The 56419-nt window shown below is 66.1% G+C and carries 52 protein-coding genes and 4 tRNA genes (2 of these 56 running past the window's edge); 32 read left to right on the top strand and 24 right to left on the bottom strand.

Annotation, left to right across the window (positions count from 1 at the left end; genetic code table 11):
- The 8 genes from tig to MFF06_RS15935 all read left to right on the top strand — a co-directional run.
- Positions 1-558, top strand: the 3' end of a protein-coding gene (gene tig / locus MFF06_RS15900) for a trigger factor (protein WP_238205652.1). The gene continues 837 nt to the left of window position 1, outside the view; 558 of the gene's 1395 nt are visible here — the last part of the coding sequence; its start codon lies off the left edge, out of view; it ends in the stop codon at positions 556-558.
- Between the two features lie 125 nt (positions 559-683).
- Positions 684-1310 (top strand): ATP-dependent Clp protease proteolytic subunit, encoded by a 627-nt coding sequence (locus MFF06_RS15905; RefSeq protein ID WP_238205655.1) that lies wholly within the window; start codon positions 684-686, stop codon positions 1308-1310.
- A gap of 176 nt (positions 1311-1486) precedes the next feature.
- A complete protein-coding gene (gene clpX, locus MFF06_RS15910) occupies positions 1487-2758 on the top strand; it encodes an ATP-dependent Clp protease ATP-binding subunit ClpX (RefSeq protein ID WP_238205657.1) in 1272 nt (423 codons plus the stop codon).
- Positions 2759-2998: 240 nt separating this feature from the next.
- Positions 2999-5425 carry an endopeptidase La gene (gene lon, locus MFF06_RS15915; protein WP_238205659.1) on the top strand — a complete coding sequence of 809 codons (2427 nt, stop codon included), beginning with the start codon at positions 2999-3001 and terminating at the stop codon, positions 5423-5425.
- A gap of 123 nt (positions 5426-5548) precedes the next feature.
- Positions 5549-5624 (top strand) — tRNA-Val (locus tag MFF06_RS15920).
- A 401-nt stretch (positions 5625-6025) separates the two neighbouring features.
- Positions 6026-6352, top strand: a complete 327-nt coding sequence (locus MFF06_RS15925; protein ID WP_238205662.1) for a hypothetical protein — start codon at positions 6026-6028, stop codon at positions 6350-6352.
- An 86-nt stretch (positions 6353-6438) separates the two neighbouring features.
- Positions 6439-6600: a hypothetical protein gene (locus MFF06_RS15930; RefSeq protein ID WP_238205664.1), complete on the top strand. Its 162-nt coding sequence runs from the start codon at positions 6439-6441 to the stop codon at positions 6598-6600.
- A gap of 384 nt (positions 6601-6984) precedes the next feature.
- Complete coding sequence (locus MFF06_RS15935) at positions 6985-7425, top strand: DUF5131 family protein (RefSeq protein ID WP_238205666.1); 441 nt, start codon at positions 6985-6987, stop codon at positions 7423-7425.
- Between the two features lie 44 nt (positions 7426-7469).
- Here MFF06_RS15935 and MFF06_RS15940 read toward each other — a convergent pair whose 3' ends face one another.
- Positions 7470-8579 carry a helix-turn-helix transcriptional regulator gene (locus tag MFF06_RS15940; RefSeq protein ID WP_238205667.1) on the bottom strand — a complete coding sequence of 370 codons (1110 nt, stop codon included), beginning with the start codon at positions 8577-8579 and terminating at the stop codon, positions 7470-7472.
- 236 nt (positions 8580-8815) lie between these two features.
- Between MFF06_RS15940 and MFF06_RS15945 the strand changes: the two genes are divergently transcribed.
- The 7 genes from MFF06_RS15945 to MFF06_RS15975 all read left to right on the top strand — a co-directional run bounded on the left by MFF06_RS15945 (position 8816) and on the right by MFF06_RS15975 (position 12611).
- Positions 8816-9448 carry a DUF1643 domain-containing protein gene (locus MFF06_RS15945; RefSeq protein WP_238205669.1) on the top strand — a complete coding sequence of 211 codons (633 nt, stop codon included), beginning with the start codon at positions 8816-8818 and terminating at the stop codon, positions 9446-9448.
- Positions 9449-10086: 638 nt separating this feature from the next.
- Positions 10087-10296 (top strand): cold-shock protein, encoded by a 210-nt coding sequence (locus tag MFF06_RS15950; protein WP_238205671.1) that lies wholly within the window; start codon positions 10087-10089, stop codon positions 10294-10296.
- 105 nt (positions 10297-10401) lie between these two features.
- On the top strand, positions 10402-10770 hold the full coding sequence (locus MFF06_RS15955; RefSeq protein ID WP_238205674.1) for a DUF6481 family protein: 369 nt from the start codon (positions 10402-10404) through the stop codon (positions 10768-10770).
- 43 nt (positions 10771-10813) lie between these two features.
- On the top strand, positions 10814-11011 hold the full coding sequence (locus MFF06_RS15960; protein WP_238205676.1) for a hypothetical protein: 198 nt from the start codon (positions 10814-10816) through the stop codon (positions 11009-11011).
- Positions 11012-11108: 97 nt separating this feature from the next.
- Positions 11109-11384, top strand: a complete 276-nt coding sequence (locus MFF06_RS15965; RefSeq protein WP_238205678.1) for a hypothetical protein — start codon at positions 11109-11111, stop codon at positions 11382-11384.
- 73 nt (positions 11385-11457) lie between these two features.
- Complete coding sequence (locus tag MFF06_RS15970) at positions 11458-11613, top strand: hypothetical protein (protein ID WP_238205680.1); 156 nt, start codon at positions 11458-11460, stop codon at positions 11611-11613.
- Positions 11614-12242: 629 nt separating this feature from the next.
- Positions 12243-12611, top strand: coding sequence for a hypothetical protein (locus MFF06_RS15975; RefSeq protein WP_238205682.1), 369 nt, complete (start codon positions 12243-12245; stop codon positions 12609-12611).
- Between the two features lie 402 nt (positions 12612-13013).
- Here MFF06_RS15975 and MFF06_RS15980 read toward each other — a convergent pair whose 3' ends face one another.
- Positions 13014-13430 (bottom strand): VOC family protein, encoded by a 417-nt coding sequence (locus MFF06_RS15980; RefSeq protein WP_238205684.1) that lies wholly within the window; start codon positions 13428-13430, stop codon positions 13014-13016.
- A gap of 178 nt (positions 13431-13608) precedes the next feature.
- Complete coding sequence (locus MFF06_RS15985; RefSeq protein ID WP_238205686.1) at positions 13609-14844, bottom strand: matrixin family metalloprotease; 1236 nt, start codon at positions 14842-14844, stop codon at positions 13609-13611.
- 321 nt (positions 14845-15165) lie between these two features.
- On the opposite strand from MFF06_RS15985, the gene MFF06_RS15990 reads away from it, so the two are divergent.
- A complete protein-coding gene (locus tag MFF06_RS15990; protein ID WP_238205689.1) occupies positions 15166-15579 on the top strand; it encodes a GFA family protein in 414 nt (137 codons plus the stop codon).
- 32 nt (positions 15580-15611) lie between these two features.
- On the opposite strand, the gene MFF06_RS15995 is transcribed toward MFF06_RS15990, so the two are convergent.
- Both MFF06_RS15995 and MFF06_RS16000 read right to left on the bottom strand, forming a co-directional pair.
- Entirely contained in the window at positions 15612-16826 is a 1215-nt protein-coding gene (locus MFF06_RS15995; RefSeq protein ID WP_238205691.1) for an ABC transporter substrate-binding protein, read from the bottom strand.
- A 445-nt stretch (positions 16827-17271) separates the two neighbouring features.
- Positions 17272-17934, bottom strand: a complete 663-nt coding sequence (locus tag MFF06_RS16000) for a TenA family protein (protein WP_238205693.1) — start codon at positions 17932-17934, stop codon at positions 17272-17274.
- Between the two features lie 204 nt (positions 17935-18138).
- Between MFF06_RS16000 and MFF06_RS16005 the strand changes: the two genes are divergently transcribed.
- Positions 18139-18306, top strand: coding sequence for a hypothetical protein (locus MFF06_RS16005; RefSeq protein ID WP_238205695.1), 168 nt, complete (start codon positions 18139-18141; stop codon positions 18304-18306).
- A gap of 91 nt (positions 18307-18397) precedes the next feature.
- Positions 18398-18589, top strand: a complete 192-nt coding sequence (locus tag MFF06_RS16010; protein WP_238205697.1) for a DUF3606 domain-containing protein — start codon at positions 18398-18400, stop codon at positions 18587-18589.
- Positions 18590-18757: 168 nt separating this feature from the next.
- Here the strand turns inward: MFF06_RS16010 and MFF06_RS16015 are convergent, their stop codons facing one another.
- The gene (locus MFF06_RS16015; RefSeq protein WP_238205699.1) at positions 18758-21427 is read right to left on the bottom strand and encodes a GMC oxidoreductase; all 2670 of its coding nucleotides are present in this window, start codon (positions 21425-21427) and stop codon (positions 18758-18760) included.
- 326 nt (positions 21428-21753) lie between these two features.
- Positions 21754-23286 carry an oligosaccharide flippase family protein gene (locus tag MFF06_RS16020; protein WP_238205701.1) on the bottom strand — a complete coding sequence of 511 codons (1533 nt, stop codon included), beginning with the start codon at positions 23284-23286 and terminating at the stop codon, positions 21754-21756.
- Positions 23287-24605: 1319 nt separating this feature from the next.
- Here MFF06_RS16020 and MFF06_RS16025 point away from each other — a divergent pair.
- Entirely contained in the window at positions 24606-25481 is an 876-nt protein-coding gene (locus MFF06_RS16025) for a glycosyltransferase family 2 protein (RefSeq protein WP_238205703.1), read from the top strand.
- A gap of 529 nt (positions 25482-26010) precedes the next feature.
- Here the strand turns inward: MFF06_RS16025 and MFF06_RS16030 are convergent.
- Entirely contained in the window at positions 26011-26190 is a 180-nt protein-coding gene (locus MFF06_RS16030) for a hypothetical protein (RefSeq protein ID WP_238205705.1), read from the bottom strand.
- A gap of 315 nt (positions 26191-26505) precedes the next feature.
- On the bottom strand, positions 26506-27801 hold the full coding sequence (locus MFF06_RS16035) for a solute carrier family 23 protein (RefSeq protein ID WP_238205706.1): 1296 nt from the start codon (positions 27799-27801) through the stop codon (positions 26506-26508).
- Positions 27802-28334: 533 nt separating this feature from the next.
- On the opposite strand from MFF06_RS16035, the gene MFF06_RS22820 reads away from it, so the two are divergent.
- Positions 28335-28505 carry a lysozyme inhibitor LprI family protein gene (locus tag MFF06_RS22820; RefSeq protein WP_370876483.1) on the top strand — a complete coding sequence of 57 codons (171 nt, stop codon included), beginning with the start codon at positions 28335-28337 and terminating at the stop codon, positions 28503-28505.
- 302 nt (positions 28506-28807) lie between these two features.
- Here the strand turns inward: MFF06_RS22820 and MFF06_RS16040 are convergent.
- Positions 28808-28884 (bottom strand) — tRNA-Arg (locus MFF06_RS16040).
- A 247-nt stretch (positions 28885-29131) separates the two neighbouring features.
- Here MFF06_RS16040 and MFF06_RS16045 point away from each other — a divergent pair.
- Positions 29132-29221: transfer RNA gene (locus MFF06_RS16045), tRNA-Ser, on the top strand.
- 295 nt (positions 29222-29516) lie between these two features.
- Here the strand turns inward: MFF06_RS16045 and mnhG are convergent.
- From mnhG to MFF06_RS16080, 7 genes are all read right to left on the bottom strand, one after another.
- Positions 29517-29858 (bottom strand): monovalent cation/H(+) antiporter subunit G, encoded by a 342-nt coding sequence (gene mnhG / locus MFF06_RS16050; protein ID WP_238205709.1) that lies wholly within the window; start codon positions 29856-29858, stop codon positions 29517-29519.
- On the bottom strand, positions 29855-30139 hold the full coding sequence (locus MFF06_RS16055) for a K+/H+ antiporter subunit F (protein WP_238205710.1): 285 nt from the start codon (positions 30137-30139) through the stop codon (positions 29855-29857). Before MFF06_RS16055 ends, mnhG begins: the two co-directional genes overlap by 4 nt.
- Positions 30136-30624, bottom strand: a complete 489-nt coding sequence (locus MFF06_RS16060) for a Na+/H+ antiporter subunit E (RefSeq protein ID WP_238205712.1) — start codon at positions 30622-30624, stop codon at positions 30136-30138. Before MFF06_RS16060 ends, MFF06_RS16055 begins: the two co-directional genes overlap by 4 nt.
- Positions 30621-32225 carry a monovalent cation/H+ antiporter subunit D gene (locus MFF06_RS16065; protein ID WP_238205714.1) on the bottom strand — a complete coding sequence of 535 codons (1605 nt, stop codon included), beginning with the start codon at positions 32223-32225 and terminating at the stop codon, positions 30621-30623. The genes MFF06_RS16060 and MFF06_RS16065 overlap by 4 nt, the downstream gene beginning before the upstream one ends.
- The gene (locus tag MFF06_RS16070; RefSeq protein ID WP_238205716.1) at positions 32222-32590 is read right to left on the bottom strand and encodes a Na+/H+ antiporter subunit C; all 369 of its coding nucleotides are present in this window, start codon (positions 32588-32590) and stop codon (positions 32222-32224) included. Before MFF06_RS16070 ends, MFF06_RS16065 begins: the two co-directional genes overlap by 4 nt.
- Positions 32590-35520 carry a monovalent cation/H+ antiporter subunit A gene (locus MFF06_RS16075; RefSeq protein ID WP_238205718.1) on the bottom strand — a complete coding sequence of 977 codons (2931 nt, stop codon included), beginning with the start codon at positions 35518-35520 and terminating at the stop codon, positions 32590-32592. The genes MFF06_RS16070 and MFF06_RS16075 overlap by 1 nt, the downstream gene beginning before the upstream one ends.
- A 219-nt stretch (positions 35521-35739) precedes the next feature.
- Positions 35740-36072, bottom strand: coding sequence for a hypothetical protein (locus MFF06_RS16080; protein ID WP_238205720.1), 333 nt, complete (start codon positions 36070-36072; stop codon positions 35740-35742).
- 215 nt (positions 36073-36287) lie between these two features.
- Between MFF06_RS16080 and selA the strand changes: the two genes are divergently transcribed.
- Entirely contained in the window at positions 36288-37730 is a 1443-nt protein-coding gene (selA, locus tag MFF06_RS16085; RefSeq protein ID WP_238205722.1) for an L-seryl-tRNA(Sec) selenium transferase, read from the top strand.
- Between the two features lie 146 nt (positions 37731-37876).
- A complete protein-coding gene (locus tag MFF06_RS16090; protein WP_238205724.1) occupies positions 37877-38347 on the top strand; it encodes a MarR family winged helix-turn-helix transcriptional regulator in 471 nt (156 codons plus the stop codon).
- Between the two features lie 9 nt (positions 38348-38356).
- On the opposite strand, the gene MFF06_RS16095 is transcribed toward MFF06_RS16090, so the two are convergent.
- The 3 genes from MFF06_RS16095 to MFF06_RS16105 form a co-directional block, all read right to left on the bottom strand.
- On the bottom strand, positions 38357-39730 hold the full coding sequence (locus MFF06_RS16095; RefSeq protein WP_238205726.1) for a pentapeptide repeat-containing protein: 1374 nt from the start codon (positions 39728-39730) through the stop codon (positions 38357-38359).
- A gap of 52 nt (positions 39731-39782) precedes the next feature.
- Positions 39783-42104 carry an FdhF/YdeP family oxidoreductase gene (locus MFF06_RS16100; RefSeq protein ID WP_238205728.1) on the bottom strand — a complete coding sequence of 774 codons (2322 nt, stop codon included), beginning with the start codon at positions 42102-42104 and terminating at the stop codon, positions 39783-39785.
- Between the two features lie 95 nt (positions 42105-42199).
- Entirely contained in the window at positions 42200-42487 is a 288-nt protein-coding gene (locus MFF06_RS16105; RefSeq protein ID WP_238205730.1) for an MTH1187 family thiamine-binding protein, read from the bottom strand.
- A 182-nt stretch (positions 42488-42669) separates the two neighbouring features.
- Here MFF06_RS16105 and MFF06_RS16110 point away from each other — a divergent pair, with 182 nt between their 5' ends.
- Together MFF06_RS16110 and MFF06_RS16115 are read left to right on the top strand one after the other, a co-directional pair.
- The gene (locus MFF06_RS16110) at positions 42670-44112 is read left to right on the top strand and encodes an aldehyde dehydrogenase family protein (RefSeq protein ID WP_238205733.1); all 1443 of its coding nucleotides are present in this window, start codon (positions 42670-42672) and stop codon (positions 44110-44112) included.
- A 251-nt stretch (positions 44113-44363) separates the two neighbouring features.
- Positions 44364-45110: an SDR family oxidoreductase gene (locus MFF06_RS16115; RefSeq protein WP_238205735.1), complete on the top strand. Its 747-nt coding sequence runs from the start codon at positions 44364-44366 to the stop codon at positions 45108-45110.
- A 54-nt stretch (positions 45111-45164) separates the two neighbouring features.
- On the opposite strand, the gene MFF06_RS16120 is transcribed toward MFF06_RS16115, so the two are convergent.
- Together MFF06_RS16120 and MFF06_RS16125 are read right to left on the bottom strand one after the other, a co-directional pair.
- On the bottom strand, positions 45165-45746 hold the full coding sequence (locus MFF06_RS16120; protein WP_238205737.1) for a glutathione S-transferase family protein: 582 nt from the start codon (positions 45744-45746) through the stop codon (positions 45165-45167).
- 14 nt (positions 45747-45760) lie between these two features.
- On the bottom strand, positions 45761-46966 hold the full coding sequence (locus MFF06_RS16125; RefSeq protein ID WP_238205739.1) for an ABC transporter substrate-binding protein: 1206 nt from the start codon (positions 46964-46966) through the stop codon (positions 45761-45763).
- Between the two features lie 324 nt (positions 46967-47290).
- Between MFF06_RS16125 and MFF06_RS16130 the strand changes: the two genes are divergently transcribed.
- Entirely contained in the window at positions 47291-48496 is a 1206-nt protein-coding gene (locus MFF06_RS16130) for an iron-containing alcohol dehydrogenase (protein WP_238205741.1), read from the top strand.
- Between the two features lie 19 nt (positions 48497-48515).
- Here the strand turns inward: MFF06_RS16130 and MFF06_RS16135 are convergent, their stop codons facing one another.
- Positions 48516-49664 (bottom strand): alpha/beta fold hydrolase, encoded by a 1149-nt coding sequence (locus MFF06_RS16135; RefSeq protein ID WP_238205743.1) that lies wholly within the window; start codon positions 49662-49664, stop codon positions 48516-48518.
- A gap of 182 nt (positions 49665-49846) precedes the next feature.
- Between MFF06_RS16135 and MFF06_RS16140 the strand changes: the two genes are divergently transcribed.
- Positions 49847-50320, top strand: coding sequence for an SRPBCC family protein (locus MFF06_RS16140; RefSeq protein WP_238205745.1), 474 nt, complete (start codon positions 49847-49849; stop codon positions 50318-50320).
- Between the two features lie 365 nt (positions 50321-50685).
- Here MFF06_RS16140 and MFF06_RS16145 read toward each other — a convergent pair.
- Positions 50686-50759: transfer RNA gene (locus MFF06_RS16145), tRNA-Gly, on the bottom strand.
- Positions 50760-50942: 183 nt separating this feature from the next.
- Here MFF06_RS16145 and aroQ point away from each other — a divergent pair.
- From aroQ to MFF06_RS16170, 5 genes are all read left to right on the top strand, one after another.
- The gene (gene aroQ, locus MFF06_RS16150; RefSeq protein WP_238205747.1) at positions 50943-51389 is read left to right on the top strand and encodes a type II 3-dehydroquinate dehydratase; all 447 of its coding nucleotides are present in this window, start codon (positions 50943-50945) and stop codon (positions 51387-51389) included.
- Positions 51390-51448: 59 nt separating this feature from the next.
- On the top strand, positions 51449-52147 hold the full coding sequence (locus MFF06_RS16155; RefSeq protein ID WP_238205749.1) for an orotate phosphoribosyltransferase: 699 nt from the start codon (positions 51449-51451) through the stop codon (positions 52145-52147).
- Entirely contained in the window at positions 52147-53208 is a 1062-nt protein-coding gene (pyrC, locus tag MFF06_RS16160; RefSeq protein ID WP_238205751.1) for a dihydroorotase, read from the top strand. The genes MFF06_RS16155 and pyrC overlap by 1 nt, the downstream gene beginning before the upstream one ends.
- Before the next feature lies 1 nt (position 53209).
- Positions 53210-54649, top strand: coding sequence for an amidase (locus MFF06_RS16165; protein WP_238205753.1), 1440 nt, complete (start codon positions 53210-53212; stop codon positions 54647-54649).
- Between the two features lie 401 nt (positions 54650-55050).
- On the top strand, positions 55051-56419 hold the 5' portion of the coding sequence (locus MFF06_RS16170; RefSeq protein WP_238205755.1) for an acetolactate synthase 3 large subunit. The gene runs 407 nt beyond the window's last position; 1369 of the gene's 1776 nt are visible here — the first part of the coding sequence; it begins with the start codon at positions 55051-55053; the stop codon falls past the right edge of the window.

Here is a 56419-nt window from a genome sequence, read left to right on the forward strand (position 1 = left end):
AAGGCCATCGGCAGCGACTACGAGGCCGCGTCGCGGCGCCGCCTCAAGAAGGGCCTGCTCGACGCGATGGACGGCAAGTACGCCTTCGATCTGCCGCCCTCCCTGGTGGCGCAGGAATTCGCGGCCGTCTGGGCGCAGGTCGAGCAGGACCTGAAGACCCGTGGCAAGACCTTCGAGGACGAGGGCACTGACGAGGAGAAGGCCAAGGCCGACTACCGCAAGATCGCCGAGCGCCGGGTCCGCCTCGGCCTCGTGCTTGCGCAGGTCGGCGAGAGCGCCGATATCAAGGTCTCCGACGACGAGGTGAACCAAGCCCTCATCGCCCGGGTCCGGCAGTTCCCGGGTCAGGAGCAGCAGGTTTGGGACTTCTACCGGAAGAACGCGCAGGCGCTCGCGGAGCTGCGGGCGCCCCTGTTCGAGGAAAAGGTGGTTGACCACGTCCTCGGTCAGGTCAAAGTCGTCGAGGAGCCCGTCTCGAAGGACGCTCTGTTCGCCGACGACGAGGACGAAGAGACGACCGGCGACAAGCCGGCTGCAAAGGCCGATTCGGCCGACTGAGTCCGTCCCTCCCAAAGGGTGGCGGACAAGGAATTAGGCGACGGTTAAGCATCGCCGTTGTTCGCTGTCATGCCCGGCTCTCCGCGATTCGGCGGGGGCCGGGCCTCACCCCAGGGCAGGATGAGATGAGAGATCCGATCGACGTCTACAACAATGCCCTCGTGCCCATGGTGGTCGAGCAATCGAGCCGTGGCGAGCGCGCCTTCGATATCTACTCCCGCCTGCTGCGCGAGAGGATCATCTTTCTGACCGGACCGGTGGAGGATTACGGCGCGTCGCTCATCGTGGCACAGCTGCTGTTCCTCGAGGCCGAGAATCCGAAGAAGGAAATTTCCTTCTACATCAACTCCCCCGGCGGTGTGGTCACCTCCGGCCTGTCGATCTACGACACGATGCAGTTCATCCGCTGCCCGGTGACGACCCTCTGCGTCGGCCAGGCCGCGTCGATGGGGTCGCTCCTGCTCACCGCCGGCGAGCCGGGCCACCGCTTCGCCCTGCCGAACGCCCGCATCATGGTCCACCAGCCCTCCGGCGGCTTCCAGGGCCAAGCGACCGACATCCTGATCCATGCCCGCGAGATCGAGGCCCTGAAGCGGCGCCTGAACGAGATCTACGTGAAGCATACCGGCCGCGACTACGACGCCATCCACACGGCGCTGGAGCGCGACAACTTCATGACCGCGGACGCGGCCAAGGAGTTCGGCCTGATCGACGAGGTCATCCAGAAGCGGCCCGAGCCGGCCGCGGCCTGATTGCTGAATGCCCTGCCGCGGCCTTGATCCTGCCGCGGCAGCGTGTTTGCATTGGGGGATGCGACCACGCGGTCAAAGGCGCGCAGCACACTGTTTCTTTATGCGAACCCCCTTACGTTCATGAGATCGACGTGTGCCGCTTTGCCGGCAGCGCACGCGGGGAATCGGAGACCGATATGAGCAAGTCTGGCGGCAACGACTCCAAGAGCACGCTGTATTGCTCGTTCTGCGGCAAGAGCCAGCACGAGGTCCGCAAGCTCATCGCCGGCCCTACGGTGTTCATCTGCGACGAGTGCGTCGAGCTGTGCATGGACATCATCCGCGAGGAATCGAAGTCCTCGCTGGTCAAGAGCCGCGATGGGGTGCCCACCCCGAAGGAGATCCGCCGCGTCCTGGACGACTACGTCATCGGCCAGGATTTCGCGAAGAAGGTGCTCTCCGTCGCGGTGCACAACCACTACAAGCGGCTGGCCCACGCGACGAAGCACAACGACGTCGAGCTGGCGAAGTCGAACATCATGCTGATCGGGCCGACGGGCTCGGGCAAGACGCTGCTCGCGCAGACCCTCGCCCGCATCCTCGACGTGCCATTCACGATGGCCGACGCCACCACGCTGACCGAAGCCGGCTACGTCGGTGAGGACGTCGAGAACATCATCCTGAAGCTGCTCCAGGCGTCTGACTACAATGTCGAGCGGGCGCAGCGCGGCATCGTCTACATCGACGAGATCGACAAGATCTCCCGCAAGTCGGACAACCCCTCGATCACCCGCGACGTGTCGGGCGAGGGCGTGCAGCAGGCGCTGCTGAAGATCATGGAGGGCACCGTGGCCTCCGTGCCTCCGCAGGGCGGCCGCAAGCATCCGCAGCAGGAGTTCCTGCAGGTCGACACCACCAACATCCTCTTCATCTGCGGCGGCGCCTTCGCGGGGCTGGAGCGGATCATCTCACAGCGCGGCAAGGGCACCTCGATCGGCTTCGGCGCGACCGTGCAGGCCCCCGACGACCGCCGCACCGGCGAGATCTTCCGGTCGGTGGAGCCGGAGGATCTGCTCAAGTTCGGCCTGATCCCCGAGTTCGTCGGCCGTCTGCCGGTCCTGGCGACGCTGGAGGACCTGGATGAGGCTGCCTTGAAGAAGATCCTTCAGGAGCCGAAGAACGCCCTGGTCAAGCAGTACCAGCGCCTGTTCGAGATGGAGAACGTGGACCTGACCTTCCAGGACGAGGCCCTGTCCCTCGTCGCCCGCAAGGCGATCGAGCGCAAGACCGGCGCCCGCGGATTGCGGTCGATCCTGGAGACGATCCTCCTCGACACGATGTACGACCTGCCGGGCCTCGATTCGGTCGAACAGGTGGTGATCGGGCCGGAGGTGGTCGAGGGCAAGTCGCGGCCCCTCTACATCCATGGCGAGCGGGGCAAGGAAGCCCCCGCCAGCGTCAGCGCGTAAGCCGGCGAGCGCGGAGCCGGTGAGCCCGGCCCGCGCTGCCCCGCCCGTCTTGAAAGGGCTTCGGGGCGTGTCCATCTCAGGCCCAGCGCGGCGGCCGTACGCTCCCTAGAGGTACGGTACCGCGCCGCCAGCCGCACAGTTTCACAGTCTATTGACCCTCGCGGCCCGGTCGGCCGTGGCATCGTGCTTGCTCCGATTTCGGGGGAGCGACGGCCCGGCATTCCTGATGAGGTTTCCGTTATGACCCAGTCGAAATCGCGCCAGCCGGTCGTTCCGGGCTCGACGGGCTCTTATGCCGTCCTCCCGCTGCGTGACATCGTCGTATTCCCCCACATGATCGTCCCGCTCTTCGTCGGGCGTGAAAAGTCAATCCGGGCGCTCGAAGAAGCCGTCCGTTCCGATCGCCACATCCTGCTGGCGACTCAGATCAACGCCAGCGACGACGATCCGGCGACGGACGCGATCTACAAGATCGGCACCCTCGCCAGTGTCCTCCAGCTGTTGAAGCTGCCCGACGGCACGGTGAAGGTCTTGGTCGAAGGCGTTGGCCGCGCGAAGATCGAGGATTTCACCCGCTCCGACGAGTACTACGAGGCGACGGCCGTCGCCCTGCACGACGAACTGGGTGACCAGGTCGAGGCGGAGGCGCTCGCCCGCTCGGTGCTTTCCGAGTTCGAGAACTACGTCAAACTCAACAAGAAGATCTCTCCCGAGGTCGTCTCCGCCGTCACGCAGATCGACGAGCCGTCGAAGCTCGCCGACACGATTGGCTCGCACCTGCTCGTCAAGATCGCCGACAAGCAGGGCATCCTTGAGACGCCCACCGTCGCGCAGCGCCTGGAGAAGGTGCTGTCTCTCATGGAGAGCGAGATCTCCGTGTTGCAGGTGGAGAAGCGCATCCGGACCCGCGTGAAGCGGCAGATGGAGAAGACCCAGCGCGAGTACTACCTCAACGAGCAGATGAAGGCGATCCAGAAGGAGCTGGGCGACTCCGAGGACGGCCGTGACGAGCTGGCCGAGCTCGAGGAGAAGATCGAGAAGACCAAGCTCTCGAAGGAGGCCCGCGAGAAGTCCCTCGCTGAGCTTAAGAAGCTTCGCCAGATGTCGCCGATGTCGGCCGAGGCGACGGTGGTGCGCAACTACCTCGATTGGATGCTCGGCATTCCGTGGGGCAAGCGTTCCAAGATCAAGAAGGATCTGCTCGGCGCCCAGGCGCTGCTCGACGAGGATCATTTCGGCCTCGACAAGGTCAAGGAGCGGATCGTCGAGTATCTCGCCGTGCAGCAGCGGGCGAACAAGCTCACTGGCCCGATCCTCTGCTTGGTCGGCCCCCCCGGCGTAGGCAAGACCTCCCTCGGCAAATCCATCGCGAAGGCGACGGGTCGCGAGTTCGTGCGGATGTCTCTCGGTGGCGTCCGCGACGAGGCCGAGATCCGCGGCCACCGACGGACTTACATCGGGTCGATGCCGGGCAAGATCGTCCAGTCGATGCGCAAGGCCAAGACCTCGAACCCGCTCATCCTGCTCGACGAGATCGACAAGATGGGCATGGATTTCCGCGGCGATCCCTCCGCGGCGCTTCTGGAGGTGCTCGACCCTGAGCAGAACTCGACCTTCAACGACCATTATCTCGAGGTCGATTACGACCTGTCGAACGTGATGTTCGTGACAACGGCGAACACGCTCAACATTCCCGGGCCGCTGATGGACCGGATGGAGATCATCCGGATCGCCGGTTACACCGAAGAAGAAAAGGTCGAGATCGCCCGCAAGCACCTCATCCCCAATGCGATGAAGAAGCATGGGCTCGACAAGAAGGAGTGGTCGATCACCGATGACGGGCTGATGATGCTGGTGCGCCGCTACACGCGGGAAGCCGGCGTCCGCAACCTCGAGCGTGAGATCTCGAATCTGGCCCGCAAGGCGGTGAAGGAGATCCTGATCACGAAGGTGAAGTCCGTGAAGGCGACGGAGGAGAACCTGCCGATCTTCCTCGGCCCGCCGAAGTTCCGCTACGGCGAGATCGATGCGGACGATCAGGTCGGCGTGGTCACGGGTCTGGCCTGGACCGAGGTCGGCGGAGAGTTGCTGACGATCGAAGGCGTCATGATGCCCGGCAAGGGCAAGATGACGGTCACGGGCAACCTGAAGGACGTGATGAAGGAGTCGATCTCCGCCGCGGCGTCCTACGTCCGCTCGCGGGCCATCGACTTCGGCATCGAGCCGCCGCTCTTCGACCGCCGGGACATCCACGTCCACGTTCCGGAGGGGGCGACCCCGAAGGACGGGCCGTCCGCCGGTATCGCCATGGCCACGGCCATCATCTCCACCCTCACGGGCATCCCGATCCGTCGGGACGTGGCGATGACGGGTGAGGTGACCCTGCGCGGTCGCGTGCTGCCGATCGGTGGCCTCAAGGAGAAGCTCCTTGCGGCGCTGCGCGGGGGCATCAAGACGGTGCTGATCCCCGAGGAGAACGCGAAGGATATCGCCGAGGTGCCCGACAGCGTGAAGAACGGGCTGGAGATCGTGCCCGTGTCGCGGATGGATCAGGTTCTGGTTCGCGCCCTGGTGCGCCAGCCCGAGCCCATCGAGTGGGATGAGCCCCTGCCGCCGGTGAAGCCGGCCCGGCCGGACGAGGATGGCGCCACGTTCGTCGCCCACTGAACGGTCCGGTAGCGTAAAAAGAAGCCCGGCGCCTCACGGCACCGGGCTTTTTCAATGCCCAATCCACCGCGAGCGGCGCGCCCTTGCGCCCGACGGCGTCGATGCCGTATCGAACACCGCATCGGGCGGTTAGCTCAGTTGGTAGAGCATCTCCTTTACACGGAGAGGGTCGGCGGTTCGAGCCCGTCACCGCCCACCAATTTCCCAAATGGCTACGTGAAGGATTTGGAAGCCTTCCGGCGCATCTGTCCAAAAACTCGAAAATTTCGCACTGCATCATGGCTGTAGCGGCTGGTCCGGCCGCCGTCTGAATCTCAGGGATCAAGCCGTCATCTTCTCAACCCTCGCCGTGCAAGATGCCGCCGAAGCCCTGATCGCGCTTGGCCTGCCTGTCCTCCCGTATGGGCGCGACTTGGACGTGTCGCGGATCAGTGACTTGGTTTGGGCAGACGACGAGCTGATCGCTGGCCGCCCGTGCCTGCGTTCAGGCTCCCGTCGAGCGATTTCAATGGGTGGTCGGTGAGCGAATCGGGCTATCCCGCGCAGGCCTTCTCGGCCGGCTGAGGCGATTCAGGTCCGCAAGAGCAGCACCGGTCTGCCGTGCCGCTCGACACACCGCTGTCCGAAGACACCGGCCGCGTCCTGGCACTGTGGGCGCGGGGTGGCTCGGCGTCGAGCGAGAAGTCAACGAAGCCGGCAGCCGACACCGCGAAACCGCAGACCGAACGAGAGCGGCTCATGGCAGCGGCCCTCGTCGAGGCATGCAGGGGTAACGACGCGCTTCGGACCTTTCGGGAAGGCCTCACTGCCCAGCAGACCGGCGCCTTAAGCCCGATCCTCTCCGAACTGGATCGCATCGCCTGCAACGTGGACGCCTCCGACGATGGCTTCCTGGGCTCCGATACGCCTCACGAGAAGGCTGCCTGATGCCCCGCACCCCGTAGCAAGCCGCCGCCGAGGCCATCTTCGACGCCCAGGAAGACCGCTCGACCCTCCCAGAGGCCGAGCGATCGATGAAGCCCGCCGAACTCGCCGCCGCGAGCATGATCGCCGCGATGGAGATCGCTGCGGAGGCCGAGGCGCAGGCGGAGGTCTTCGAATGGGCCATCGTCGAGATCGAGGGTCATCGCCGCCACGCTGGCGGCATCCATGAGGGGGAGCGGTTCGGCGCGTAAAATGATCCGCGTGAACGTGCCGGTCGATGGCGATCTGGCCAAGGTCTGGACGACGCATTCTACGGCGGGGCCGTGCTGTTCGGCGTCACCCCCTGCACTCAGGAGGCGGCGCTCAAGCTCAACTGCCCGTACGTGCCAGTCTCCCGGCTCGCGCTCTCCCGTCCCGACCGGGACGCCGAAGACGATGGGGTGCCGTTCTGATGGCCGGTTCGGTTGCATCTCCCCGCGAGCAGAACGTGGTCCTGCGCGAGCAGGTCCGACAGCTCCAACAGGCGCTGGCTCCGGTGGCTCTGCTGCCCGGGCATTGGCGCCTCACGACGACCAAGGAGCGTTGGCTGCGCCATCCGCGCGGTCGGTCCGAACCTCCCGCTCCACGAGCGGGCGATGCTCGCGCTCTACGCCATGTGGGAGGACGCGCCCGAGCAGAAGCTTCTCGACGTGCTGGTCTGCAAGATCCGACGCAAGCTCATGGAGGCGCAGGCTCAGATCCGGATCGAGCGCATCGACTGGATCATCGCCGGCGTGGAGACCGACCAGGGCCCTCACCGCGCCGGGCCAACGCATCCGGACTGGCTCCGGCAGATCCCGGACGCTTGCGCCGCTTCTGACGTGCGCCACCACCACAAGCAGAACGGCGAGTGGGCCGACGCCGATAGCGTGCCGGGTGAGATCCTGAAGGATTCGGCGTCCGCGGAGTCACGGGCGACGGCGTCGTCCGGCTTGGGCAAGAAGGCCGCCGGGCGCCTCCTCGACGGTGTGGAGCACAACGGGTTCCCGGGGGCGCTCGCGCCGGCTGACGCGCTCGACGTCGCGGGGGCGGCATAACCCTCACGCGCTCGCCATCTTTTAGTTTTGTCTCGGCACGAATCTTATGGAGCGTGGCGAGCGCGCATCTCCAATATCAGTCTCGCCAATTCGGCTTGGCGAGAAACATCCATCTTGCGGAACACCGAACGCAGCTGGATGCGCGCTGTGGACATCTTGACGTTAAACCGCTCGGCTATGTCCGAAAGGCGTTCCGAACCATCCAGAGCAGCTGCGAGTCGAGCCTCCGCAGGCGTCAGTCCGAACTTTTCACGCAGGACCAGAAGAAATTCCTCGCGATCATAAGATGCGCTGCACTCGCGTATTGTCACAAGGGCCAAGCGGCGCGGAAACATCAGTGGGCTCAACACGCTTGCGCCCATAAACTTTGAGTCGACCGTCAGCGTTACGATCGAGAATACTCCGCTGTCGGTCACGATCGCGGGCGTAGCGGCGGACGGGCCTGGAAGCATGCGTACGGCGCATGCACGCTGAGCCGCTTTGATGATGGCGTCGCGGAACGCTGTGTGCCGAACCTCAAGACTGTCACGCGTAGAAGATCGAAGGAGTTTTCCGTCCCTCAAAAGTGCATCGGCTCCGGCGTTCGTGCCATAGATCTGCAGATTCGAGCCCAAGAGAAAAGCAGGCTCTACGAAGGCATTGAGCAGTTGCCCGCCAACGAAAGCGGGTCGCGTGGAGCAATTTATGTCGAGCGCTCGCCGAAGCCGTGGCCCAATGGCCCGCAGTAATGGCTCGTAGATGGCGTTCGCCTGATCCGCGAAGCGCAGCTCGTAGTTGAAGGTGAGGAAACCGAAACGGCCATTCCTTTCAGCAACTCTCATTCCAGTCGAACCGTCAGCGCCGTCTGCGCGCGCCAGCCAATCGACATAAAATTCACTGTTCGCAAAATGCGAAGCCGGCAGAGAACATTCGCTAAATACAGGACGCATTGCGGGTGCTGCGAGCATGACCGGCATCCAAGGGTTAATAACGTTGTAATACTCCGCATAGGCCGAGGTCAGCTCGTCGGACCAGCCGGCCGTCGTCAACGGCACCGCTGTTGCTCCGTCCATCTCGACCGCCTGGAAGACTGCTTTTCCGCCCGGTGCAGCTGCAGCGAACGCCGCGATAACATCTTTCCAGCCTTCGGCATGGAAGGCCGCTTGATCAATCATGTCCCCTATATCGCCGGCAAGAGTAGCAAGGTGAAGCTCAGCGCTACTCATTGAATATCCCCCAATCAAATTTTGTTCGAGTCAGTCCGTCGGTATTGTTTTCGCGATCACCCGTCCGTCCCACCTGCCGCAGGTTCCCCCGCCGACGTGTTTCCAGGCTGAACGTAGACTGATTTGTGCTGGACCGATACGGCACGAGAACCACACTCGGCATAGTAGTCTCTATGGATGGGCGCGTGCCTAAAGATGCCATCCTCCCGTTTAACCTGCTCGACGTCCCATTCAGCAACACGATCCAACGCTCGGCCGATCTGTCGATCTGCGGCACCTATCGCTGGACACTCACCCGCACATGGTCGAGCGAGGATGGGCGGGTCTGTTTCATCGGTCTCAACCCGAGCACGGCCGATCACCGGCTCGACGACCCTCCCGTTCGCCGCTGGACCCACTTCGCCCGCGCGTGGGGCTACGGCGGCTTCACCGCAGTGAGCCTCTACCCGTTCCGTTCATCCTCGCCGACCGAGTGCCGGGAATGGGCTGGGCGGGCGATGTCAGGGCCGGACTGGTATGCTCGCGATGCGCTCCACAACCGCAACCTGCCGACGCTGATCCGCGAGGCGAAGGCGGCGGCGCTCGTCGTGCCCTGCTGGGGCGCCGGCGCCTGGGATCCGCAGTGGGTCGATCACGTTCTGGAGGCGATCCGAAGCGGGGAGGCGCCCTGGCCGGACCTCTCTTGCTTCGGCCTATCGAAGGATGGCCATCCGATCCACCCGATGGCGCGTGGGCGCTCGCGTATCCGGGACGACACCCAGCCCGTGCTTTGGAGAGCCGGGTCAGCGACCGAGGGCGCGAGTGGGGTCGCAGCATGACCGCCTCGGCTCCCCTCTCCCTCCACCACCAGATTCACCAGCATTGAGGCAGCACCGCATGTTCGTCGTCTCCGACCTGGACAGGACGCTCGCTCTCACCGAGCATCGTGCGGACCATCTGTGCGGCCCCCGGAAGGACTGGCGGGCGTTTTACGCCGCCTGCGACAAGGACGAGCCCTGCCACAAGAAGACGCGGAACACTATGCGGTGCTTGGATGGGTAGGTCGGGGTCCAGCCTGACTCCGCGAAATCTGCAGGAGCTGCCAAAGTTCGTACGCAGACGAGCGGGTTACTCTACGTTACACCGTTCCCTCATCCTCCGAGCTGATTACCAAAAGGGCAAACGCAGAGCCTGATTGGAGCGGAATAGCGCCCCATCACAGCAGCTTGGGAAGGAGCTAAACCGGATCGAAGAGTGATTTATTTCGCCGCCGATTATGATCGATTAATTTTATTTGTTGCACGGTTGTCAGCAGTGTGCGGATGGCGTACAGTTGATCGATCGACTTTTGGCCAGATTTTCGGCCGTATCGCCTGATCCGGGCGAGCGCTGTGCATCTCTTCCATTTTCGACAATTAGCGACCGGGCGCGTGTGACCCATGCGCCTGACCTATTTATTCGCCTTAATGAGATACCTATGACCATCGGCACCGTTAAATGGTTCAACGACATCAAGGGTTTCGGCTTTATCCAGCCGGATGACGGCGGCAAGGACGTGTTCGTCCACATCTCGGCCGTGGAGCGTGCCGGCATGCAGGGGCTGACCGAGGGGCAGAAGATTTCCTACGAGATGGAAACCGACCGTCGCAGCGGTAAGCAGTCGGCCGGTCAGCTTCAGGCTGCTTGAGCCTAGCTCATCTACTTTTGACAAATCTGGAGGCCGTTCACCCAGGGCGGCCTCTCGTGTTTTCTCGCCACCTCGGCCGAGCCTCGGTGCGCAAAAGGAATCTACGTGGGTCAATTTAAAGCCAACCAGCTCACCGACCGTCTCGAAGCGACGGCTAAGGCGCGACAGGCTGCGCTCGCTCGTTTCCGAGCCCGTCCCGCCGCGAATGATCCGGCAGTCCTCGCCCGGCATGCTGCCCGGCGCGCTGTCGTTCAGGCGCGAGAAGTGCGAGTCGCAGAGCGGGAAATTGCCCGTCTCGCAGCCGAGGCAGAGCGGGAGGCTGAAGCGCTGGCTGCAAGGGATCGTGCTGCAGCGGATTTCGTCCGGCTTGCTGCCGAGAAGGCGGAGCGACAGGAAGCACTTGCTGCCGAGCAGAAGGCTGCGCGGGATGCTCGCTTTGCTGCGCGCAAAGCGAAGGCCAAGGCGCGAAGGTAGGTCACAGCCTGCCCGCGATAAGCGTCACTCTGGAGAGCATCTCATGTCTCACAAGTTCAAGATCGGCCAGCATGTCCGGCAAGCCGGCATCAGCTATTTCGGTAATAAGAGCGTCACCGATGGCCTCTTCGAGATTGTTCGTCTGATGCCTGATGATCGCTCCGGTGAGCCAACTTATCGGATCAAGTCCGCAGGCGGTGAGCGTGCCGTGCGGGAAAGCGAACTTTCGCACGCGGCCTGAACAGTCTTCGCCAAACAAATAGACTGACGAAAAACGGCGTCTTGTGACTTGCCTCGCGTGGGCTACGGACAGCCTAACAGCAAGGTTATCGCGACCCTTGACCACGAGCACGGAAACCCATTCGGCCGACGTGGCGTTGATCGAACCCAATCAGACGGCTTTCATCCTCAAGGTCACGCGCCCTGATGATGCGGAGTTATCCGGGTGGTTGGTGATGTTTTATGCCGCGATCACCACCTCAGAGAATGAGGCGCTTACAGTCGTCCGCCATGCAGTGAAGGCGGATGCGATTGTCGAACCGACAGGCGTTCGGCTCTCACAGCAGACAGCCAGCGCCCTCAATCTGGAAGCAGGTCTGGCGCGAGCACTCTGAGAGTTAACGAACGAGTAATCACCAGTTTCACCCTTCGCGCGATCCCGTGCTTTGGGCTTCGACAGAGGCAAACATGGCACGCGACTTCACGACGGGCAAAGCGCAGGCGGTCACGACGGAGGACTTCAACGAGCGTGTGAAGCGCCTGCTCGCGGACAAGCCGGATCCACGCAAGGCCGAGCAACGGACCAAAAATTCAAAGGGCAACACACCGTTTCAAAAGGGCTGAGTGTCAAGTGATCTTCGACCGGTGAGTATAGCCGGGAAGCTCATTATGCTCACGGAAGTGTCAAGTCGCTTCATACCCCTCGCAGTTGTCCATTCCAGCTCCCACATACTGGCCATGATCATCTTCAAGCCGAACCCTCACGCGTTGCATGTGACACCTTCTGCGAAGGAGCCGGGCCGGTTTGACTGGTCGATTACGCGCGACGGCGTCATCGTACGCCAATCAGTTCGATCCTTCGGGTCGGAAGGCGCGTCGGAAGCGAACGGTGACGCAGCCTTTCGGGATATCACCGCGCGGTGGCTTAACGCCCGCTGAGTGGCACCACCGGGCTATGCTCCTGTCGGGGTCCAGCCCGTGGTGTCCCCGTCGCCAACACGAAACGGTCCCGGCCTGAAATTCCGGTGGGGGGCGAGCAAGTGCCGTATCCGACCTGATTGCATTAGGCTGGCGGCTCTAGGTTGTTGTTCGAACGTGCATTCTGCGACAAGCCAGTATCCACTTCGTCGGAATGCGCTCTAGGGCCGACGAATTGCGACGCTATATCGAGACAGCCTTGGGTCCAAAGTCTTTGGCAGGCGTTGTCCTGAGCACCGGGGCGCATCCATCGCCGCCAGCGCAGGACAACCCTAATGAACACGATCCGATGGCTAATCGCAAAAATCTCTTTGCTTCTCTTTGCCAGCAAAGCTGAGCAAAAAAGGGATAAAATAATAAGACAAAAAGAGTCTGGCGTTTATGTTGACGCAGCATCAGAGAAGATTAGAAATTTCGACGAAGATTATCGCTCAGCCACCCATATGCTTAAGCTCCGCATGAATAAGAAGTTTCCCGACAATTATCACGCGAGATTGAGTTCTGGTGAGAAAAGTCCTTACGATTATGGGGAGGATCGCGCGCTTGCCGTCGATGCTGCATCGATCGCGATAGCCATGGCGCTTCGGAACGGAGCTTCGGTAAGACAGGCGGCGGAAGCCGGCGCAGCGAGTGTGGGTATTTAGGCCCGCGCACAGCCTCTCGACCACGATGCCCGTATATCCTCCGAAGGCAATCGTAGATGCCGCAAGAGCGGTCGAGACCGTCCTCCGGAAGGCAAATTGCCGGCTTGCTGCTGTCCGCTTCGGCACGATCGACACCGGAAGCGGAACGGCGGATATCCACCCTCTGCGTCCGTTTGTAACGTCAAGCTTGGTACCCCCTCGGCCGGGGAACAAGAGCCGAACGCCTGTCCAGAAACGACGGCCCTGAAGGCCGAAAACAGGCTGCTCAGGCGATTTTATCTCCGTACGGCGCGGTGTCACTTGTCAACACCAATGCTCTACATGGAGAGGGTCGGCGGTTCGAGCCGTTCACCGCCCACCAGGGCATTCGGAGAGCAGGCGGAGTTTCCGGAGACGGCGCTCTCAGTGCGCGCTGAACAGGGTGTCGAGGGAGCGAAATCCCTTGATCTCGATGGGGTTTCCGGACGGATCGCGGAAAAACATCGTCCATTGCTCGCCCGGCTGACCTTCGAAACGGACCATCGGCTCCAGCACGAAGGCGACGCCCTTGTCCCTCAGGCGTGCGGCGAGGTCCTTCCAATCGTCGAGTTGGAGGGCGACGCCGAGATGCGGCATGGGGACGAGGTGGTCGCCGACCCGGCCAGTCTCTGCGACGGCGAAGGGCTCCCCGAGGTGGAGCGAGATCTCGTGGCCGAAGAAGTCGAAATCCACCCAGGTCGGCGCGCTGCGGCCTTCCTTACACCCGAGCACGTCGCCGTAGAACCGGCGCGTCTCCTCGAGGTCGCGGACGTTGTAGGCCAAGTGGAAGAAGCTGCGCATGGTGGGGTGTCCCTCGCGTTCCGCCGCTCCGGCACGGCGCCACCGAGACAGCGGACGGGCCCGGTCGCACGGTCCGGCCCGGCCTGTGTAGACCATGCGCGGCGCCCCGGTCAGCCCTCGCGGGCCTCGCTGTCGCCCGAAACGACGGATGCCGTGTCGGGCGCGCGTGGCCGGCATTTCAGGCGAGGTGGCGCCCCTCGTGGTTGCCCCACTGGAGGTAGTGGGTGAGCGGATCGATATGCGCCGCCGCCACGTCCGGGTTGGCCGCGAGGTAGGCGGCGGTGTTGAAGTCGGCCGAGGCGTTCCGCCCCTCCTTCCAGCCGAAGGCGTCGTAATGCGCCAGCGGGTCGACATGCGCGGCGGCGACGTCGGGGTTGTGGGCCAAGTAGTAGGCCGGGTCGAAATAGGCGTCCGCCTTGCGGTTCTCCTGCCAGCCGTAGGTCGCGTAGTGCTGGTAGGCGAAGGCGAAGCTGTCTCCGCCGGAGGCGAGGGCGGCTTTGGCCACGTCCGGGTTGGCGAGGAGGTAGTACTCGGCGTCGAAGGAGCCGTGGTTGAAGGAGCCCGAATTGCCGATGGCCGCGTAGATCTGGCGCCCCTCGGCTTGGCCGTAGAGCATGTAGTGCATCAGCGGGTCGATTCCGGAGGCCTTCACGTCCGGATTGTGCTGGAGATACTGCTCGTTGTCGAAGGCGGCGGAGGGGTCCCGGCCCTCCTTCCACCCGTAGGTGTCGTAGTGCGTCAGCGGGTTCGAGCCGGCCTTGGCCACGTCCATGTTGGCCGCGAGATAGCCGGCCGTCGAGAAAAGCGCGTCGGGGTTCCGCCCCTCCTTCCAGCCGAACAGGTTGTAGTGGGTGAGCGGGTCCATCCCGCTTTGCGCCACATCGGGATTGTTCGCCAGATAATACGATGAGCTGACGAGTGGTGCCGCCGGGGTGGCCACCGGGCTGGAGAACGGGCTCGGCCCATAGAGATAGCGAATCCCATCGATATCCGATTGGGTGAGGTCTGTCAGGCTTGGGTTCAGGATCGAATTCATGATCGCCGGCGCGTCATTGTAGTGATCCATGCCGATGACGTGGCCGATCTCATGGACGGCGACATTGAACAGATTGATTCCGCTATTCGAGACGACGGCATTCCCGGACGGATGCCATCCTTCACCGCTGTCGAAGTTTACGCTGCCATAGATGGCTTGCTTGATGCTCGATGATGAGAGCCAATAGGTTGAGCCGCCCGTGCCGAGCACGTTGTTCAGACCGTCTATGTACGACAGCGTGAACTTGATGGTCGCACTGGCGTAATTCTGTACCTGCTGGAATTGAATGTTGGCGCGCGACGACCAATCGTCGAAGGCTGCCTGCAGCACGGGTGCGAAGAACGAAGGAACCGCCGTGTCGAGGGCCCATGTCAGCACTCCGCCTGGGGTTCCCGGGGTGGTGCTGCCGTACTTATAACCTTCCAGTGTATAATCAGGCATTTGTACTTCTCGATTTAACTTGGTATTAACGAAGTCGTTTCCGCCTTCCGATCTCCTTATAGTGTAATCCCAACTCGTTAATACTGTAAACCTGCCGCCCGGCGACGCTGGCTCCGTCCGCGTCCGGCTGTGGGAATCCGGTTGAGCGGTGTGTACGGATCACCCGATCGTTAGGTCGCGGCCGATGGCACGGAGCGCGGCCCGCCGCTAAGGTTCGTCGAAACCGGAAGAAGCGGCGCGGCAGCCGGGAGGCGACGCATGGATGTCAGGCTCGGCGGTTGCCATTGCGGCACGGTGCGCTTCGCGGTGACGCTGGCCGATGGGTTCGGCACGATCCGGCGTTGCACCTGCAGCTATTGCCGGATGCGCGGGGCCGTCGTGGTCTCGGCCGAAATGGGGAGCCTGCGCATCGAGCATGGCGAGGAAGCGCTGACGAGCTACCGGTTCAATACCGGCACGGCCCAGCACTTCTTCTGTTCACACTGTGGGATCTACACCCACCACCAACGGCGCTCGAGCCCCGATCTCTATGGCGTCAACGTCGCCTGCCTCGACGGGATCAGCCCCTTCGACTTCCCCGAGGTACCAATTCTCGACGGGGTCAACCACCCGAGCGACACCGGACAGGCTCCCCGGCGCCTCGGGATGCTCTGTGTCGTCGCGGAGCCGTGATCGGTGGCAGGCTTCGCCCTCGCCGGATGCCGTCACGGCTTGGCGACGAGGGGGCAGCCGCCGTCTTCCATGGGCCGGAAGGCCTGATCGGCCGGAATCGTATCGAGGAGCTTGTAGACGTCCCACGGTGCCTTGGAATCTGCCGGCGTCTTCACCTCGAACAGATACATCGGGTGCAACTTGCGCCCATCCGCCCGGATCGTGCCCTTCCCGAACAGCGGATCGTCCGTGGGGTTCGCCTTCATCCACGCCATGGTCGCCTGCGGATCCTTCGACTTCGTGGCGGCCACCGCCTTCAGGTAGTGCAGTAGGCCGCCATAGACCCCCGCTTGGTTCATGGTCGGCATCTTGTTGGCGTTGCGCGGGTAGAACCGCTCCGAGAAGGCGCGGGTGCCGGGGTTCAAGTCCCAGTAGAAGGCCTCCGTGAGAACCAGCCCCTGGGCGGTGGGCAGGCCGAGGGCGTGGACGTCGATCGCATAGATCAGCAGCGCCGCGAGCTTCTGGCCGCCGTCGGTGAGCCCGAATTCATGCGCCTGCTTAACGGCGTTGATGGTGTCTCCGCCGGCATTGGCCAAGCCCACGACCTTCGCGCCGGAGGCCTGGGCCTGCAGCAGGAACGAGGAGAAGTCGCTCGCCGGGAACGGCACGCGCGCGGCGCCAAGGACCTTGCCGCCGCGCTTGTCGATCACGGCAGTCGCCTGATCCTGCAGCGACAGGCCGAAGGCGTAGTCCGCGGTGAGGAAGTACCACGTGTCGCCACCGCGCTTTAGCATGGTCCCAGCGGTACCGTGCGCGAGCGCGTAAGTATCGTAGGTCCAGTGGATGGTGTTCGGCGAGCACTGCTTGCCCGTCAGCTCGGTGGTCCCGGCGCCGGAATTGATGAAGATCTTGTTCTTCTCTCGGGTGACTTGGCTTACCGCCAGGGCGACGGAGGAGGTCGGCACATCGAGGATGGCATCGACCCCGTCCCGGTCGTACCACTGGCGGGCGACGCCGGCGCCGACATCGGGCTTGTTCTGGTGATCGGCTGACACGACCTCGACCACGACATCCTTGTTGATCGCCGCGAAATCCTCGACCGCCATCTGCGCGGCCACCACAGACCCCTTGCCGCCGACATCGGAATAGACCCCCGACATGTCGTTGAGCACGCCGACTTTCACGTGGATCGTGTCGGCGGATGCCGGCCCGGCGAGCGTTGCCGTGCACAGGCCGACCGACAGGATATGGCTCCAGGACCGTGTCATGCGGCATCGTCCTCCCAGACGTCATTATTGATGTCACGAGGGCACGGTCGTCCTTTGCCCGTCAACGCGGCGCGGCCGCGGACGGCCGACCGGGAGGGGACGTTTGCGGGCGCTTGTCAGGGCGCGCCACGAGCCCGCCCTCGCGCCCTCCGGTGACGCACGGGAGGCGCACCGGTGACTATCGATCGTGCGGAGCGTGAGCCGTCGTCCGACCCCGGCGCACTGACGGCTAGAGCGTGTTCGGTTCAATCCAATCCGTGTCGCCTGCTCGACCGTCATTGCGAGCGTCAGCGAGGCAATCGAGGGTTCCGCCACGTTCGGTCACGTCCCGCTGCCCTGGATTGCTTCGCTGACGTTCGCAAGGACGGTGGCGGCGTGTGATTCAGGTCTCCTCAAAGGCGCCGGAGGGGGGGCGGGGACCAGCCAGCGCTTGGCGTTCCTCCGATCAACTCGCCGCGTCGAGCCCCATCTGCCAGAAGTCGGCCTCCAGGCGAGAGGCGGCGGCGAAGGTCGCGACGAGATCGGGCCAGCGGGCCTCCGTGAGAGAGCGGGCCGCGAGGTCGTCCAGGTGCGCCCGGGCCCGAGTCGCGACGGCTTGGTAGCCCTCGCCGGCATAGTCGGCGATCCACTCGCCGTAGGGATGATCCGTCAGCGCCGCCGTGCCCTGGTCCGCCAGCCCCCGGCCGATGACGGCGTAGCCCACTACGCAGGGCGAGAGGGCCACATGGAGATCGAGCAGATCGCCCGCCGCGCCGCAATCGAGCACGAAGCGGGTGTAGGCCACCGTGGCGCGGTGCTCGGACGTGGCGTTGAGCGCCTGCGCATCGATTCCCCACCGCGCGCAAAGGCGGACATGCAATTCCGTCTCGTCCAGGATCGCGGCGAGGCCCGCCTGAGCGGCCCGGATATCGGCCGGGGTCCTGCTCTTGTAGGCCGCGAGCGCATAGGCCCGCGCAAACTGGATGAGGAAGAGGTAGTCCTGTACGAGATAGGCCCGGAAGGCGGCCTCGGGCAGCGTGCCGTCACCCAGCCGCCGCACGAATTCATGATCGACATAGGCCGACCACTCCGCTGCCGCCGCGTCCCGCAGGCGCTCGAAGGTATCCATCGTCCGTCACCACTCCCGCGCCCGGCCTGAGGATGGGATGCGCCGACCGTCCGGCGAGGCGCCTCGCACGCGTTCGCGGCTCACCTTTTCGTTGTGCGGCATTGCGACGGCGCCACATCCGCCCGACCGTCGGCGAAACCGAAGCCCGAGGCAACTGTCGGTACACGAACCTGAGCGAGGATCGCTGCCCACATGGGAGCCGCGATGACCGAGGAGAAAAGGGACGGGGAAGAGCCACGCCGCGACCGGTTCTGGTGGCTCGATCTCCCCGATCTCATGGAGATGATCGACGCGTTCGTGCGCCTCGCGTGGCTGATGCTGCGCGCGCTCTGGTGGCTCCTGGGCCTGATCGTGAAACCCCGCAGCGATTGAGTGGCGCCCAAGCGACCGGCCGCCGACCCGGCCGTGCACGCGAGCGCGAACCATTTCGCCGGAGCCGGATTGCCGGAACCGGAGGAAGCCGATGGCCGACACGTCGTACGAACCGAAACGGGTGAACATCGATGAGGCGAGCGCGCGGGCCTATTGGGCTCGCCGCTTCCAGGTTCCGGTCGAGGATGTCGTCGCCGCCGTTCGTGCGGTCGGCGACGACCCGGCGGCCGTCGCGGCCCGCCTCGGCAAGCCGTGGCCCTATGAGGCCAGCGGCATCGTCTGACGCGTGGGCCGCGACACCCGCGTCACGCTCGCCCCTTCGTCACCGGGAGCAAAGCGAACCGGGGAGGCAAACCCTCCCGCGAGGGGACGGCTCGACTCCCCTCGCTCGCCGGGGGGTCGAGGGTCAAGGCCTTCTCAGATCGGCGGGCTCGGTCCGCAGTCCGGATCGTCAACGGCCATCCCCGTGAGCGTCCGTGTCCGAATCCGCCTTCAACGACTCGATCGCCTCGGCCCGGATCTTCGCCATACCGGTCGGCGGTGTGAACCCCGCCTTCGTCAGGCGCCGTGAGGGAAAATCCATCATGCCGAGGGGCCGCCGCGGCCTTAGCCCACCGCGGTAGCGCAGAACGTCCTTGCTCCAATCGACCGCCCGGGGCAGCGACGGAACCGGCTTGATGGCCCCGGGAGCACGCTCGTGCGCTTCGGCGAACAGCCCCTTGGCCGTCGGGTCGCTGATCGTGTCGTCGCCGAGGTTGTAGATCTCCACACCGGGCTTGGCTTGTCCGCGCGCGAGCGACTGTTCCAGGGCCCAGACGAAGGCCGCCGCGACATCCCCAACGAACACATGGTGCATGTTGCGGTGGGCGAGCATCGTGCGACGGACGGTTCCCCACTCCAACACCGCGCGGACATCGCTGACGTTCACCACGACGGTCGGCCGGAAGATGACGTATTCGACGTTTCCGGCGACCTCCGCGATCGCCAGTTCGCCGCCGCGCTTGGTGCGCCCGTAGGTTCTGAGCGCGCTATCGCCCCAATATTCGGATTTCACGTCTCGATCGACGGTGACCGAATCCGCGTCCTCATCGACGACCTTCTGGTATTGCGAGCCGTAGACGCTGACCGAGCTGGCATAGGCGAAGAAGCGGACTCCAGCTTTCTCGGCCGCCGATGCGAGGGCGCGGGTCGCCTCGACGTTGACGGACACCATGTCTTCTTCGTGCTTGAGCTCGGCACCGAGGTGCATGATACCCGCGCATCCCTCGACCTCGGCCGAAAAGTCGAAATCGCCCTGCCTGAGATCCCGCGTCACCCAGGCAAGCTGCGGGTCCTTCGAAGGAGATCTCATGCGCGAGGTCAACGCGCGAACGGCATACCCCCGCTGCATCAGCAGCGCGATCACGGCCGAACCGATCTTTCCCCCACCCCCCGTGACCAGGATCACCGGTTTGCCCGCCGGGGATACGGGACGAGGCAGTCCGATCCGGGCCTTCGGCGTGGAAACGGAAGCCGTCACGGCCGGGCTGGTCGCCAGATCGAGGGTCTTGAGATGATCGGCGAGGCGGATCGCCAAGGCGAGGGCCGTCTGGGTCGGGTTGGCGTGTCCGGATGTGGCGAAGATCGACGTTCCGGCCACGAAGAGATTCGTCATGCCATGGACGCGGCAGTTCCGATCCACGACCCCCGAGGCCGGATCCGCGGACATGCGGGTGGTCCCCATCGGATGGGCCACGTCGGGCAGCGGCATCGCAGCGCTTTCCTCCCGGATCCAATCCGCCAGCGTCGGCACCGGCAGGCCAAGCCGTTGGGATTCGTCGCGGAATGCGCGTGCCAGCGCCCGCACGGAGTCGGTCTCGATCTGCCCGACCTTCCAATCGATACGGGACAGCGGGACGCCGTACGCATCGACGCGATCGGCCAAGGTGATGCGGCTGTCGGCGTAGGGTGGCTGCTCGACGATGCATTCGAGGTTAAGCCAATCGAACTGCCGCAACGGGCTGCGGCCCTTGGCGAGGCGCCCGGCTCCCTCGGCCAGGAGCTTGGCTTCACGCGCGATCGCCTTGACGTTCCTGCCGGGAGAGCCCCTGAGCCGGGCCAGCTTGGCCAAGGCCAGATAGGGATCGTGGTCTCCGACCTGCCCGTTGAGCCAGCAGGCGGCCGCGACGAGCTTTTGGGTGGACTGGACGACCGGAGACAGGGCGAACCCTCGGGTCAGGACCACCGATCTCCCGTTAAACTTGGGTCTGTACGATCCGAACGCCCGCTGGGCGCGAAGGCTATCGGCCGGATCGAAGGCCGCGACCGGGCCGCGCGGATGGTCCATCAGGTAACGGCCGACCTGATCCTTCCCGTTGCCGACACCCGCTTCGATGGTGCGACGGGACGCCAGCATGATGCGGGCGTTTTCGATCCCGCCGGCGCACAGGACGGTCAACCCCGCGCGGATCCGCCGAACACCACCGTCCGGGCCCATGACCTCGATCCCGGTGACAGACCCGCCGTTCGACTCGATCTCGATCTGGGTCACGGTCGCATTCAAGAGTCCCGTGACGCCATCCGTCTTCAGCGAGGCCATCCTCGGACCGAAGCGCATGAAATCGCGGCGCCGTGCGGCATCCTGGCTGTAGGACCAGATGTAATCGATGAGCAAATCGGAATCGAATAAGTTTCTTTGGTCCTTGAGGACACTGTCCAGCAGGTCGTTCTGGATGTTGTCGGCGATGATGCTTCCGAGATGAGGCAATGTCCGGTCGAGATAAGGTACGATTTCGCCCCTCGAAATCGGCCAGCCGGAATGGGGTACCCAGTCTCGCGTCGCGAAGTCGAGGTCGTCGAACGCCGCGAGGCGGCCCGACCAAGTCTGCGACGTTCCACCGAGTCCTCGGTTGCGCACGAGGGTCTGGTCCATCACGCGGGCGGCGCCGACACTCTCGATTTCGCTGAGCGCGTCGGCCCAGACATCCGGGGAGCGACCACCGCTCTCGATGACTAATACCTTGCGGTGTGAGTTCGCGAGTTCGCTCGCGAGCGTCAATCCAACCGGTCCAGCACCCACGATGCAGATATCAGCAGCGACCGTACCCTCCGGAGGCAAGGTACGAAGATCTTGAAAATCCATTCCGTGGGTCCGCGGCTGTAGACGGCTGAGGCTTATCCTATCACGAGGCGCCTATTTGGTTCCACGCAGGCGGCAGGAAAGCTGAGGCTTCGGAGAGAGTGGCCCGGTTTTGCTATCGCTGCCACCGGGTTCGGGTTCCATAGTAAATTCGGCTGCGGCATGGGCCGGGCCGCTGCGGGATGGCGCCGGATCCCCCGGTACCGTCCACAACCTTCGGATGTCCGACGACCCTGCGCGCCACGCCCACCGGCCACGACCGTCCGGCGGCTTCGTTTGTCGCAACCCAGTCTGAGGTGAGGTCGGATGGCGGGCCAGGCATCCCGTCGTCAGGGCGCCGCGGGATCCTTGCGCTTCGGCATCAGATGATCCGGCTTGCCGAAATTCGCTCGCGCGATCCTTCCGCGATGCTCCTTGAGGAAGTTCACGACGCTCTGCTCGATTCCCGGAGGTCGGCCGGACACAAGCCAGCCGATGAAGATCGACACGAAGTAGAAGCAGGCGCCGATGAACGACGCGACGACGAGACGGGCGAGGGACTGGTCGCTGCGGAAATGGGGGATCAAAATCTGCTCGACGGTCAGCACGATGAAGTACATCGCACCGGCAGAAACCAAGTATCGGGCGTGATACGTCACCTGGCCGGAAATGGATATCCCTTCCATGTCCTTGATGGTTTTCATGATGTAGATGTTGCGGAACAGCTCCGATATCAGCCGGGCGCCGATCAAGCCATTGAGCCCGTAGAAATAGATTCCGGCGATCGTCGACGGCACCCGGACGACCAGATCGGCGATGTTTTGCTGGAACACGATCTTCGTCTGGCCGGCCGCGATCACGAGCGGGTAAGCCGCCACGGTGAACAGGGCCGGGATCGTGCTCAGCGCCAACAGGTGCAGGATCGGCGCCGCAGCATCCCACTGATCCCCAAGAAAAACGCGGGTGATGAACGGCGCAGTCACCGCGATGCCGGTCATGATCGGCAGCCCGATCGCCATCATGTACGACGACGCGAGGAGATATTGGCCCTTCGTCGAAGCGCCGGATGCTTTGATCTTCGAGAACACGGCGATCAGTGGTCGCGCCAACGGTCCGAACAGGGCCTGGAACGGTATTCCTGCCAAGTCGCTGCCGACCTTGAACAATCCCAGCTGCGTACTCGACCCGAGGCGCCCGAGCACCAGATTTTCGACCTGCCAATTCAGCGCGATGGCAACCTGCGCGAGGCTGATCCAGCCCGAAAACCGTGCGAAAAACCCCATCCTCGCGAAGCTCAGACGCGGTCGGTAGGGGGCCAATATGAAGGAGATGAGGGAATAGGCGGAATTGGTGCACAGGAGTCCGATCGCGATGGACCAGTAGCCTGCACCCAGCGCGGCACAGCTTATGGATGCAACCACCCCGCAGATCTTGGCGGACAACTCGACCGCCGCGTCCCGCCAGAAGCTCAACGCTCTCTGGAAGTCGACCAACATCGGGCTGGCGAAGCTCTTGAGCAGCGGCGCAGCCCCGACGACCTGCAGCAGCAGAAATAACCTGTCGTCTCCATAGATATGGGTCACTGGAAACGAGATGATCAATACGCAGAGGTAAAGCACGCACCCGCGCAAGATGCTCAAAGTGAAGGCGCTGTCGTAGTGAGCCCGTTCGATATCGTCGAGGCGCAACATCGCCTGTGTCAGCGGAAGTTCCAGAACGGCTTCCACGATGATGACGAAGCTCATCGCGAGGGCCACGAGTCCGAAGTCGCCCGGCGTCAGGATCCGTGCGATGACGACCATGGCCACGAGGTCGAGCACGCGCGAAAACAGCCTCGTACCGACGAGAATGGCACCTCCGAAAGCCGCCTTCTTACCAATCATCATTGATCCCGGTTTACGGCAAGGTCAGTTTCGCGTCGATTTTTCACAAACGGCAATGGTTAGACGAGGCAGATCTAACGCGACAGGTGGCTCCCGCTCAGGGAGCATTTTTCAATGCCCCCGGCTCTCTTAGCCGCGGCACTTGTTAAGATTTCCCAGCGTGCCGACATCGAATCATCTTCGGCTTCAGACCGCAGAAACCATGGCGCACTCTGCCGGACGCGACTGCGCTTTGAAAGTGACTTCAGCCGACATGGTTGACGGTGCGACGGAGCAGTCTAGGAATTCCGGCACAACTGTCGGGATGGATCGGTCGCAACGGGCGGTCCATCGGCGTGCAAAGGTTGAGAGGCAAGTTTGCACGCTCGATGCCGCGGTGCACCGGCCGAGACCTCTTTCAGCGTCGATCGGCCATGAGCCTTGCCCCGCACCCCTTTCCCGCCGATTGGGACCTTCGGTGAGGGGCAAGCAGCTTGAGGGCGGGAATCTCTGTGCAGCCGCCCCACGTTCGCTCCGGTGTCTCATCGGCGTGATTTTCCTTGTCCGGCGATCATTATGAGCCGCGCGCATCGGGCGCCGCTGACGATCGCCGCCTCGGCCAATGACCGGGGAGGCAAGGAAGCCACAACTTCTCGGGAGCGAAGGATCCCTCCATCCATCACAACCCTAAGCAGTGCCGTGGTCAGCCATTTCGGCCAAGCTCCGCAGGGCATTCCAGAAGGCCCGAGTGCCGCTACGTCTCCTCGTCCGATCTTTGGACGACGCACTGGCGGGGCTCGGGGACGTCCCTGACTCGGATGATACGAGTGCGCAGAGAGCAGCGTGAAAGCACGCTCAGGTTAATACGATCCCGGCGCGCAAGCCTGTCGGTATGTCACCGCTCTTAACACGTCGCTAAAAAGACGCTACGGCGTCAGCCAATGGCAGACAACTTGATGGCAACGCCAATAAGAGTCCCGCTGCCACACACAGTTAGCAGATGGGTGAGCGGCCCATGACCCATGCGACATTTTTGTCTTGGATCGAAACGGAAGACAAGGACTTGCAGCAACTCGAAACGGTCACCGAGGATTCTCCAGCAACCGTCTTTTCAATGAGGCGGTAATGTTGGATGAGCCTGATCGTGGCCGAGTTAACCTAATATATTGATGATCTTTGGTAAGAATCCGATGAAATTTTTATATATTCACACGGCGCGCATATGGTAGGAGAAAACTCGACACCGTTGAGCGATTCCGGCCGCTAGTTTGTCCCAATGAACTGATGGTTTAGAATTTAATCCTGATGCCTCGTGAGCTTTCAAGAGCGTGTGACCGGTTATGAAGAGCATCCGCGTGGCTGTTGCGATTGCAACCAAGGGGCGCCCGAACGTCGTGGCGCAATGCATTGCGTCGCTGCGCGATCAAACCTATCCGATCGATGATATCATCATATCGTGCAGCTCATCGGACGACAGCCCTCAGCTCACCGACGCCCATCACGTTCGCACGATCTATGGCCCGGTCGGATTGACCAAACAGCGCAACAACGCCTTGGCAAACCTGGGCAACGATATCGATCTCGTCTTCTTTTTCGACGACGATTTCGTGGCTCACCGCGACTACATCAAAGTGATGGTCGATCTCTTCACCGAAGACGCGAGCATTGCGGGTGCGACGGGTGCAGTCATTGCTGACGGCATTAACGGCAAGGCGATCAAATTCGAAGACGCGAAGCAGAAGCTCAGCTCAATCGATGTAGAGAACCACAAACGAAAGATCATAAACAATTTCAGTCCATACGGCTGCAATATGGTCTTTCGGCTCGCGGCTATCTCGGGGCTTAGGTTCGATGAGCGGCTCGTCCTCTATGGATGGCAGGAAGACCGGGATTTCGGCGCCGAGGTCGCTCGGCGCGGGAAGATCGTCAAGGTGAGCACCGCGTACGGCGTCCATCTCGGTTTCAAGGGCGGTCGTGTGGCGGGGACTCGGCTCGGCTATTCTCAGGTGGTCAACCCACTCTATTTGTTTCGCAAAAACAACATGAATGTCGGGAACCTGACTGCCCATATCTCGCGCAATTTTACGGCCAACGCGATCAAGATTTTTATCTTCAAGGATGGCGAGGATAGGCTGGGGCGGCTGAAAGGAAACTTCATGGCCGTCATGGACGTGATCAGGGGGAAAATCGAGCCTGAGAAGGTCAAGGATCTTTAGTCGATTACGATAGATTTTTCCTCGCCCGCTCGATCATGACGTCATATTTGAATTTATTCTGCTATTTCAGCGACCAAATTCTCCGAGCGTCTACCCGATGATTGCAAAACGGTAACGGTCTCAAAGTCGGCGCTGCCCCGATTCACCGGCACTACCGGCGAGCGTGGTTCAGTTTGCGAGGCAATTTTAATCACACATCAGACGCGGCGGGTCACGAGACGATCCGGATATTATCGGTCACACCAGCGCTCGTTGATGTAAGATCCACGGCTTCACAGCACTTTCGGTCCGACTTGGATCGCTCCGCCATTTCGTCATTGCGAGCGCGGCGAAGCAATTCAGCAAGCCGCTTTGTGCTGAAGGCGTCCCGCCGCTCTGGATTGCTTCGCTGACGCCCGCAAAGATGGGGGTGGTGTACGATCCAAGTTTTCCCCGAAAATGCATTAACGAGAACATCGCGTTTCGGTTGAGCGGAGGCTCGGCGTGGGAGGGCGTGGCTACCATCCCTGCGAGACTCATCTCCGCCGTCTCACTGAAGGGGCGCGGCGACGCTTGAGCTCCGGTCGAGGCCCTGCGTGAAGGTGTCGAGGGCGGCGATGTCCCGCGCGATGCGAGCGCCGTCAAGCGGGGTAGCGCCGTAACTCATGGCCTTATGACCGCGACGGTTGAACTGCAGAATCGTGGGCGGCGGTTCCGGCAGGTCTGCCATGACTGTCGTGGCGACCGGCCGTTTCTCCTGAGTCCGATCAGCCTCGGCAGATCGTCGGTCGGCTCGGCCGCTCGCAAATCGGGAAATTGAGCAAGTGCTCCGATCAGAACCAAGCACGCAATGGCAAAACGTGCCTTCGTTGATCCCACCTCGAACGTTTCGAGACGGTCTTCTGCTCACATTAAAAATCTCGATGATCCCGTTCGACGGTTGTGTGCCGCTCGATCGTGTTTTGCTTTTTTTAAAAGCGCGTGGATGGCGCCGATGACACCACCGCAAGTCTTTCGACCGGAACTCCCGCCGACCCGGTGCGCGTCACCCGCCGGTCGACGGCTCGCGTGCCGAGACGGCGCTCATGAGCTGGTACATGCCGATGGCGGCGAGCGTGGACGTGCCGATGCCGCCGATGGCGAAGCTGCCGAAGGCCAACGAGAAGTTTCCCGCCCCGAAGATCAGGGCGGTCCCGACGGTGAAGAGGTTGCGGGGCTGCGCGAAGTCCACCCGGTTGTCCACCCACACCCGGACCATGGCCCCCGCGATGAGGCCGAAGACGGCGACCGACAGGCCACCGAGGACGGGGGGCGGCACCGTCCGCAGCAGGGCGCCGAACTTCGGCGAGAAGCCGAGGCCGATGGCGAAGAGGGCCGCCGCGACGAAGACGAGGCTCGAGTACACCCGGGTGATCGCCATCACCCCCATGTTCTCGACATAGGTCGTGACCCCCGTGCCTCCGCCGGCACCGGAGATCATGGTCGCCACCCCATCGCCGATGAAGCCCCGCCCGATCAGCGGATCGAGGTTGCGCCCGGTCATCACGCCGATGGCCTTGATGTGCCCGAGGTTCTCCGCGACCAGGATGATCGCCACCGGGGCGATCAGCAGGATCGCCGGGAGATCGAAGGTCGGTGAACGGAAGGTTGGCCAGCCGAACCACGGGGCGGCGGCGAGCTCGGCATAATCGATCGCGGGCAGCAGCGCGAGCCCGTTGCCGAGGATCAGCACCAGCCCGTAGCCGACCGCGATCCCCGTGAGGATCGACATCCGCCGGGCGAGCACCGGCCCGATTGACGAGGCGAGCGCGACGGCGACCAGCGTCGTCAGCGCGACGGCGAGGTGCGGGCCGCTGCCCTGGATCCCCTTCACCGCGACAGGCGCGAGATTCAGTCCGATCGCCGCCCCGATGGCCCCGGTGACGACCGGCGGCATCAGGCGCTCGATCCAGCCCGTGTCGGTGAGCGTCACGATCAGCCCGATCAGGGCATAGAGGGCTCCGCAGGCGATGATGCCGCCGAGTGCCGGCCCGATATCGGGGTTCGGTCCGCTGCCCGTGTAACCCGTCACGGCGACGATCACGGCGATGAAGGAGAAGGACGAGCCGAGGTAGCTCGGCACCCGCCCGCCGGTGCACAGGAGGAAAATCAGCGTACCGACCCCGGAAAACAGGATTGCCAGGTTGGGGTCGAAACCCATCAGAAGGGGGCCGACGACGGTCGAGCCCGACATCGCCACGAGGTGCTGGGCGCCCATGAGGCCCGTCGCCGGCCAGGGCAGGCGCTCCTCGGGCAGAACAAGGGTACGCTGGGCCAGGGTCCAGCGGGGCAGGACAGTCATCCGCGATGTCTCATAGTCGGCGCGTTGCGCAACTGCCGCGCTCTAAGCGATGCCCGCCGCGATGGCGAGCGGGACGGTGAACGTGGGCCTTCGCGAGGAAGGAGATGGGGATACGCGCCACCCCATCCTCACCGCTGCACGGGGATCTCCTTCAGCACCATGCCGCCCTCGACCATCGCGGGCGGCCGATGGCGAAGACGGTGGGTCCTATGACGGGTGGCTTGCTCCGAAGTTTAGGCGAAACCGGTCCGCTGGCCATGCAGAATGCGCTCCAGCATGTGCTTCCTCTCCTCGGAAGCGCCGTCGTGCGACCACGGGCGAAGGCCGGGGTGGGGGCGGGAGACAGTCGCCGTCTGGTGAGGATTGCGCGATAAAGCAGGCTTGCCTCGGGTTCCTCATGCTCTGGCCCACCATGGCGATGGCCGAGGTGCCGGCGCTGTGTGCCGAGGCTCCCAATCAGACGGAGGGAACGCTGAGCGCGCAGCGCAAGCGGTGCCGCGGCCGAAGAGCACCCGAGGACGGCGCGGGACGCCTTGCGGGCGAAACTCGACCCGCTCGGGCGGCGCAACCTCGATCTCGCACAGGACGCATGGCGCCGCTTCCGCGATTTCGAATGCCATTTTGAAACCGGATACGATGCTAAGTACCCCGAGAGCACCGGAACGATGATCCCATGCTCATCGGCGAATGCCCGACGGCCATGACCGACCGCAGGACCCGCGACCTGACCGATCAGCTCGCCTGTTCAGGCGGGGATCTGTCTTGCGAACGATGAATGGCCCGTGGCCGGAGGGGCCATGAGCGACCGAGCGGTGTGATCGTCCGAAACGAAGAGTCGGTGCTACGGAAGTTTTCGCGTCAGGAAGCGCGGCTTCAGACAACTGACGAAGAGGGTGATGACGTGGCGGAGGTAATCCGCCTCACGGCCGACCGAGCCAGCGTGGATCCGATCCCAGCCAAAGCACAGGGCTGGTTCATGAGCAGGTTTGGCAGTCTTGATTGGAAGTGGCGCGCCCGAAAGGATTCGAACCTCTGACCCCCAGATTCGTAGTCTGGTGCTCTATCCAGCTGAGCTACGGGCGCCTGAACCGTGGCGGCGATGGATGCCCGCCGCGGTTGACGGGCTTCTACGGGGTCGGTTCGAACTTGGCAAGCGCCTTCTCGCAGCCCAACGCAGGTTTGCAGCCCACCACGGGTATGGTGGCTCGGTTGTCCGGCGAGGGAAGGGGGGGAGGGGGCTCACCGCAGTTCGTTCGTCACCGGCTCCGACCGTGTGCTCGTAGTTGACGCGGCTCGCGGAGCGACCGTACATCCGGGGGCGCCTGCGCGAGGAAGGGTGGCCGAGTGGTTTAAGGCAGCGGTCTTGAAAACCGCCGTGGGGGCAACTCCACCGTGGGTTCGAATCCCACCCCTTCCGCCACGGCGCTCCGGCGACCGCCCGTACGACTTCCGCAAGCCGCGACGATCGGTGGTGCTCGGGTGCTTGAGGGGCCTTCCCGTCGCTTTGCTCCCCGATTTGCTGCTTACGCCCCATCCGCCATCCGATTGCGCCAGTCGCCGCCGCCAGATCCGGTGGCGTTGGCGGCGGGGATCTTTGGAAGAGAACGCCCCTCTCCGTCCCGGACCGCGCGTGCGGCCGGACTGAGTCCTGAAAGAGATTTCGGATGGATCTTACCGATCGTCGATGCGTCGCTCGCGGCGACCCGTGAGGGAGCTCAGGTCTTCGGCGGGGCGCCGGGTCTCTTCTCGTGCCGGTCTCTGTGGGCGGCGGCCCGCGACAGCAGAATCAGCGTGACGGGTGTCGTGACGGTGATGAACAGGCCGATCAGAGCGTCCCGGAGCACCGGGCGGCCCTCGACCAGCGACAGTAGCAGCATCGAACTGAGGAGGATGAGGGTCGCGCCGAGCGTCGCGCTCAGGCTCGGTGCGTGGGTGCGTTCGTAGAAGGTTCGCAGACGGATCAGGCCGAGGGAGCCGGTCAGGGCGAATCCGGCGCCGGCCAGCGCCAGGGCGACGACGAGGCAGGCCGCCCAGAGGGGAAAGTCCCCGCCCGTCATTGGATCACCTCGCCCTGCATCAAGAATTTGGCGAGGGCCACGGAGGCGGTGAAGCCGAGGATCCCGATGATGAAGGCCGCCTCGAAATACAGTTCGCTGCCCGTGCGCATTCCGTGGACCACGATGGCCAGCATCCCGTTCACGTAGAGCGTATCGAGGCCGAGGATCCGGTCCTGCGCCCTCGGCCCCCGGATCATGCGCCACCCGGCCAGGGCCATGGCGAGGGTGAGCATCGCCTGCGCGAGGCCGAGGCCCCAATCCAAAATCAGCGCCGCGCTCATGCGAATATCTCCAGCAGGGGGCGCTCGTACCGTTCCTTGACTCGCCGGACCCACCCGTCGTCGCCGGTGTCGTCGAGGACGTGCAGCAAGAGACGCCCTGTATCGGAATCGTACTGGACCCAGAGGGTGCCGGGCGTGACCGTGAGCATGATCGCCAGAAGCGTGAGGCCGAAGGGATCGCGCAGTTCCAGGGGAATAGAGACGAATCCGGTTCGCCGCCCCGCCTGGTCCGGGCTCAGGATGATCCGCGCCACGTCGAGGTTCGAACGCACCATGTCCGCGAGTACGAGGCCGGCCAGACGCAGGAGCGCCCAGGGCCGGCGCAGGCGGACGGGCGCCGGCCGGAGTGCCCGCATCACGGCCGGAATGGTCAACCCGGCAGCCACGGCCAGGACCAGACTGCCGGGGCTCGGCGGCGCGTTCAGGAGCAGCCATGTCGCGGCGAGCGCCGCCGAGAGGATCGGATGGGGGAGCAGGCGGCTCATGGGGCCGAGCCTTCAACAGGGCCGAGCACCGCGCGGATGTAAGCCTGCGGCCGCACCAGCCAGTCCACCGTGGCATCGGCGTAGGCCAGGGCGGGCCCGCCCCACAGGGCTAGGGCAAGGCAGGCCGCCAGAAGACCGGCAAGGGCCGCGAACTCCGATCGGGCTAGGGTGGCCGGCGGCGCGTCCTGGCGCACCCACAGGGTCTGGATGCCGAGGCGAACGAGGGGCATCAGCGTGCCGAGGCTCGAGAGCGTCAAAGCCGCGATGAGCCACCAGCCGGCCGCCGCGAGCGGACCTGCCGCCAGCCCCATGAAGATCGCGAGCTTGCCCACGAAGCCGGGCAGGGGCGGGATGCCGACGAGGACCAGGGTGCACAGGAGGAAGCCGACGCCGAGCGTTGCCAGGACAGCGGGAATCGCCACGCCGATCTCCGTGGCGTCCGCGTCGTCGAACGGGTCGCGGTACTCGTCGGCGAAGACCGGTTCGGCGGTCCTCGCCGGATCGCGCCCGCGTTGCAGCACCTCGGCGAGAAGGAAGAGCGTCCCCGCCGCCAGGGTGGAGCCCACGAGGTAGTAGAGGGCGCCGGACAAGGCGGCGCCGTTGCCGGTGCCGAGGACCGCCAGCACCGTCCCCGAGGAGACCATCACCGCGTAGCCGGCGGCGCGGGTGAGGTCTCGGGCCGCCACGAGGCCGATCGTGCCGAAGGCGATCGTCGCCAGACCGGCCGCCAGGATGGTCGAGCGGCCGAACTGCAGCGACAGACCCTCCCCGAAGACGAGCAGGCTCAGGCGCACCACCACGTAGACGCCGACCTTGCTGAGGATCGCCAGGATGGCGGCGGCCGGGGCCGACGCCGCCGAGTAGGTGGTCGGAAGCCAGAAGCCGAGGGGCCACGCGCTGCACTTGATGAGGAAGGCGAGGCCGAGGATGGCGCAGCCGATCTCGAACAGGCCGAGGTCGCCGCCGGGCGGCACTGCGATGCGCCGGGCGAGGTCGGCCATGTTGAGCGTGCCCATCGTGCCGTAGATCAGGCTGACGCCGATGAGGAAGAACAGGGAGGCGACAAGGTTCACCGCGATGTAGCCCAGTCCCGCCCGGATCCGCTCCTCGCCGGAGCCGTGGAGCACGAGCCCGTAGGACGCGGCGAGCATCACCTCGAAGAACACGAACAGATTGAACAAGTCGCCGGTCAGGAAGGCGCCGTTCACCCCCATCAACAGCAGCAGGAACAGGCCGTGGAAGCGCGGCCCGGCCCGGCCCCACCGGGCGAAGGAGAAGACCAGCGCGCCGAGACCGAGCACGGAGGCCAGCGCCAGCATCATCGCGGACAGGCGGTCCGCCACGAGCACGATGCCGTAGGGCGCCGCCCAGTTGCCGAGGCGATAGACCCGCGGCGCCTCGCCCGCCCAGGACACGAGGACCAGTGACGCCGCCATCAGCACCAGCATCGTGGCGAGGCTCAAGCCGGCCTTCAGGGCGCGGCGGCGCTCGTCGATCAGGAACATCGCCCCCGCCACGGCGATGGGCAGGACGACGGGCAGGACGACCACATGGTCGGTCCAGACGCTGGTGACGTCGAAGTTGGACACGGGACCCGTCATGGCAGCGGGTTCCCGGCATCGGGTTCGGCCTCGTGCGGCTCGCGCCCGTCCACGTGATCGCATCCCGTCTCGCCCCGCGCGGCCAGCAGCACGACGAGGAACAGGGCGGTGAGGGCGAAGCTGATCACTACGGCGGTCAGCACCAGCGCCTGCGGCACGGGATCGTCCACCGACACCATTCCCGGGCCGACGCCGAGGACCGGCGGGGCGCCCACGGTGATCCGTCCCATGGCGAAGATGAAGAGGTTCACCGCATAGCCGAGGAGCGACAGGCCAAGGACGACCTGAAAGGTCCGCGGACGCAGGATCAGCCAGATCCCGGCGGCGGCCAGCACGCCGATGCCGAGGGAGAGGACGAGTTCCATTAGGCGGGCTCCCTGGCGGCCGCCCGTTCGGCCTCGGACTCGGCGGCCCGGGTCCGGCGCAGGGATTGGTGGGCGAGCGCCACCAGCATCAGCACGCTCGATCCCACCACCAGGATCATGATGCCGAGATCGAAGATCAGGGCGGAGGCGAGGGGCACCTTGCCCAGGACCGGCGCCTCCCAATAGGCGAAGGCCGCCGTGAGGAAGGGGTGGGAGAACGGCCAGGACATCGCGCCGGCCAGGACGGAGACGAGGAGGCCGAGGCCGATCCAGGTGATCGGCCGGATGCGCAGGCGCTCCTCGACCCACTCCGCGCCCCGGGCGAGATACTGGAGCATGAAAGCGATGGTGAGCGCGATTCCCGCCGCGAAGCCACCGCCCGGCAGGTCGTGGCCCCGCAGGAACAGGTGAAGTGCCAGGAGCACGATGAAGGGCGACAGCCATGTGATGACGGTGCGCGGCACGAGCAGGGCGTCGGAGGCCGTGTGGCCCGGCTCGCGGCCCTCGCGGGCCCTGTCGATGGCGTCGAAGCGGACCTGCTGAGCGGGCCGCTCCAGGGAGTCGGGAGCGGGGCGGAACCGGCGCAGCAGAGCGAAGACCGTCAGCCCCACCACCCCGAGGACGCAGATCTCGCCCAGCGTGTCGAAGGCACGGAAATCCACCAGCAGGACGTTGACGACGTTGCGCCCGCCCGCCTTCGGATAGGCCTCCTCCACGAACCAGCGGCTGATGCCCTCGACGGGCGGGCGGGTCATGACCGCGTAGGAAAGGCCGGCGAGGCCGGAGCCGGCGAGGACCGCGATCCCGAGATCAATGAGCCGCCGCCGCCTCGCGCGGGCGCGCTCCGACAGGGGGGCGGGAATCGCCTCGTCGCGCTTCGGCAGCCAGCGGAGGCCGAGGAGCAGCATCACCGTGGTGACGATCTCGACGAGGATCTGCGTCACCGCCAGGTCGGGGGCGGAGAGCCAGAGGAACGTCAGGCAGCTCACAAGGCCCGCGCCCCCGAGGAGGATCACAGCCGAGAGGCGGTGATACTTCGCCCGCTCCGCCGCGCCGAGGGCGCAGGCGGCCCCCGTGAGCCAGAGCATGGCGAAGGCGGGATCGAAGGCGGTGGTCCTGCCCTGTAGGAAGAGATCGACACCCCGTCCGATCCCCGTCGCCGTCGCGGCCAGCAGGGCGGCCAGGAAGATCAGGCGCAGTTGCGGCTGGAGCCGCTCCGTGCCCAGGATCGTCTCCAGGCGGCGGGCGCCGAGGACCAATCCGGTCATCGCCCGCTCGAACAGGTGGCCGCCGTCGAAGCGATCGAGCAGCCAGGGGCCGCCGCGGGGATTGGTGTCGATCCGGCGGCCGAAGATCCGGTAGAGGGCGACGCCGCCGGCCAGCGCCAGGACGCTCATCGCGAGCGGCGCGTTGAAACCGTGCCAGATCGCGAGGTCGTAGTCCGGCGTCCGGTCTCCAAGGACGGAGCGGGCAGCCCCGGCCAGGATCGGGCCGATGGTCAGGTTGGGTACCAAGCCGATGGCGATGCAGACGAGGACGAGCGCCTCGATGGGAATGCGCATCCAGCGCGCCGGCTCGTGCGGGGCGTGGGGCAGGTCCCGGGCCGGGGGACCGAAGAAGGTCTGACGGATGAAGCGCAGGGAGTAGAGCACCGTGAAGGCGCTTGCCACCGTCGCAAAGAAAGGGAGCGCCGTGTTGATGGGGTGGGCACCCGTGCTGTCGACGGCCTCCGCCAGGAACATCTCCTTCGACAGGAACCCGTTCAGCAGCGGCACGCCCGCCATGGCGGCGGCCGCCACCATCGCGAGGGTCGCCGTATAGGGCATCGCCCGCCACAGCCCGCTGAGGCGACGCATGTCCCGCGTCCCGGTCTCGTGGTCGATGATCCCCGCCGCCATGAAGAGCGACGCCTTGAAGGTCGCGTGGTTCACGGTGTGGAAGATCGCGGCCACCACGGCCAGCGGGGAACCGAGGCCGAGGAGCAGGGTGATCAGGCCGAGGTGGCTGATGGTGGAGTAGGCCAGCAGGCCCTTCAGGTCGTGCTGGAAGATCGCGCTCCAGGCGCCGACGAGCATCGTCGCCATCCCGGCGGTGCCCACGATCCAGTACCAGCTCTCCGTGCCCGACAGGACCGGCCAGAACCGGATCATCAGGAAGATGCCCGCCTTCACCATCGTGGCGGAATGGAGATAGGCGCTGATCGGCGTCGGCGCCGCCATCGCCCGGGGCAGCCAGATGTGGAACGGGAACTGCGCCGACTTGGTCAGTGCCCCGGCGAGGATCAGCACCAGGGTCGGCAGGTAGAGCGGGCTTTTTCGGATCGCCTCGCCCGCGCCGAGGACGGTGTCGAGTTCGTAGCTTCCCGCGATCTGCCCGAGGAGCACCATCCCGACGAGGAGGCAGAGGCCCCCGGCGGCGGTGATCGTCACCGCCATCCGCGCTCCGTCGCGCGCCGAGGCGTTGTCGGACCAGTATCCGATCAGCAGGAAGGAGACGACGCTCGTCATCTCCCAGAAGACCACGAGCTGGATCAGGTTACCGGACAGGACGAGCCCGAGCATCGCGCCGACGAAGGCGAGGAAGTAGCAGAACAGGCGCGGCACCGGGTCGGCGGCGGCCATGTAGTAGCGGGCATAGAGCACGACCAGCGCGCCGATTCCGAGGACGAGGACAGCGAAGATCCACGACAAGGCGTCGAGGCGCAGGACGAGCCGTACGCCGAGGCTCGGCAGCCAGTCCATCGCGGCGACGACGGGTTCCCCGCCAGTCGCCTGGGGGTACAGGAGAACGATGCAGGCGAGACCCGCCAGCGTCACGAAACCGGCCAAGGCGGCCGCCGCGTTCCGGGCGTGGCCGGGCAGGGCGATCACGGCCGCGCTTCCGAGGAAGGGCAGCAGCGCCGCCGAGACGAGGAGAAGGTGTGGCGGCATCGACCCGGGAAGAGGCGTGGACGGAGGGAGCCCTCACCGTCGCCGGTCCCGGCCATCGCGCCGGGAACGCGACGGCTTCACCGGCCCGGCGAATGGCTCGGGCTGCGCGTCCCCGTCACCTAGGTCCGCGATCCGGGACGACGAGTCGGCGCGCCCAGTATAGCCGCGCCGGGCGCCTCTCATAGGCAAGCCCGGTTCGGACGGCCGCGCCCGGCGCCCCTACGGCGCGGCGTCCAGAGCGCTGATCGGCGTCCAGAAGCAGGCTTCCTTCGTGGCCGTGCCGGCGATGCACGAATAGCCCGCCGTCCGCCCCTCGACGGCGACGTCCTCGCCCTTCTTCCAGTACTTGCACTCGCCGTTGGAGAGGCTGGAGTTGAGGAGCTGTCCGAAGCCGCTCTCGTCTCCCGCCTGGACGAGTTGGAACAGCCGTTCCGTCACCGCCATGGTGTGGCAGCCGAAACGCTCCTTCGTCACCGTCTCCGCGCGGGCGGTGGGGATGGTCGCCCCGGCAAGGACCAGGGCGAGGGTGAGGGCTGCGGCGTCGATTCTCATGGCGATGTCCTCCTGCGCCGACGGCCGGTGCTTCCGCGACCCGTGGGGCGCGGTTCCGACCGTCGATTCGTCTTCCCGCGGCGTGGCCTCTCGGCCTTCGGACGCCGCCCGGGGCGGGTGTTGCGCGCGAGATGTGGCCGGAATCCGGCTCCGGGACAGGGGTGCGGCGGCAATGTCCTGGCCGGGGGAGGGGCCTGCCACTATCACGGAAGCCGATGACCCAGGCCCGCCGCACCCAATCCCCTCAGTCCTCTCAGTCCCCTCCGCCCGCCTCCGATCCGCGCCGGATTCCCTCTGTGGACCGGCTCCTCGGCCACGCGGCGGCGGGAGACCTCATCGAGATCTACGGGCGCAGCGCCCTCACGGATGCGATCCGGGCCGACCTCGCCCGGATCCGCGCCGGGCAGGCCCAGGCGGACGACGGCGCGGGGATCCTCTCCCGCTGCGCGGACGCGCTCGCGGCGGAGCGACGACCGTCCCTCCGGCCGGTCTTCAACCTCACCGGGACCGTGCTGCACACCAATCTCGGCCGCGCCCTGCTGCCCCGCTCGGCCGCCGACGCCGTGGCCGCCGTGATGACCCAGGCCACCAACCTCGAATTCGATCTGGAGACAGGGGCGCGGGGCGAGCGCGACGACCATGTCGAGGCGCTGATCCGCCGGATCACGGGGGCCGAGGCGGCCATCGTCGTCAACAACAACGCCGCCGCGGTGCTGCTGGTCCTCAACGCCCTCGCCATGCGTAAGGAGGTGATCGTCTCCAGGGGCGAACTCGTGGAGATTGGCGGCTCGTTCCGGGTGCCGGACGTGATGGTGCGGGCGGGCTGCCGCCTGCGGGAGGTGGGCACCACGAACCGGACGCACCTGCGCGACTTCGCGGAGGCGATGGGTCCGCGCACCGGCCTCGCCATGAAGATCCACCCCAGCAACTACGCCATCACCGGCTTCACCGCCCAACCGGACCCGGAGGCCCTCCACGCCCTCTGCCGGGAGTACGGCGTGCCGCTCGCGGAGGATCTCGGAAGCGGCAGCCTCATCGATCTCGCCGCCTACAATTTGCCGCCGGAGCCGACTGTGAGCGCGGCGCTGGCGCGGGCCGACGTGGTGACGTTCAGCGGCGACAAGCTGCTCGGCGCCGTCCAGTGCGGTATCGTCGCCGGACGCAAGGATCTCATCGCCCGGATCAGGAAGAGCCCGCTGAAGCGCGCGCTGCGCGTCGACAAGATGACCTATGCCGCCCTGGAGGCGGTGCTGCGGCTCTATCTCCACCCGGAGCGCTTACACGAGGAATTGCCGACCCTCCGGCTGCTCACACGGCCCCGAGGCGACATCGCGGCCCAGGCGCACCGCCTCGCCCCCGCCGTCGCCGAAAGGCTGTCCGGCAGGGCCACCGTGAGCGTAGGCGACTGCGTGAGCCAGATCGGGTCCGGCGCCCTCCCGGTGGAGACCCTGCCCAGCGCCGCCCTCCTGCTCACGCCGACGGGCGGGGAGGGGGGCAAGCGCGGCGGCGGGGGACGCTGCCGCCGCCTGGCCGACGCCCTGCGCCGCCTCCCGGTCCCGGTGATCGGGCGGATCACGGAAGACACCCTCCTTCTCGATCTGAGAACGTTGGAGGATGAAGCGGGCCTTCTCAACAGCCTTTCAATGGTGCACGATTGACTGCGACTATTCGAATAGGTGCGAAACGATCGCATGGCCGCCGCGACGGGACCATCCTGCCGCGAACTGGCCTATAGTACCAGGACCCGGACCCGGCGGAACGCATGTTGCATCGGCCGGCAAGACGTATTGGGTGAGCTGCCGAGATGGCCGATTCCGTCAACACCATTGAACGCACGACGATCGACGATCCGCTGCACCTGGACAACCAGCTTTGCTACGCCCTCTACGCTGCCGCGCACCGGATGACGAAGTCCTACAGGCCGTTGCTGGAGCGTCTGGGACTCACCTATCCGCAATATCTGGTGCTTCTGGTCCTCTGGGAGCAGGACGGCGTCACCGTCTCGGAGATCGGACGGCGCCTGCGCCTCGATTCCGGCACGCTGACCCCCGTGCTGAAGCGGCTGGAAGCCGCCGAACTCCTGCGCCGGACCCGCCGCCAGAGCGACGAGCGCGAGGTCGAGATCGGCCTGACGCCTCAGGGCCTCGCCCTCAAGGCCGAGGCCCAGGCGGTGCGCGAGTCGGTGATGTGCCAACTGGAGATGAGCGAGCCGGAGATCCGGTCGCTGCGCCGGGACCTCAACGTCGTGATCGAGCGACTGAGCTCGGCCGAGTGAGGGCGCCTTTCACCGCCTGAGGCGGTTGCCGAGGACGAAGCCGAACAGCCCCATTAGGATGATCCCGGCGGCGCCTTCGAGGCCCACGAGGAGGTTCGTCACCCGGCCCGTCGGCTTCAGGCCGATCTCGGGCGGGTTGGCGGTCATCATGTTGAGGGCGCTGTAGCTCATCAGGTCGATGGGGTTGTAGGTCGGCCCGGCCTCGGGGCCATCCGTGATGAAGAGCCCCCCGGTCAGCCCGAAGAGCGCCGCGAAGACCACGATCAGCAACGCGAAGGCGCGGGCGATGCGGGACAGGCTCTCCCCGTAGTCGCATAACCATTCCACGAATCGGTCGGCGATCCAGCGGTAACCGTGCTTGGCGAGGGCGCGATGGTCGCGCGCCGCCCAGGCCGCCCTGGCCTGCGCCCCCGCATGGTGGCGTCCCATGCGCCGCCCGCGCTTGTAGGCCCAGCTCGCGGCATCCTGGTCGCCGATGCTCTTCCAGTTCTGTTCCAGGGCGAGGTAGCTCGCCTGCGCGGCGGCGAAGGCGCCCGCCACCTCCTCGCCCACCGCACCGCCCAGCTGCTCCACCTGCATCCGCGTGCCGTTGAGCCACGCGCCGGAGAAGCGGGCGTGACGCAGGCGGCAGGTCGCGAGGTTGAGGCGGACGAGGTTGGTGTCCGACAGGTCGGCCCCGGTGAAGTCGGCGCCGTCGAGCTTGGCGCCCGTGAAGTTCGCCCCCCGTAGGCGGGAGCCCGCGAGCACCGCCTTGGTCAGGCTTGCGCCTTCGAAATCGGCCTGGGTCAAGTTGGTGTCGGCCAGCTTGGCCTCGTCGAGCCGGGCGCCGCGAAAGACGGTGTCGTCCGCGTCCGCCCCGGTGAAGTCGGTGCCCCAGAGGTCGGCCCCGGTGAAGTCGGCGCCGTCGAGCAGGGCCTTTTGCAGGTTGCCGAAGCGCATGGAGGCCCGGACGAAGCGGGCATCCTCCAGCATGGCCTCTCCGAGTTGCACCTGCCCGCCGACGATGTCGGTGAAATCGGCGCCCGAGAGGTCCGTCTCGCTGAGGTCCGCCTCCTCCAGGATCGCGGCGGCGAACTTCGACGAGCGTCCCACCGCGCGGGTCAGTCTCGCACCCCTGAGGTTCGCCCCGCCGAGGTCGGTTTCGTCCAGGCGGGCGCGGCTGAGATCCGCCCGGGGAAGGGAGAGGCCGCCGCTCTCGGAATCGCGCCACGTCCCGCGCGCATCGTGGGCGGCGAGGGTCTCCAGGGCCGCGCGGCTGCAATCGAGGCGCGACAGGTCGAGCCCCGGCGCGTCGAGCGCGGCGGTGGTTTCGAGACGCGTCAGCAGATCGTGGAGGCGGGGCGCGGCGGCCGGGGCCACCACGCCGGAAAGGGGGTCGCTCATTCCCTTTCCATGCCCAAAGGGAGGGCGTCGCGCCAGTGGAGGACGGCGACGATTATGCCGCCGCTTCCGGCCTGACCCGCACCGCGATGGACTTCGCCGCCGGCGTCTTCGATTGGGCGTCGTGATGCCACAGGGGAAGCAGCACGTTCATCTCGGGGTAGTAGCCCGCACAATTCCCCGGGGGGATGTCGTAGGCCACGACACGCAGCCCGCCGAGGCCGCGGGCGATCCCGTCGTCCGATACCGTCTCGATGCGCGCCTGCCCGCCATCCGTCAGCCCCAGCCGGGCGATGTCGGCGACGTTCATGAAGACGATGTCGCGGGTCCCGGAAACCCCACGGAAGCGGTCGTGGTAGCCGTAGACCGTGGTGTTGAACTGGTCGTTCGAGCGCAGCGTCATCAGGTCCAGGATGTCGCCTTCACGGGGTGGCAGATCGGGATCGGCTTCGAGCCCGCTCGGGACCACGAACTGCGCCTTGCCGGACTCGGTCTTCCATTCGCGGTGGCGGGCGGGGACGGGCTTCGTTAGGCCGCCGGGCTCCCACATGCGGGCGTTGAAGTCGGTGAAGAGGTCGGGATAGGTCGCCTCGATAGCGTCCCGCACCCGGCCGTAATCGGCGACCCAGGCATCCCAATCGATGTGCGGGTTTGGCGGCAGCGTCGCCTTGGCGATCTCCGCGATGATCCACGGCTCCGAGCGAAGGTCCGGGCTGACAGGGTCGGCCGCGCCGTTCGAGCCGTGGAACCGGGCGGTGGAATCCTCCATCGAGACCGCCTGTGGGCCGCCCGCCTGACGGTCGATCTCCAGCCGCCCCAGGCACGGCAGGAGGTAGGCGACCGATCCGTTCACCAAGTGCGAGCGGTTGAGCTTCGTCGCGACCTGCACGGTCAGGCGCTGGTTCCTCCACGCGGCCTCCATCCGGGCGGTGTCCGGGATGGCGCGCAGGAAGTTGCCGCCGAGACCGATGAAGGCCCTCACGCTGCCGTCGAGGATACCCTCGCAGGTCTCCACCGTGTTGAGCCCCTTCTCCATCGGCGGCTCGAAGGCGTAGAGTTCGCGCAGCTTGTCGTTGGGCGCCAGCTCCGGCTTCTCGGTGATGCCGACGGTGCGCTGCCCCTGCACATTGGAATGGCCGCGCACCGGGCAGATCCCGGCGCCGCGCTTGCCGATGTTGCCGCGCAGCAGCAGGAGGTTGGCGAGCATCCGCACCGTCTCGGTCCCGCGCCGGTGCTGCGTCAGCCCCATGCCGTAGATGCCGATCACCGCCTTCGAGCGGGCATAGACCGCCGCGGCGCCCTCGATGGCGTGGCGCGTCAGGCCCGAACGCTCTTCCAGGGCGGACCAGTCCTGGCGGTCGCAGAAGGCCATGAAGGCATCGAGGCCCTGCGTGTGTTCGGCGATGAAGGCATGGTCGAGGACGGCCGGGCGGCCCGCCGTCGTGGCGTCCCGGTCGGCGGCAATGAGAGCCTTGCACAGGCCGGTGATGGCGGCGAGGTCGCCGCCGAGTTTCACTTGGTGATACTGCGTCGCGATCTTCGTCGAGGAGCGGGTCAGCATCTCCACGGGCGATTGCGGGTCGGTGAACCGCTCCAGGCCCCGCTCCTTGAGCGGGTTGAAGACGACGATATTCGCGCCCCGGCGCCGGGCCTCCTGCAACGGGTGCAGCATTCGCGGCGAGTTCGAGCCGACGTTCTGGCCGAAGAAGAACATCATGTCCGTATGCTCGAAATCTTCGAGCAGCACGGTGCCGACGGGCGAGCCGATTGATTGGGGGAGGGCCACCGAGGTCGGCTCGTGGCACATGTTCGAGGAATCGGGGAGGTTGTTGTTGCCGTAGAGCCGGGCCAGCAGCCCGTACATGTAGCTCGCCTCCAGGGACGCCCGGCCGGAGGCGTAGAAGACCGCCGACTTCGGGTCCAACCCCTTCAATTCCCGGCCGATCTCCTTGAACGCCTCGGACCAGCTGCACGGGACGTAGTGGTCGCTTGCCGCATCGTAGCGCATGGGATGCGTCAGCCTCCCGGCCTCTTCCAGGGCGTAGTCGCTCCAGGTCAGCAACTCGCTCACCGAATGTTCGGCGAAGAATTCCAGCGTCGCGCGACGCCGGGTCTGTTCCCAGGCGGTCGCCTTCGCGCCGTTCTCGCAATACTCGAACGCCAGGGGCTTGGCCGGCTTGGCCCAGGCGCAGGACGTGCACATGAACCCGCCGGGCTTGTTCTGCTTCGTCAGCAGCGCAGTGCCCGACACGGGCACGCCCTCCCGGGTCAGTATCTCCAGGAGCGAGCGCGCGGAGCCCCAGCCGCCGGCCGGGCCGTCGTAGGGCTCGATCCGGACGTCGCGGTTCCGGTCGTCCTGTGTGCCGGCCTCGTCCATGGTTGTACGTCCTCGCGCCGCCGCCGGCCAAGCGGCCGGTGCTTAGGGCAACGCGGCAGGTGCGGGAACGATCAACGGCAGGACGCCGCGCCCCGTCACGACACGGCGGCGAGCTTCTCGGCCATCGTCTGCTCCTTGTCCCGCCGGGAGGAGAAGATCAGCGTGAAGAAGACCCGCTGCACGCCGAGTTCGGCGAGGCGCGCCTCGCACCGCTCCGCGAGGGCGCAGATGTCCGACAACTCGCCCTCGATGTTGGTGCCGTTGGGGTGCATCGTCGCGGTGAGGCCGCTGGCCTCGATCACCGCTTTGATCTCCCGGACGTAGGGAGACACCGACGGGCCGACGCCCATCGGCACGATGCAGAGATCGGCAGAGACCTTCATGGGATGATCCTTCACTCCGCGCCGGGTCCGGCTTGTCGCGCGCCGTATTAGACCCGCCGGTCCGGCCGCACTATCCTTTCACCGGGATCGTCTGGGCGGACCGACGCCGGCGGAACCACCCGCTGCCGCACCGTGTAGACGCGGTTCGAGCCTTCCCCGTCGACCTGGAGATGCCATCCGCCATGTCCGACCCCATGAACTTCATCGGCGGCGAGTGGACGCGCTCCTCAGGCGCGGCCACCCTGGACGTGCATGAACCCGCCACCGGCAGGGTCATCGGCGCCATCGTCGACAGCACGCAGCAGGACGTGGACCGCGCCGTGGCGGCGGCCCGCGAGGCGTTCGACCACGGCGCCTGGGGCAAGACCTCGGCCCTGGAGCGCAGCCGTCTCCTCCTGCGCCTCGGCACGCTGATCGAGCGCGACGCCGCCCGCCTCGCGGAGATCGAGGCCCGCGACACGGGCAAGCCCGCGAGTGTGGCCAGGGCGGACATCGTGGCGCTCGCCCGCTACTTCGAGTTCTACGGGGCCGCCGCCGACAAGCTGCACGGCGAGACCGTGCCCTACCTGAACGGCTACTTCGTCACCGTCACGCCGGAGCCCCACGGCGTGACAGGCCACATCCTGCCCTGGAACTACCCGGCACAGATGTTCGGCCGGACGCTGGCCCCGGCGCTGGCCGTCGGGAACGCCACCGTGCTGAAGCCCGCCGAGGATGCCTGCGCCACGGCCCTGGCCCTGGCTGACCTCGTGGGCGAGGCGGGATTTCCCGCAGGCTCGGTCAACATCGTCACGGGCTCGGGCGCGGGGGCGGGGGCCATGCTCGCCGCCCATCACGGGGTCGATTTCGTGTCCTTCACCGGCTCGCCCGAGGTGGGCCAGATCATCCAGAAGCTCTGCGCCGATCACTTCATCACCTGCACCCTCGAACTCGGGGGCAAGTCCCCGCAGATCGTCTTCGCCGACGCGGACCTCGACGCCGCGATCCCGGTGATCGTGAAGGCCATCACGCAGAACAGCGGCCAGACCTGTTCGGCCGGGAGCCGCATCCTGATCGAGCGCAGCGCCTACGACACGGTGGTGGAGCGTTTGAAGGCCGCCTTCGCGGCCGTGCGGGTCGGGCCGCCGGAGGCGGATGTGGAGTGCGGGCCGATCATCACGGCCAAGCAGCAGCGGCGCGTCGAGGGCTTCATCGCGCAGGCGAAGGCCGACGGCATCCCGGTGCTCGCCCAGGGCACCATCGCGCCCGAGGCGCCGGAGGGCGGCTACTACGTGGCGCCGACCCTGTTCGGCCCGACGCCCCGGGACAACGTCATTGCCCGCGAGGAGGTCTTCGGCCCCGTCCTCGTCGCCATGCCCTTCGAGGACGAGGAGGATGCGGTGGCGCTTGCCAACGGCACGGAGTACGGCCTCGTCGCCGCCGTCTGGACCCGCGACGGCGGACGGCAGATGCGCCTCGCCAAGCGTGTGCGCACCGGCCAGATGTTCGTGAACTGCTACGGCGCTGGGGCCGGCATCGAATTGCCCTTCGGCGGATCGGGCAAGAGCGGCCACGGTCGCGAGAAGGGGTTTGCCGCCCTGCACGACTTCAGCAAGACAAAGACGACCGTGTTCAACCACGGTTAGAGCGTTTTCGGGAATACCTGGATCGTATGCCGCCCTGTCTCTGCAAGCGTCAGCGAAGCAATTCAGGGTAGCGGGACCCAACCGAACGTGGCGGATTCGTCAATGTCTTCGCTATGCCCGCAGAGACGATCAAGCAGGCACCCCGGATCGGACCGAAAGCGGTGAGATCATTCTCCGCCGAACTGCAGGCCGGTTCGGCGTCAGACCATGCGGTAAAAAATAATCCGATCATCGAAGACAGGGAGGATACGATGAAGCTTCAGGGCAAGGTCGCCATCGTGACCGGCGCGGCGAGCGGTTTCGGCGAGGCCACCGCCCGCCTCTACGCGGAGAATGGCGCCAGGGTCGCCATCGCCGATCTTGCGGCGGAGAAGGCGGAGGCCGTGGCCCGGTCGATCGGCGAGGACAAGGCCATCGCGGTGCGGACCGACGTGTCCTCCCGCGCCGACATCGACCGCCTGCTGGAGGAGACGACCCGCCGGTTCGGCACGCCGGACATCATCGTCAACAATGCCGGCTACACCCACCGGAACCGGCCGTTGCTGGAGGTCGACGAAGCAACCTTCGACCGTTTGTTCTCCGTCAACGTGAAGTCGATCTACCACATGGTCCAGGCCGCCGCCCCGGCGATGCGCGACCATGGCGGCGGCGTGATTCTCAATGTCGGCTCGACGGCGGGGATCCGGCCCCGGCCCGGCCTGACCTTCTACAACGCGTCGAAGGGGGCGGTGAACCTGATGTCGAAGTCCCTCGCCGTCGAACTCGCGCCCTGGAAGATCCGCGTCAACGCGATCTGCCCGGTGATGGGCGTGACCGGGATGCTGGAGGACTTCATGGGCATGCCGGATACGCCGGAGAACCGGGCCAGGTTCATCGCCACGATTCCCCTCGGGCGCCTGAGCGAGGGCCGCGATGTGGCGGAAGCCGCCCTCTACCTCGCCTCATCCGACTTCATCACCGGCGTGGAACTGCCGGTGGATGGCGGCCGGACGGTCTGACAGCGCGGGCCTCGCCCTCTCCTTCAGACGGAGGGAGACGGCGCACGCACCCCCTCAGGCGGTCGGTGCCGTCTCGCGCACCGAGCGACGCTGGCCCTCGGCGTCGCGGCGCGCGGCGATCTTCGGCGCGAGGTTTCCCCAATCGCGGTCGGGGAAGCGCAGCTGCAGGTAGTCGAGGGCCGTGATCGTTGCCATGGGCGCAATGTCGAACGGCCCGTCTGCCGGCAGGGTCGCATCGACCCGTCTCAGCCCGTCGTGCAGGGTCCGGAACCGCTTGGAGCCGACCAGCCCGGTGTCGAAGTCCGGCGAGACCTTGCGGCCGATGACGATCGCCACCGCCGCGTCGAACACGCCGACGGCGATGCCCGCGCAGGCCAGCGCGGCTCCGGTCAGCACCGGCGGTGTCGGGCGGATCGCATCGAGATGGTGCAGGATGAGCAGCGCCTCCGTCAGGCGCGCTCCGTCGTCGGTGACGAGGGTGGGCACGCGGCCCGCCGGGTTGGCGTCGAAGAAAGCCGGATCGTCGCCCCAGGCATCGACGGAGACGGTCTCGACATCTCCGTCGAGCCCCTTCTCGATCAGGGCCATGCGGACGATGCGGACGAAGGGGGAGGTCGGATTGGCGTAGAGCTTCATCGCGCGCGCTCCGGTCAGCCGGTGGTGAGGGGGCAGCCGCTCTTGTCGGCGGGGAGGAACAGGCTGTCTCCGGGAATCGTCTCGATCACGCGGTAGAGGTCCGCCTTGTCCTTCGAGTCCTTGGGGCTCTTCACCTCCACGAGGATCATGTCCATCACCACACGGCCGTTCGCCTGGATGCGCGGATGCCCGTAGAAGCCGGTGGTGATGGGCAGTTCCTTCATCGCCTTGTCCACCGCCGCCGCGTCGTCGGTGCCCGCCTTCTGCACCGCCTGCAGGTAATGCGTGGTCGAGGCGTAGGCGGCGGCGTGGCCCATGGTCGGGACGACGTTGCCGTTGCGCGCCATCAATCGCTTGGCCCAGGCCCGGCTGGCATCGTTGGCATCCAAGTAGAAGTTAAGGGCGAAGCGGATGCCCTGGGCGACGTCGAGGCCCAGCGCCACGGTGTTGTTGGTGAAGACCAGCATCGCGACGAGCTTCGAGGTGATGCCGAATTCCCTGGCCTGCTTGATCGTGTTGACGAGGTCCGGCCCGGCATTGGCCAGCCCGATCACGTCCGCGCCGGACGCCTGCGCCTGGAGGAGCTGCGAGGACAGGTCGGTCGCGCCAAGGGGATGCTTGATCTCGCCGAGCACCGTGCCGCCCGCGGCCTTGACCGCCTTCGTCGCCTCCGCCGCGAGGCCGGTGCCGAACACGTAATCGGCGGTGATGAAGTACCAGCTCTTGCCGCCGCCCTGGACCACCGCGCCCGTCACCGCCTTGGCGAACTCACCGGTGGAGGGGACCCACTGCGTACCGTAGGGGGAACAGCCGGGACCGGAGAATTGCGAGGCGTAGCCGCCCGTCACCATCGTCGTGATCTTGCGATCCTTGGCATAGGCCTGGACCGCCAGCCCCACCGAACTCGCACCGCCGAGCACCAGAGCCGAGACGTGGCTCTGATCCACGAGCTGGCGGGCGAGCCCGGAGCCGATATCGGGCTTGTTCTGGTGATCGACGCTGAGCACCTCGATCGGGCGGCCCAGCACGGTCCCGCCGAAGTCCTCGACGGCCATCTTCGTGGCGAGCACCATATTGGGGCCGCCATTGCCCGAATACATGCCGGACAAGTCCTCCACCACGCCGATCCGCAGCGGTTCCGCCGCCGAGGCAGCTCCGGCATGGGCTACGGCGAGAAGGCCGGCGATCGCGCGGCGTCGCGTCCAGAGGGGGCGGGGCATCGGCGTTTCCTTCGTGTGGCATCCCTTTCCGAGGCCCACCGGGCGCGGCGCGATGCCTGTGGTTCCGGCGATAGATGCGGCCGCCGTAATGATCGTCAAATATCGAACGCGTCTATTTTCTATAGCCTCCGCCGCAAGCGGCGCGTTTCAAGGCTTCGCGGCTGAAACCGGCCCGCCTGCGGCGTCGAGGACCGATTCGGCCTTGTCACGCTATTGGACAGGGCGCCCGCCTGCGCCACCTTGCCGGAGCCGCCAGCCGCCGGCTCCGCGAAGGCACGAGGCGGCCTCCGCTGCGGCGGAGTCGTGGCCTGGGGAGACCTTCGCATGATCACCAGCTTCTACATGCCGACGCGGATCGTCGCCGGCCAGGGCGCCCTCGGGACGATCGGGACCCTGGCCCGCGACCTCAAGATGACGCGGGTCCTCGTGGTCTCGGATCCGGTGATCTCGGCGCAGGGCTTCCATTCCGAGGCGCTGGCCGCGCTCTCCGAAGCCGGGCTCGCGGTCTCGAGGTTCGACGGGTGCGGGATCGACGCCCGCTGCTCGCATATCGACGAGCAGGGCGAGCGGGTTCGCCGGGAGGAACTCGACGGGGTGATCTGCATCGGCGGCGGCTCGGTGATGTGTACCGGCAAGGGCATCGCCATCGTCGCCACGAACCGGAAACCGATGCGAGACTGCACGGGCGTCGGCCAGTTCGACACGAAGGCCCTGCCGATGATCATGGTGCCGACCACCGCCGGCTCGGGCTCGGAAGTGTCGCAATGGACCATCGTGAAGGACGAGGAGCGGCACCTCAAGCTCCTCGGCGGCGGCCCCCTGAGTTTCCCCGACGCGACCCTCCTCGATCCCGCGACGCTGCGCTCGCTGCCGATGCACGTGGCGGCGCTGCCGGCGGTGGATGCGCTCACCCATGGGGTCGAAGCCTATCTCAGCGGCATCGCCTCGCCGCTGACCGATGCCGTGGCGCTGGCCGCGGTCCGGCATCAGCACGCCTCCCTGCGCGCCTCCATCAACGCGGATGACGACCGGGCGCGCGAGGAGAACCTTATGGCCTCGTGCATGGCGAACGTCGCCTGCGGCAATGCCCGCCTCGGCCACGCCCACGCCCTGTCCCTGCCCCTCGAAGGTCACCTCGACCTGCCGCACCCCTACGGCGTCGGCGTGCTGCTGCCGCACACGATGGCGTTCAACCTCGCGGTGCTGCCGGCCAAGGTGAAGCCGCTGGCCGAAGCCCTCGACGTGGAGACGGTGGGCCTGACGCGCGCGGAGATGATCGAGGCCAGCGCCGAGGCGATCCGCGCCCTCTACGCCGATATCGGCTTTCCCGAAATGTTCACCCCCGAACAGCTTCCGCGCGACCGGGTGCGCGAGATGGCGACGCGGGCCGTGCCCGGCCTCTACGCGGGCATCGCGGCGGCGAGTTACGACCCCTCGACCGCCACAGACCACACCGTCATCGCCTGCCCCTCCGCCAGGAGGATGACCGTGCGGCAAGCGGAGGAGATCTTCGAGCGGTGCCTCGGCTGACCCGAGTGTGAGCCCGGCCTCAGGCCCGCCCCAGCGCCTCGAGCAGGAGATCGATCACCGCCTGCGGCCTCTCCTGCTGGATCCAGTGCCCGGCGCCTTCGATGAAGTGGCAGCCGAGGAGATGGACGCAGGCCGGATCGTGCATCCGCTCCAGGGCGCCGGGCACTTGGTAGGGACCCCAGTCGCTGGCGCCCGAGATGAACAGGAGCGGCGTTTCGAGACGCCTCCCGGCGAAGCGCGCGAAATCGCGGGTGGTGCTGCCGTCCATGCGGCAGCGGTAGCCGTGCAGGGGGCCCTGGAAGCCGGAACGCGTGTATTCGGCGACGTAGACCGACAGTTCTTCATCGGTCAGCCATCCGCAGCCGACGCCGCCGTCTGCGGGCATCTCCGGCGCCACGGTTTCGGGCATCGTCCGGCCGCGATCCATCACGTAGTAGGTCGGGAGCCCGGCGAGGGCCTCGGCTGTCCATCCTGCGAGCGTGCCGGGATGGTTGCCCGGCCAATCCGCGCTCTTCTGGTGGAAGTAGGCGCGCAGGAACGCTCCGAGACCCCGCGGACTGCGCTCCATGTCGGCGGCGGCGGCCGGGGTGGCGTAGTAGCGGTGGTAGTGTTCGCGCGGTCTCGGCAGGGCGGCGAGCGCCGCATGGATCGGATCGTCCTCGGGCGCGACGATGCCCCTGGCGAGGGACTCGAGCGTCGGCGGACCGATGAAGGGCGCGCTCATCAGCGTGACCATCCCGAACAGGTCCGGGCGGGCGAGGGCGGCGTAGGAGCAGACCCAGGCGCCGTAATCGTGCCCGACGAGGGCCGCGACCTGGGTCCGCCCCAGGGCGCTCATCAGGCTCATCACATCGGGCAGGTGGTTGTGCAGGCGGTAGGGCGCGAGGTCATCGCCGTAGGCGACCGGCTCGCTCAGCGTGCGCCCATATCCGCGCAGGTCGGGGGCGACCACATGGTAGCCGGCCACCGCGAGGGCGGGCATGATCTTCCGCCACGAATAGGCGATCTCGGGGAAGCCGTGCACCAGCAGGATCAGGGGGCGGCCGGGCTCCTCGTGGCCCGCCTCCAGCATGTGCATCCGCAGCCCGTTCACATCCTGGATGAAACGCGCACGCACGCCAGCGGGAAGCAAACCCGGATCGAGCGGTGCCAGAACGGTTTCGACCATGGTCTGGGGCTCCGCTCCGGCACGTCGATCGCGGCGGCGAGCTTACACCGGACGGCGCGTGGCCGCTCGGGAATAAAGTCGTTCACCGATCCGTGGGGGGCAATGTCCGCGCGTCGCCCGCGCGCTATCTGCCTCGCTGCCCCAAGCAGGGGTGAAGAAGAATCTAGTCAAGGAAGCGCTCGATGCTGAAGACACTCGTGCCCGCCGCGGCCCTCGCCGCCCTGATCGCCACGCCGGCCCTGGCTCTGGAGGTGACGAAGACGGCGACGGTGGCGGCTTCGCCGGACAAGGTCTGGAAGACCATCGGCGGGTTCTGCGGCATCGGCGACTGGCATCCCGTGATCGAGAAGTGCGAGCTGTCGAAGAAGGGTGGCAAGGAAGAGCGCACCCTGTCCCTGAGGGGCGGCGGGACCATCGTGGAGCAGGAGCAATCCCGCGACGACAAGAAGATGGACTACACCTACACCATCCTCTCGGGTCCGCTGCCGGTGCAGGACTACAAGTCGACCATCATGGTCGAGAAGGACGGGAGCGGCTCCAAGGTGACCTGGACCGGCTCCTTCAAGGCCAAGGGCGCGCCGGACGACAAGGCCAAGGAAGCCATCGCGGGCGTCTACGAGGCGGGCCTCAAGGGCATCGCCGACAAGGCCAAGTAAGCCCGCCGGGTGCCGAACGGCCGGGGGCCTGCCCCGACGTCGCGCATCCCTGGATCGCTCCGCTTCATGCGCAAGGACGCTGTCGCGGAGCGATCCGAACGATGTTTAAGAGGCCGGTTCGCACTCCGTGTCGTCGTCGCGTGGGAATGCGGAGCCATCCGGCAGCACGACATCCCGAAGGGTTTCGCTTCAACGCCTTCCTGCGCCCGCACCGACGGGGAACCACAAGGCGCCGGAACTGCCGTCACGGAGGACCGGGTATCCGCCGAAATCCGTCGGCCGTCGCGGGGGCGATGAGGGGCGTCCGGTCGCCGATCCTACGGCTTACACCGAAGGGCTCTTCCAACACTCTAAAGCCGGGATGGTGGAGCGGGTGAAGGGAATCGAACCCTCGTATTCAGCTTGGAAGGCTGCTGCTCTACCATTGAGCTACACCCGCGTCGCAGTCGATCTAGCATGATGGTAGCGTCGTGAGAAGACGGGTGGTGGACACCCGTTCGGGTGCCTCGCCGGCGGGGTTCGAGCATCCGGTCTCCTGCCCGCCGCAGCCGCCCTCCGCGCAGCGGACTTGAACGGCCGGCGGGTTTGGCGCACCTCTGCCGGGCGGCCGGAGACAAGGGCGATGAACGACACCGTGCTGGTCCTGAACGGGCCGAACCTCAACCTGCTCGGCCGACGCCAGCCGGAGATCTACGGCAGCGCCACCCTGGCCGATGTCGAGGAACTCTGCCGGACGACGGCCGCGGAATTCGGTCTTCGCGCGGAGTGTCGGCAGAGCAATGCCGAGCATGTCCTGATCGAGGCGATCCACGAGTTCAGGGTCGGGACCGCCGGGATCGTCATCAATGCGGGGGCCTACACCCACACCTCCGTCGCGATCCTCGATGCCCTCAACACCTGCGAGGTGCCGGTGATCGAGTGCCACATCTCGAACGTGCATCGCCGGGAGGCCTTCCGCCATCACTCCTACATCTCGGCGGCCGCCACGGCCGTGCTCGCGGGCTTCGGTATCCACGGCTATGCGCTGGCGATCCGCCATCTCGCGCATCTGCGCGCGGGCGAGGGTTGACGCCCAGGCTTGCAGGCCTGAGGAAACCTCACGACGCCCGCCATCGCGAAAGCCGCCGCATGACCACGTTCCTGCCGATCGACCGGAAACTGATCGCCCGCGAGGCGGCCAAGATGTTTTTGGAGATCCAGGCCGTCCATTTCTACTCAGGCGAGCCGTTCAAGTTCACGTCCGGCTGGGCGAGCCCGGTCTACATCGACTGCCGCAAGATCATCTCGTTCCCCCGCCTGCGCTCGACGCTGATCGATTTCGCAGCCTCGACCATCGTGCGCGAGGTCGGCTACGAATCGCTCACCCACATCGCCGGCGGCGAGACGGCCGGCATCCCCTTCGCCGCCTGGATCGCGGACAGGTTGTCCCTGCCGATGCAGTACGTGCGCAAGAAGCCGAAGGGCTTCGGGCGCAACGCGCAGATCGAGGGTGAGGTGGTCGATGGCGCCAAGACCCTCCTCGTGGAGGATTTGGCCACCGATGGGCGCAGCAAGGTCAACTTCTGCACGGCCCTGCGCGAGGCCGGGGCCACGGTCGATCACTGCTTCGTGCTCTTTTATTACGACATCTTCCCCGACAGCGCCGACCTGATGAAGGAGATCGGCATCAAGCTCCACTACCTCACCACATGGTGGGACGTTCTGGAGGTCGCCAAGGAGGCGGGCACCTTCGACCCCGCGACCCTCAAGGAGGTCGAGAGCTTCCTGCACGAGCCCGCGACCTGGTCGGCCGCCCATGGCGGCATCTCCGCCTTCGGGCAGAAGTGATGGCCGCGAACCCCGCCCCGAGCCGCGACCGCCTGACGATCCGCAAGCCGGACGATTGGCACATCCACTTGCGCGACGGCGCGATGATGCGGGCGGTGCTGCCTTACACGGCCGCGCAGTTCGCCCGGGGCATCATCATGCCGAACCTCGTGCCGCCGGTGACGACGGTGGACGCCGCCGCCGCCTACCGCGAGCGCATCCTGTCGGCCCTGCCGCCGGGCGTGAGCTTCGCGCCGATGATGACCTGCTACCTCACCGACGCGACCAGCCCGGACGAGATCGAGCGCGGCTTCGCGGAGAAGGTCTGGATCGCCGCCAAGCTCTATCCGGCCGGCGCCACCACGAATTCGCACGCGGGCGTCACCGATCTCGCCAACATCGCCGCCGTGCTGGAGCGGATGGAGCGCATCGGCATGCCGCTCCTTATCCACGGGGAAGTGACCGACCAGGACGTCGATATCTTCGACCGGGAGGCCGTGTTCATGGAGCAGAAGCTTCTGCCGCTGCTCACCCGCCACCAGGGGTTGAAGGTCACGGTGGAGCACGCCACCACGGCCGAGATTCTCGATGTGGTCCGCGCCCATGCCGAGCGGGTGGCGGCGACGATCACGCCGCACCACCTCGTCATCAACCGCACCCACATCTTTCAGGGTGGGCTGAGACCCCATCTCTACTGTCTGCCCGTGGCCAAGCGCGAGCGGCACCGCTTGGCGCTGCGCAAGGCCGCGACGTCGGGGGAGGATTGTTTCTTCCTCGGCACCGACACGGCCCCCCATCCGGTGGGCGCCAAGGAATCGGCCTGCGGGTGCGCCGGCGTGTTTTGCGGACCCACGGCGTTGCAGACCTACATCCAGGTCTTCGACGAGGAGGGAGCGCTCGACCGGTTCGAGGCCTTCGCCAGCCTCAACGGCGCGCGCTTCCACGGGCTCGCGCCGAACGCGGAGACCATCACCCTGGAACGCCGGGCGGGTCAGGTGGCTTCCTGCGTGGCGGTGGACGACACGTCGGTGGTCGTGTTCCGGGGCGACGAGACGTTGCCATGGTCGGTGGCGGAGGGGTGAGATGGCGGACGCGGACGGCATCACGGCACTCGGCGCGGTCCACCTCTCGGCCGCGATCCGAGGCCGGGCCGTCTCTTGCCTGGAGGTGATGCAGGCCTACCTCGACCGCATCGGCCGCCTGAACCCGACCTACAACGCCATCGTCGCCCTGCGGAACGAGGACGACTTGCTGCGGGAGGCGGCGCGGGCGGATGCGATGCTCGCCCGCGGCGAGCCCGTGGGACCGTTGCACGGCTTCCCCCTCGCGGTGAAGGATCTCGATCCTGTGCGCGGCCTGCCCTTCACGCAGGGCTCGCCGATCTTCGCGAACAGGATCGCGGAGGCCGATTCGATCATGGTCGCCCGGTTGCGGGCGGCGGGGGCGATCTTCACCGGCAAGACCAACATCCCCGAATTCGGCCTCGGCTCGCAGAGCTTCAACCCGGTCTACGGCGTCACCGCCTGCGCCTACGATCCCGCCCGCACCGGGGGCGGTTCGAGCGGCGGCGCGGCGGTGGCAGTCGCCCTGCGGTTGCAGCCGGTGGCCGATGGAACCGATAACGGCGGTTCACTGCGCAATCCGCCGGCCTTCGCCAACGTTTACGGTCTACGCACCTGCTGGGGCCGCATCCCGAGCGAGGGGAAGGATGTCTTCAGTTCCGGCCTGACCGTTTCGGGTGCGATCGGTCGAAGCCCGTCCGATATCGGCCTGATGCTCTCGGTGCAGGCGGGCTACGATCCGCGCTGCCCCAACGCGATCCGGCAGGATCCCGGCGGCTTCGCGGGGCCGCTGGCCCGGGATTTCCGGGGCGTGCGGATCGCGTGGCTCGGAGATTTCGGCGGTGCGATTCCCTTCGAGCCCGGCGTGCTGGAGACCTGCCGGGCGGCGGCGGCAACCTTCGCCGAGATCGGCTGCCTCGTGGAGGAGGCGGTGCCGGACTACGATATCGAACAGGTGTGGCAGGATTGGCTGGTGCTGCGCGCCTTCACCGTGGCGGGCAACCTCCGCCCGCTCCTCGCGGACCCGGCCCACCGGGATCTGCTGAAGCAGGAGGCGGTGTGGGAAGCCGAGCGCGGCCTCGCCCTGACCGCGGACCAGTTGAACGCCGCTTTGGAGGGCCGGACGCGCTGGTACGAGACGGTGCGCCGCTTCATGGACCTCTACGATTTCCTGTTGATGCCCACGGCGCAGGTATTCCCCTTCGACAAGACCGTCCGCTGGCCCGCCGAGGTCGGAGGACGCACGATGGACACCTACCACCGCTGGATGCAGATCGCGGTCCCCGCCACGATGGCCGGTCTCCCGGCCCTGGCGATCCCGGCGGGCTTCGGGCCCGGCGGCCTGCCGACCGGTCTTCAGATCGTCGGGCGCAATCACGGCGAGTTGGCATGCCTTCAGCTGGGGGCGGCCTACGACGCCGCCACCGGCTGGGTGCAACGGCAGCCGCCGCCGGTCCAGTAGACCTTCCCCGACCCCTCCGTCCTCGCGAAGGACGGCGAAGCAATCCGGGCCTGCGCCGCATCCGGAAACGACCCGCCTGCCTGAATTGCTTCGCCTTCGCTCGCAACGACGATGGTGACGTTGGGCGTTGACCCATCCCGCGACAATCGATATGACGCGGGATCACTGGTATACGTCCCGCCCGGATCCTCCGTCGGCGACGATCCGGTCGAGGTTTTCGTTTTCCGATGCGCGCAATCCTTATTGTAGCGGTGGCGTCACCGACGGGGCGGCCTTAGTCAGGCCGCGATCCGGCTGGTGACGCTTGCAGGGTCCCTCGGGACCCTTTTTTGTTGCCTGCGACACGCGCATCGGTGAGAGGGACGGCCGGGGGAACCGGCCGAGAGGACGAGGAGACGGACATGGGCGGCGAGGTCATGACCGGGGCCGAAATGGTCATCCGGGCGTTCCAGGATCAGGGGGTGGACACCCTCTTCGGCTATCCCGGCGGCGCGGTGCTTCCGATCTACGATGCGCTGTTCCACCAGGAGTCGGTGAAGCACATCCTCGTGCGCCACGAGCAGGGCGCCGTCCACGCCGCCGAGGGCTATGCGCGCTCCTCCGGCAAGGTCGGCTGCGTCCTCGTCACCTCGGGTCCCGGTGCCACCAACATCGTCACCGGCCTCACCGATGCGATGCTCGATTCGATCCCGCTGGTCTGCATCACCGGCCAGGTTCCCACGCACCTGATCGGCAGCGATGCCTTCCAGGAGTGCGATACCGTCGGCATCACCCGGCACTGCACGAAGCACAACTACCTCGTGAAGTCGATCGACGACCTCCCGCGCATCCTGCACGAGGCCTTCTACGTCGCGAAGAACGGCCGTCCCGGCCCGGTCGTCGTCGATCTGCCGAAGGACATCCAGTTCGCCACCGGCCTGTACGAGCGGCCGACCTCGAACCGCCACAAGACCTACAAGCCGGCGGTGAAGGGCGATGCCGAGCGCATCCGCGCGGCGGTGGAGCTGATGGCGGGCGCCCGGCGCCCGGTCTTCTACACCGGCGGCGGCGTCATCAACGCCGGCCCGGACGCGGCGCGCCTGCTGCGCGAGCTCGTGGCGGAGACCGGCTTCCCCATCACCTCCACGCTGATGGGGCTCGGCGCCTATCCGGGATCGGACGAGAAGTTCCTCGGCATGCTCGGCATGCACGGGACCTACGAGGCCAATCTCGCGATGCACGAGTGCGACGTGATGATCTGCGTCGGCGCGCGGTTCGATGACCGCATCACCGGTCGCCTCGACGCCTTCTCGCCCTTCTCGAAGAAGATCCACATCGACGTGGACGCCTCCTCGATCAACAAGGTCGTGAAGGTCGATGTGGGGATCGTCGGCGATTGCGCCTACGTGCTCGCGGATATGCTGGAGGCATGGCGCGCCCTGCCGTCGCGCCCGCAGAAGTCGAACCTCGACGGCTGGTTCCAGAAGATCCAGGCCTGGAAGGCCCGCAACTGCCTCGCCTACTGGCCCTCGGGCACGATCATCAAGCCGCAATACGCGGTGCAGCGGCTCTATGAAGCCTGCAAGGACCGCAAGACCTTCGTCACCACGGAGGTCGGCCAGCACCAGATGTGGGCGGCGCAGTACTTCAAGTTCGAGGAGCCGAACCGCTGGATGACCTCCGGCGGCCTCGGCACCATGGGCTACGGCCTGCCGGCAGCCATCGGCACGCAACTCGCCAACCCGGACGGGCTCGTCGTCGACATCGCCGGCGAAGCCTCTATCCTGATGA

The organism is Methylobacterium aerolatum (assembly GCF_022179085.1).
GTDB lineage: Bacteria > Pseudomonadota > Alphaproteobacteria > Rhizobiales > Beijerinckiaceae > Methylobacterium > Methylobacterium aerolatum.

What these genes read in the sequence shown, in the direction of transcription:
- MFF06_RS15905 (WP_238205655.1), top strand. Translation starts at nt 684, where the DNA reads ATGAGAGATCCGATCGACGTCTACAACAATGCCCTCGTGCCCATGGTG.
- clpX (WP_238205657.1), top strand. Translation starts at nt 1,487, where the DNA reads ATGAGCAAGTCTGGCGGCAACGACTCCAAGAGCACGCTGTATTGCTCG.
- lon (WP_238205659.1), top strand. Translation starts at nt 2,999, where the DNA reads ATGACCCAGTCGAAATCGCGCCAGCCGGTCGTTCCGGGCTCGACGGGC.
- MFF06_RS15930 (WP_238205664.1), top strand. Translation starts at nt 6,439, where the DNA reads ATGAAGCCCGCCGAACTCGCCGCCGCGAGCATGATCGCCGCGATGGAG.
- MFF06_RS15935 (WP_238205666.1), top strand. Translation starts at nt 6,985, where the DNA reads ATGCTCGCGCTCTACGCCATGTGGGAGGACGCGCCCGAGCAGAAGCTT.
- MFF06_RS15940 (WP_238205667.1), bottom strand. Translation starts at nt 8,579, where the DNA reads ATGATTGATCAAGCGGCCTTCCATGCCGAAGGCTGGAAAGATGTTATC.
- MFF06_RS15950 (WP_238205671.1), top strand. Translation starts at nt 10,087, where the DNA reads ATGACCATCGGCACCGTTAAATGGTTCAACGACATCAAGGGTTTCGGC.
- MFF06_RS15960 (WP_238205676.1), top strand. Translation starts at nt 10,814, where the DNA reads ATGTCTCACAAGTTCAAGATCGGCCAGCATGTCCGGCAAGCCGGCATC.
- MFF06_RS15970 (WP_238205680.1), top strand. Translation starts at nt 11,458, where the DNA reads ATGGCACGCGACTTCACGACGGGCAAAGCGCAGGCGGTCACGACGGAG.
- MFF06_RS15975 (WP_238205682.1), top strand. Translation starts at nt 12,243, where the DNA reads ATGAACACGATCCGATGGCTAATCGCAAAAATCTCTTTGCTTCTCTTT.
- MFF06_RS15980 (WP_238205684.1), bottom strand. Translation starts at nt 13,430, where the DNA reads ATGCGCAGCTTCTTCCACTTGGCCTACAACGTCCGCGACCTCGAGGAG.
- MFF06_RS15990 (WP_238205689.1), top strand. Translation starts at nt 15,166, where the DNA reads ATGGATGTCAGGCTCGGCGGTTGCCATTGCGGCACGGTGCGCTTCGCG.
- MFF06_RS15995 (WP_238205691.1), bottom strand. Translation starts at nt 16,826, where the DNA reads ATGACACGGTCCTGGAGCCATATCCTGTCGGTCGGCCTGTGCACGGCA.
- MFF06_RS16000 (WP_238205693.1), bottom strand. Translation starts at nt 17,934, where the DNA reads ATGGATACCTTCGAGCGCCTGCGGGACGCGGCGGCAGCGGAGTGGTCG.
- MFF06_RS16005 (WP_238205695.1), top strand. Translation starts at nt 18,139, where the DNA reads ATGACCGAGGAGAAAAGGGACGGGGAAGAGCCACGCCGCGACCGGTTC.
- MFF06_RS16010 (WP_238205697.1), top strand. Translation starts at nt 18,398, where the DNA reads ATGGCCGACACGTCGTACGAACCGAAACGGGTGAACATCGATGAGGCG.
- MFF06_RS16015 (WP_238205699.1), bottom strand. Translation starts at nt 21,427, where the DNA reads ATGGATTTTCAAGATCTTCGTACCTTGCCTCCGGAGGGTACGGTCGCT.
- MFF06_RS16020 (WP_238205701.1), bottom strand. Translation starts at nt 23,286, where the DNA reads ATGATTGGTAAGAAGGCGGCTTTCGGAGGTGCCATTCTCGTCGGTACG.
- MFF06_RS16025 (WP_238205703.1), top strand. Translation starts at nt 24,606, where the DNA reads ATGAAGAGCATCCGCGTGGCTGTTGCGATTGCAACCAAGGGGCGCCCG.
- MFF06_RS16030 (WP_238205705.1), bottom strand. Translation starts at nt 26,190, where the DNA reads ATGGCAGACCTGCCGGAACCGCCGCCCACGATTCTGCAGTTCAACCGT.
- MFF06_RS16035 (WP_238205706.1), bottom strand. Translation starts at nt 27,801, where the DNA reads ATGACTGTCCTGCCCCGCTGGACCCTGGCCCAGCGTACCCTTGTTCTG.
- mnhG (WP_238205709.1), bottom strand. Translation starts at nt 29,858, where the DNA reads ATGACGGGCGGGGACTTTCCCCTCTGGGCGGCCTGCCTCGTCGTCGCC.
- MFF06_RS16055 (WP_238205710.1), bottom strand. Translation starts at nt 30,139, where the DNA reads ATGAGCGCGGCGCTGATTTTGGATTGGGGCCTCGGCCTCGCGCAGGCG.
- MFF06_RS16060 (WP_238205712.1), bottom strand. Translation starts at nt 30,624, where the DNA reads ATGAGCCGCCTGCTCCCCCATCCGATCCTCTCGGCGGCGCTCGCCGCG.
- MFF06_RS16065 (WP_238205714.1), bottom strand. Translation starts at nt 32,225, where the DNA reads ATGACGGGTCCCGTGTCCAACTTCGACGTCACCAGCGTCTGGACCGAC.
- MFF06_RS16070 (WP_238205716.1), bottom strand. Translation starts at nt 32,590, where the DNA reads ATGGAACTCGTCCTCTCCCTCGGCATCGGCGTGCTGGCCGCCGCCGGG.
- MFF06_RS16075 (WP_238205718.1), bottom strand. Translation starts at nt 35,520, where the DNA reads ATGCCGCCACACCTTCTCCTCGTCTCGGCGGCGCTGCTGCCCTTCCTC.
- MFF06_RS16080 (WP_238205720.1), bottom strand. Translation starts at nt 36,072, where the DNA reads ATGAGAATCGACGCCGCAGCCCTCACCCTCGCCCTGGTCCTTGCCGGG.
- selA (WP_238205722.1), top strand. Translation starts at nt 36,288, where the DNA reads ATGACCCAGGCCCGCCGCACCCAATCCCCTCAGTCCTCTCAGTCCCCT.
- MFF06_RS16090 (WP_238205724.1), top strand. Translation starts at nt 37,877, where the DNA reads ATGGCCGATTCCGTCAACACCATTGAACGCACGACGATCGACGATCCG.
- MFF06_RS16095 (WP_238205726.1), bottom strand. Translation starts at nt 39,730, where the DNA reads ATGAGCGACCCCCTTTCCGGCGTGGTGGCCCCGGCCGCCGCGCCCCGC.
- MFF06_RS16100 (WP_238205728.1), bottom strand. Translation starts at nt 42,104, where the DNA reads ATGGACGAGGCCGGCACACAGGACGACCGGAACCGCGACGTCCGGATC.
- MFF06_RS16105 (WP_238205730.1), bottom strand. Translation starts at nt 42,487, where the DNA reads ATGAAGGTCTCTGCCGATCTCTGCATCGTGCCGATGGGCGTCGGCCCG.
- MFF06_RS16110 (WP_238205733.1), top strand. Translation starts at nt 42,670, where the DNA reads ATGTCCGACCCCATGAACTTCATCGGCGGCGAGTGGACGCGCTCCTCA.
- MFF06_RS16115 (WP_238205735.1), top strand. Translation starts at nt 44,364, where the DNA reads ATGAAGCTTCAGGGCAAGGTCGCCATCGTGACCGGCGCGGCGAGCGGT.
- MFF06_RS16120 (WP_238205737.1), bottom strand. Translation starts at nt 45,746, where the DNA reads ATGAAGCTCTACGCCAATCCGACCTCCCCCTTCGTCCGCATCGTCCGC.
- MFF06_RS16125 (WP_238205739.1), bottom strand. Translation starts at nt 46,966, where the DNA reads ATGCCCCGCCCCCTCTGGACGCGACGCCGCGCGATCGCCGGCCTTCTC.
- MFF06_RS16130 (WP_238205741.1), top strand. Translation starts at nt 47,291, where the DNA reads ATGATCACCAGCTTCTACATGCCGACGCGGATCGTCGCCGGCCAGGGC.
- MFF06_RS16135 (WP_238205743.1), bottom strand. Translation starts at nt 49,664, where the DNA reads ATGGTCGAAACCGTTCTGGCACCGCTCGATCCGGGTTTGCTTCCCGCT.
- MFF06_RS16140 (WP_238205745.1), top strand. Translation starts at nt 49,847, where the DNA reads ATGCTGAAGACACTCGTGCCCGCCGCGGCCCTCGCCGCCCTGATCGCC.
- aroQ (WP_238205747.1), top strand. Translation starts at nt 50,943, where the DNA reads ATGAACGACACCGTGCTGGTCCTGAACGGGCCGAACCTCAACCTGCTC.
- MFF06_RS16155 (WP_238205749.1), top strand. Translation starts at nt 51,449, where the DNA reads ATGACCACGTTCCTGCCGATCGACCGGAAACTGATCGCCCGCGAGGCG.
- pyrC (WP_238205751.1), top strand. Translation starts at nt 52,147, where the DNA reads ATGGCCGCGAACCCCGCCCCGAGCCGCGACCGCCTGACGATCCGCAAG.
- MFF06_RS16165 (WP_238205753.1), top strand. Translation starts at nt 53,210, where the DNA reads ATGGCGGACGCGGACGGCATCACGGCACTCGGCGCGGTCCACCTCTCG.